The organism is Streptomyces sporangiiformans (genome assembly GCF_005768555.2).
Lineage (GTDB): Bacteria > Actinomycetota > Actinomycetes > Streptomycetales > Streptomycetaceae > Streptomyces > Streptomyces sporangiiformans.
The window spans coordinates 1-57,078 of the sequence record NZ_VCHX02000162.1; the positions used below are offsets into that span (position 1 = coordinate 1).

Sequence of the window (57,078 nt, forward strand, 5' to 3'; positions counted from 1 at the left end):
TCGCGTAGGGCTTGTCTCAGGAAACCCGCACCTCTTACCAACCCCGGGTCGTACGCCCCCGCGGCGACGGGCGGACGCACCGGCACACGACCCCGACCCGACCCCCCCACCGCAGGCGCCCCGCCCAACCGCCGGAGGTACGAGGTACCTTCGTGCCGCGACCGGTACCGCGTGCGGCCGTACACCTGGAGAAGGAGACTGAACCGTGAGCAAGTTCGTGCGGCCGGCAGCCGAGGGTGCGGACCCGTTCGGGACGGCGCGCCTGCGGCGAGGGGTACTGGACGCCTGGGCGGCCAGCCCGGCGCGGTTCCGCGAGGACGCGAACGCCGAGGAGGAGCTCGTCCTCGGCGGCTACCGCGACCGCCTCGTCGTCGAACTCGCGCAGAACGCCGCCGACGCCGCCGCCCGCGCCGGCGTACCGGGCCGTCTGCGGCTCACCCTCCGCGGCGGCGCCCTCGTCGCCGCCAACACCGGCGCCCCCCTCGACGCCGCCGGCGTCGAGTCGCTGTCCACCCTCCGCGCCTCCGCGAAACGAGAAGACAGCGAGGGCACGGTCGGCCGGTTCGGCGTCGGCTTCGCCGCCGTGCTCTCCGTGACCGACGAACCCGCCCTCCTAGGCCGCCACGGCGGCGTCCGCTGGTCCCTCGCCGAGGCCCGCGACCTCGCCACGGACACCGCGCGCCACAGCCCCGGCCTGGGCGACGAGCTCCGTCGCAGGGACGGCCATGTGCCCCTGCTCCGGCTGCCGTTCGCCGCCGAGGGCCGCGCCCCGGACCCGTACGACACCGCCGTGATCCTTCCCCTGCGCGACCCGGCCGCCCAGGACCTCGCCGAGCGTCTCCTCGACTCGATCGACGACGCGCTGCTCCTCGCCCTGCCCGGCCTGGAGGAGGTCGTCGTGGAGAGCGGCGACACGGTTCGCACGCTCCGGCTCCGGCACGAAGGGGGTGGCGCAGGAGAGAACGGGGAGAACGGGGAGCACATCGTCACGGTCGAGGACTCCCGTGACGGTACGACCCGCTGGCGGACCGTTTCCGCGCTCGGCTCCCTCGACCCCGCCCTCCTCGCCGACCGCCCCGTCGAGGAGCGTCTGCGCCCGCACTGGTCCGTCACCTGGGCCGTCCCCGTCGACGCCGACGGCGCCCCGGCCCGCCCCCGCACCAGCCCCGTCGTCCACGCGCCCACGCCCAGCGACGACCCCCTCGGCGTACCGGCTCTCCTCATCGCCTCCCTGCCCCTCGACTCGACCCGCCGCCATGCCGCCCCCGGGCCGCTGACCGACCTGATCGTCGAGCGCGCGGCCGACGCGTACACCGAACTGCTCGCCGCATGGCGTCCGGTGCGGACCGGGATCATCGACCTCGTGCCCGGCCCGCTCGGCAAGGGCGAGCTGGACGGTGCGCTGCGCAAGGCGATCCTGGACCGGCTGCCGCGAACCGCCTTCCTGCCACCGGCCGCCCCGCCGGGCGAGGACGCCGACCTGCCCGAAGCCCTCCGCCCCCGCGACGCCGAGGTCGTCGAGGGTGCCGGGGCCGAGACCGTACGCGTGCTCGCCGAGGTGCTGCCCTGCCTGCTGCCCGCCGGGCTGGAACGCCGGGTGGAACTGCGGACGCTGGGTGTCGAGCGCGTGCCGCTGACCGAGGCCATCGACCGGCTCGCCGGCCTGGAGAAGGAACCGGGCTGGTGGCGACGGCTGTACGACAGCCTGGCCGGCGTCGACCCGGACCGGCTGTCGGGGCTTCCGGTGCCGCTGGCGGATGGGCGTACGACGATCGGCCCCCGCCAGATCCTGCTGCCCACCGGCGACGGCATCCAGGCGACCGCCGACGGCACCCGGAGCGCTCCCGACGCCACCGGAGCGGCTCCTCACGCCCTCGCCCGCCTCGGCCTCAAAGTCGCCCACCCCGACGCCGCCCATCCTCTCCTGGAGAAGCTCGGCGCCCTGGCCGCCACGCCACGCGCCGTCCTCACCACCCCCCAGGTACGCGCCGCTGTCGCCGCCTCCCTCGACGACGGCGGCTGGGACGAGGACGCCCCGGACGCCGAAGAGCTGGCCGACACCGTCCTCGCCCTCGTCCGCGACGCCGGCCTCGAACCCGGTGACGAACCCTGGCTCGGCGCCCTCGCCCTCCCCGACGAGGAGGGTGAACTCGCCCCGGCCGGCGAACTGGTCCTGCCCGGCAGCCCTTTCGCCCAGGTGATGCGGGAGGACGAACTCGCCGCCGTGGACGGGGAACTGGCCGAGCGGTGGGGCGAGCAGCCGCTGGCCGCCTGTGGCGTGCTGGCGAACTTCGCTCTCGTACGCGCCACCGATGTCGTCCTCGACCCGGACGAACTGGAGCCGCACGAGGGCGACTTCGCCGAGCCCGACGACGTCGGGCTGCTCGACGCCGTCGACGTGTGGTGCGAGGACGTCCTCGACCGGCTGCCCGAAACGCCGGTTCCGCCGGTCGCCACCGAGATCGTCTCCGTACGGGATCTCGATCTGGTCGACGACGACCGCTGGCCGCAGGCCCTGGCGCTGCTCTCGCGTCCGCCCCTGCGTGACGCCCTCACCCAGCCGGTCCGCGTGCTGCTGCCGGACGGGACGCACGAGATCGTCCGGTCCTACACCGCTTGGTGGTTGCGCGGGAACCCGGTGCTCGACGGCCGCCGTCCGGCGGGGCTGCGCGCCGCGGGCGGCGATCCGCTGCTGCACGGCCTGTACGACGCCGCCGACGCGACCGGGTTCGAGGACGAGCAGGTGCTGCGGGCCCTCGGGGTGCGCACCTCGGTCGCGGCGCTTCTCGACGAACCCGGTGGCGCGGCCGAGCTCCTCGACCGCCTGGCCGACCCCGACCGTCCCGTCTCCACGACCCAACTGCACGCCCTCTACGGCGCCTTGGCCGACCTGGACCCGGAGCAGGTGACCCTGCCGGACGAGGTGCGCGCGGTCGTCGACGGGCAGGTGACGGTGGTGGACGCGGCCGACGCCGTGGTCGTCGACTCGCCGGACCTGCTGCCGTTCACGGCCGGCGTCCCGCTGCTGCCCGTACGGCCGTCACGCGCCGCCGACCTCGCCGAACTGTTCCAAGTGCGGCGCCTCAGCGAGTCGGTGACCGGCGAGGTCACCAGCGAGGGCGTCGAGCACGAGGTTCCCGATTCCGTCCGCGTCCTGCTGGGACCGACGACGCCCGAGACGTACGTCGAGCACGAGGAACTCTTCGTCGACGGCGTCGAGATCGACTGGCGCCGTACGCGTGACGGCGTGCTGCACGCCGCCACCCTGGAGGGCGTCGCGGCCGGCCTCGCCTGGGCGGCCGGACAGTGGCCGCGCCGTTTCGAGGTCGCCGCGCTGCTCGAAGACCCGTCCAGGACCGAGGAGTTGGCGCGAGACCGCTGGTTCGACTGAGGTACGTGCTGTGTGGTGCGTGGGTGGTGTTGTCGGAGTCTTGTGACCTTGATCACAAGCGCACGCGAACTTCACCACCCGCGCAACCAATGCCCCCTGAAAGAGATCTGATCAACGGGTCAATAGACCCCACGATCACTCGGGCCCCACGTGAAGCCGCTTACCGTGGGCGCCCCTTTCTCCATCAGGGGAACGCATGCGCATACGTGCCACCGTGGCCGCCGTCACCGGCGCCCTGGCTCTCTCCGCCCTCGCCGTTCCGGCCGCACAGGCCGACGACTCCACCGCCTCCCGCGCGGACGTGGCGAAAGTGAGGGAAGCCGCCCGGTCCGCCGGGGCCACCTACGACCAGCCCTCCGCGCGCGTGGTCGTCGAGGACGACGCCCCGTACGCCCTCGACCTCGCCTTCTCGGACGTGAAGGTCAACGGTGGCAAGCCGATCGTGGCGGGCACCAGCAAGCAGGTCACCGTCCCGACGACCTTCACCGTGACGCACGGCGCCGACGTCGACATCCTTGCCGACGACTTCATCCTGGACGTCGCGATCTACCGCGGCTCCTACGGAGAGCCCGACAACACCCTCTACGGCGACGACCTCCCCGCCTGCACGCCGGTCTCCACCACCGTCGCCACCTGCAAGGGCACCATCGACGTCTACCCGGGCATCGGACTGGACAACACGGACGCCACCTCCTGGAAGGCCCTCGGCCACGCGATCGCCTTCAACGGCCAGGACCCGGCCGGCGAGACCTTCGACGTCACCAAGGTCGGTTACGCCGAGCAGGACGCCCTCGCCTCCACCAGGCTCCAGCGTTACTCCAAGCTGACGGTCAACGCCGCCCCGGAGCCCGTGAAGAAGGGCAGGACCATCACGGTCACCGGCGCCCTGACCCGCGCCAACTGGAACACGCACAAGTACGCGGGCTACACCAGCCAGCCCGTGAAGCTCCAGTACAAGAAGAAGGGCACGACCACCTACACGGACGTCAAGACGGTCACCTCGTCCTCGACGGGCAGCCTGAAGACCACGGTCACGGCGTCCTACGACGGCTACTACCGCTACAACTTCGCGGGTACCTCGACCACCCCGGCCGTCAAGGCCACGGGCGACTTCGTCGACGTGCAGTGACCGGCCGCCCGGGCGAGCGAGGCCGGAGAGGTAAGTAGATGTGATCTGAACAACATCTGACCAATACCTTTACAACTCGTACAACCTTTCCCCCACTTCGTGGATCTGAACACGAGCCGACTGGCTTCAGACCAGCCGACCGGCTTCTCTCAGACCAACTGGGTCCCGCGTGACAGCGTTGTGCCGCGGGACCCCTTTCCACGTGGGGAACACATGCGCATGCGTGCCACCCTGGCCGCCGTAACCGGGGCCCTGGCCCTTTCCGTCGTCGTCGTCCCGGCCGCCCACGCCGGTGACGAGCCCAGCACCGCTTCGGTCGCCAGGACCGCGGAGTCCTTCGCGGCGAACGGCCCTCTCGACACGGTCATCGGCGACACCGAGATCTCGAACGTCGTCGTGAACGGCGGCAAGGAAGTCGTCCTCGGTACCACCACCAGGAAGACCTTCACGGTCAGCTTCACCGCGACAGACGACTCCGGCATCGACTGGGCGCAGGCGATCCTGTGGCACGGGCCGGACTTCGACAACCTCGACGGCGGCGCCGTGGCCGACTCGGGCGACGGCAGGTCCGTCTGCACCGAGGTCAGTGCCACGACGTCGACCTGCACGTCGTCCTACACCGTCAAGGCGAACACCGATCTCGTCAACGCGCTGGCCGGCGGCTGGAAGGTCTGGGCGCTCGCCCAGGGCACCGACGGCGACTACGTCCAGCAGGACAACGTCAAGGGCTTCAAGATCCAGCGCGCGTCGAAGCTGACCGTGAACGCCGCCCCGGAGCCGGTCAAGAAGGACAAGACCATCACGATCACCGGCAAGCTGACCCGCGCCAACTGGGAGACCGAGAAGTACGCGGGCTACACCGACCAGGCCGTGAAGCTCCAGTTCAAGAAGAAGGGCACGACCACCTACACGGACGTCAAGACGGTCAAGTCGGGCTCCGGCGGCGCCCTGAAGACCACCGTCAAGGCCGCCCAGGACGGCTACTTCCGCTACGTCTTCGCGGGCACCTCGACCACCCCGGCCGTCAAGGCCACGGGCGACTTCATCGACGTGCAGTAACCGCCTTCCCGCGGGGCACATCGCGGCGGCCCACCCACCTCCACACCAACTCCAGGGTGGCCGCCGCGACCACCGCGATGCCCACCGCGCTCCACGGCATCGTCGTCCCCACCAGCTTCAGTGCGAAGAACTCCTGGAGCCACGGCACGACCAGGACGATCAGGAAGCCCGCGCCCATCGCCGCGACCAGGCCGATGCGCCACCAGGTGTAGGGCCGGGCGATGATCGCCAGCACCCACAGGGAGATCAGGAAAAGCGTCAGCGTCGCGGCACTCGTCTCCGCGTCCAACGCCTCGCGCCCGGTGTAGTGCTCACGGGCGATCAGATACGTGGCGAAGGTGGCCAGCCCCGCGACGACGCCCCCGGGGATCGCGTACCGCATGACCCTGCGGACGAAGTGGGGTCGAGCCCGTTCCTTGTTGGGGGCCAGGGCCAGGAAGAAGGCCGGGACGCCGATCGTGAGGGTGCCAAGCAGGGTCACGTGCCGGGGCAGGAACGGGTATTCGACCTGGGAGACCACGACCAGGAGGGCCAGCAGCACCGAGTAGACCGTCTTGACGAGGAAGAGGGTCGCGACCCGCGTGATGTTGCCGATCACCCGGCGGCCCTCCGCGACCACCGACGGCAGCGTCGCGAAGCTGTTGTTGAGCAGCACGATCTGCGCCACCGCCCGGGTGGCCTCCGAGCCCGAGCCCATCGAGACACCGATGTCCGCGTCCTTCAGGGCCAGCACGTCGTTCACGCCGTCGCCCGTCATCGCCACCGTGTGCCCGTTCGACTGGAGCGCGCCCACCATGTCCCGCTTCTGCTGCGGGCTGACCCGGCCGAACACCGTGCTCGCGTCGAGCGCCTTCGCCATCTTCTCCCGCTCGCCGGGGAGCCGGCGGGCGTCCATGACGCTCCCGGTGAGCCCCAGCTTCCCGGCCACCGCGCCCACCGAGACCGCGTTGTCGCCGGAGAGCACCTTGGCCTGTACGTTCTGCTCCTCGAAGTACCGCAACGTGTCGGCCGCGTCCGGGCGCAGCCGCTGCTCCAGGACGACGAGCGCGGCGGGCCGGGCGCCGTCCTGGACCCCCGGGTCGTCGAGATCCTTGACGGCCCGGGCCAGCAGCAGCACCCGCTGCCCGTCCTCGTTGAGCCGCTCGGTCTCGGCGAGCGCCGGGTCCTCGGCGGGCAGCAGCACGTCGGGCGCGCCGAGCAGCCACGTACTCGACTCGCCGTTTCCCTCGGTGAAGGAAGCCCCGCTGTACTTGCGTGCCGAGGAAAACGGCAGGGCCTGCTCGCACCCCCAGTCCCCGCTGTCCGGGTAGGCGTCGATGACCGCCTGCAGCGAGGCGTTGGGCCGCGGGTCCGAGGCGCCGAGCGCGCCGAGGACCTTGCGGACGTACGTCTCGTCATGGCCGTTCAAGGACCGCACCTCGGTGACGTCCACGCCGCCCTCGGTGAGCGTGCCCGTCTTGTCGAGGCAGACGGTGTCGACGCGGGCGAGGCCCTCGATGGCCGGCAGCTCCTGCACCAGGCACTGTTTCCGGCCGAGCCGGATGACCCCGATCGCGAAGGCGACGGACGTCAGGAGGACGAGGCCCTCGGGGACCATCGGCACGATGCCGCCCGCGGTCCGCGCCACGGAGTCCTTGAAGTCGTTCTCCTTGACGACGAGCTGGCTGATGATCAAGCCGATGGCGGTCGGGATCATCATCCACGTCACGTACTTGAGGATCGTGGAGATGCCGCTGCGCAGCTCGGAATGGACCAGCGTGAAGCGGCTGGCCTCCTCGGCGAGCTGCGCCGCGTACGCCTCGCGCCCCACCTTCGTGGCGGTGAACGCGCCGCCGCCGGCCACCACGAAGCTGCCCGACATGACCTGGTCGCCGGGCTGCTTGACGACCGGGTCCGCCTCACCGGTGAGCAGCGATTCGTCGATCTCCAGTCCGTCGGTCTCGACGCACTCGCCGTCCACGACGATCTTGTCGCCCGGCCCGATCTCGATCACGTCCGCCAGTACGATCGCGGAGGTGCTGACCTCGGTCGCGACCCCGTCTCTGCGGACGGTAGGCCGCGCCTCGCCGATCACCGCCAGCGAGTCCAGGGTCCTCTTCGCGCGCAGCTCCTGGATGATGCCGATGCCCGTGTTCGCGAGGATCACGAAGCCGAACAGGCTGTCCTGGATCGGCGCGACGGCCAGTGTGATCAGCCAGAGCACACCGATGATCGCGTTGAACCGCGTGAAGACGTTCGCGCGGACGATGTCGACCGTGGAGCGGCTGCTGCGCACGGGTACGTCGTTGACCTCGCCCCGGGCAACGCGCTCGGCGACCTCGGCAGCGGTAAGGCCTCTCGCCCGCCTGACGGGGCCGGAGGCCGGATGCACAGGATCGAGTTCGGCGCCCGCGTCGATGTGCGTCATGCAGTCGACGGTACGGGGGGATATGGGGCTCCACATGCCGAGTGCGGCAAAGTCCGACCAGGGTAGGACGTGGTGTGATGCCGTGGTTGTACGAGGCTGATCGGAAGTGGTCGTTCCGTACCGGGAGCTAGTCGGTGACCGGATCCGTCATCTCGTGGGCGGTGTTCGGAGGGCCGTCGCGGCCGTCCGCCTTCGCCGCCGCGTCCCTCTTGATCGCCGCGTCCCGCCTCCGTACGTACCAGATACCGATCAGGCCGAGACCGGCGCCGGCCAGGCAGGTCCACAGCCACCACAGATGCCCGTGGTCGTCGAACCAGCCGTAGAAGGGCAGCTGCGCCACGAAGAGGACGAACCAGAGGATCGTGCCGCCTGTGATGGTGGCGACGACGGGACCCTCAAGGGGTTCCGGTGCCTCGTGCCTGGGGGTCCACTTCGCCATGTGCACAGCTTACGAGGGAGTTCCGCGTGTTCCTCCCGAGGTCCGTACGGTCCTCGTGTGCGAAGGCTGCGAAAGCCGTGAAGGCGCGGCGCAGGCGTCCGCGTCGGCCCCGTAGAACTTCTCCGTCTCCTCGACCGCCGTACGGAACCGCTCGTCGAAGTCGTCGCGAGAGAGCGTCCGGATCACATAGTCCTGGACGCTCATCCCCCGTTTCGCCGCACGGTCCCGGAGCCGGTCGAGCAGCTCCCCGTCCATCCGCAGGCTCAGCACGCTGGTCCCCATGCCTACGAGGGTCGCCGCCACCGGCAGGACCATGCGTCACTTTTCGGAGCGGACTCACTCAAACGGGTGACCGGGGGGTGGAGTGGCCGGGGTCACGGGCGACGGGTGAGCATTCAGTTGGTCTTTAGGTAGGGTAATGAGTTACGCTAAAGAACATGGTTGACCTGACCCATGGCGACGACGCTGCCGCCGTGAACGCCCTGCGATCCGCCGTGATGCGGCTGTCCCGCCGACTCAAGCACCAGCGGGTCGACGAGTCGCTGAGTCCGACCGAGATGTCGGTGCTCGGCACCCTCGCCCGCTGCGGCACCGCCACGCCGGGCGAGCTCGCCCGCAAGGAACATGTGCAGCCGCCCTCGATGACCCGCATCGTCGCGCTTCTCGAAGCCAAGGGTCTGGTCAGTCTGGAGCCGCATCCCGAGGACCGGCGCCAGAAGGTGGTCGCGCAGACCGAGCGCGCCGAGGCGATGCTCGAGGAGAGCCGCCGCAAGCGGAACGCGTGGCTGGCAGACCTGGTCGACGGCCTCGACGAGGACGAGTGGGCCAAGCTGCGCGAGGCCGCCCCCGTCCTCGAGAAACTCGCGCACCTGTAGCCGTACGCGCCCGCCCGTCTCCCACCGCCACGCTCAACGGAGACCCCGCGGGCCGCACCTCTCGCCAAAGGAGGCGACCCGATTGAGTACGGGACCCGGAGCAGCTTCCGCCCCCGGACCGAACGACCCCGATTCCCCCGACGCCCTTTCCACCCCTGCATCCTCCACGTCCCCTGCATCCTCCACGTCCCCTGCATCCTCCACGTCCCCTGCTTCCGCCGCTTCCGCCGCTTCCTCCACGGCCCCGGATTCCTCCGCGTCGCCTGCCTCCCCCGAGAAGTCGTCGACGTTCAGCTCGCTGCGGATCCGGAACTACCGGCTCTTCGCCACCGGCGGCCTCGTCTCCAACACCGGCACCTGGATGTCCCGCATCACGCAGGACTGGCTGGTGCTGAGCCTGACCGGCTCCTCGGCCGCGGTCGGCATCACGACCGCGCTGCAGTTCCTGCCGATGCTGCTCTTCGGCCTGTACGGCGGTGTCATCGCCGACCGCTACCCCAAGCGCCGGATGCTGTTCTTCACCCAGGGCGCGCTGGGCCTGTGCGGTCTCGCGCTCGCCGTCCTCACCCTCTCCGGGCAGGTGCAGGTCTGGCACGTCTACCTGATCGCGTTCCTGCTCGGCATGGTCACCGTCGTCGACAACCCGACCCGGCAGACCTTCGTCTCCGAGATGGTCGGCCCGGACCAGCTGCGCAACGCCGTCAGCCTCAACTCGGCCAACTTCAACTCCGCCCGCCTCATCGGCCCCGCCGTCGCCGGCGTTCTGATCTCGACCGTGGGCAGTGGCTGGGCGTTCCTCATCAACGGTCTCGCCTTCCTGGCGCCCATCACCGGTCTGCTCCTCATGCGCCCGAGCGAGCTGTACAAGGTGGAGCGGACGCCGCGCGGCAAGGGCCAGTTGCGGGAAGGGCTGCGCTATGTCGCCGCCCGGCCGGAGCTGATCTGGCCGATCGTGCTCATCGGGTTCGTCGGCACGTTCGGCTACAACTTCCCGATCTGGCTCACCGCGTTCGCCGACGAGGTCTACCACGCGGGCGCCGGGACGTACGGCCTGCTCAACACGCTGATGGCGGTCGGCTCGGTCGCCGGAGCCCTGCTCTCGGCCCGCCGGGCCTCGGTCCGTCTGCGGTTCCTGGTGGGTTCGGCGGCCGTGTTCGGCGTACTGGAGATCGCGGCCGCTCTGTCCCCGTCCTACTGGCTCTTCGCCTTCCTGCTGATCCCCATCGGCATGGCCGCCCTGACGGTCAACACGACCGCCAACGCCAGCGTCCAGCTGGCCACCGACCCCGCCATGCGCGGCCGCGTCATGAGCCTGTTCATGATGGTCTTCGTCGGCGGTACGCCGCTGGGGGCGCCCCTCGTCGGCTGGGTCACCGACACCTTCGGTGCCCGTATGGGCTTCGCGTTCGGAGGCCTCGTCTCGGCGCTGGCCGCGGCGACGGTGGGGCTGGTCCTGGCCCGCGTCGGCGGCCTGCGCCTGTCGGTCGGCTGGAACCACGGCCACCCGCGGGTCCGGTTCGTCCCGCGGGAGGAGGAGCGGGAGCCGGAGCTGGCGACGGTGGCGTAGGGCGTCGCCTCGGGCGTCCGCCGTCGGGGGGAGCAGCGGCGGCCGGGCCGGAGCGCGGACTCAGTCGCGGGGGAACTCGTCGGTCTTGAGGACGAGGCCGACGGTCGTCCCGGACAGATCGATCTCGTCACCGAAGTCGAGGCTGAGGACGCCCCGGTACGCGCCGTCCTTCGGCAGCGTGTGCAGATGCCACTGGCCGGTGTACGGATCCACGATCAGGTACACCGGCACCCCGGCGGCGGCGTACGCATCCTTCTTCGGCTCGTAGTCGTTGCGGCCGGTGTCCTTGGAGATGACCTCGGCGACGAACTCGACGTCCTGATACCGCAAGCGGCCCTTGTCGTCCGGCTCGAAACCCTCCACGAGGGCCGCCACGTCGGCCGCGAACCCGTTGAGATGCCCGGGGAAGTCGATGCGGACATCGGACATCAGGCACTCCTCCGGGTACCGGGCCCACAGCTGTTTGAGGATGTTCAAGATGATCCGCCAGTGCGTGCGGCGCTGCGGCGACATGAAGATGTTCCCCCCGACGATCTCAGCCTTGGTTCCCTCGGGGATGGGCATCTTCTCCAGCCACTCGAACATCGCGTCGAGCGTGAGGTCGTCGCTGCTCTCGGCCATCTCGATCCTGTCTTCAAGGACGGTCATCGTGGCGCTCCTCCCCGGCTGCCGCTCGGACGAGCGCAGCCGCGCAGTACAACGATACGCACGGTGACCAGGACACGCTCGGGCGTGAAGGCGCACGGCAGGGAGACTGGCCCCATGAGACTCTTCGCCGCCGTGCTGCCACCGGAGGATGCGACCGCCGAACTCGCCTCGGCGGTGGCCGAGTTGAGGAAGCTGCCCGGAGCCGAGCAGCTCCGCTGGACCGGGCACCCCGGGTGGCACTTCACGCTCGCGTTCTACGGAGAGGTCGCCGACGAGCTCGTACCGGATCTGTCGGCCCGGCTGGAGCGGGCGGCCCGCCGGACGGATCCGTTCGAGCTGGCGTTGCGGGGCGGAGGCCGGTTCGGGGGCCGGGCGCTGTGGGTGGGCGCGACGGGTGAGCTCCGTACGATGCGGCTGCTCGCGGACCGCGCCGAGGCGGCGGGCCGGAAGGCGGGCGTGACGGGTGACCGCGGGGATCGCGGGCACCACGGTTTCCACCCGCACCTCACGCTGGCCCGCGCCCGCGAGCGGGCGGACTTCGCGCCGTACGTCTCCCTGCTGAACGCCTTCGCCGGCCGAACCTGGTCCGTCGACGCACTGCACCTCGTCCGCAGCAACCTCCCCGGATCGGGGGTACCGGGCGAACAGCCCCGCTACGAGACGCTGGTCCGCCTACCCCTCGGCCCGGGCGCGGGAGCCGAGGAGTAGGCGGTTACGCTCGACCACGTGGACCCGAAGACCCGTAACCGGATCATGGCCGGTGTGCTCGTGCTGATGTTCCTGGTGGTGGCGCTGGCGGCGGCACTCGGCAAGTAGCCGGCAGCCATCGCCGGGGCAGCCGTGCTCCCTACCAGGCGAAGGCTTCCGGAGACGGCCCCGGCCCCGGGAAGATCTCGTCCAGGGACGCCAGGAGCTCCTCCGACAACTCCAGCTCGGCCGCCCGTACGGCGGAGTCGAGCTGCTCGGCGGTGCGCGGCCCGACGATCGGTCCCGTGACCCCCGGCCGGGTCAGCAGCCAGGCCAGGGCGGCCTCGCCGGGCTCGATCCCGTGCTTGTCCAGCAGGTCCTCGTACGCCTGGACCTGGGCGCGCACGGCCGTGTTGGCGAGCGCGTCGGCGGACCGGCCGCTCGCCCGGCGCCCGCCCTGGACCTCCTTCTTGATGACGCCGCCCAGCAGCCCGCCGTGCAGCGGGGACCATGGGATGACCCCCAGCCCGTACTCCTGCGCGGCCGGAATGACCTCCATCTCGGCGCGGCGCTCGGCGAGGTTGTAGAGGCACTGCTCGCTGACGAGACCGATGGTGCCGCCCCGGCGGGCGGCGATCTCGTTGGCCTGGGCGATCTTGTACCCGGGGAAGTTGCTGGACCCGGCGTAGAGGATCTTCCCCTGCTGCACCAGCACGTCGATGGCCTGCCAGATCTCCTCGAAGGGAGTGGCACGGTCGATGTGGTGGAACTGGTAGATGTCGATGTAGTCGGTCTGCAGCCGCTTCAGGCTGGCGTCGACCGCCCGCCGGATGTTGACCGCGGAGAGCTTGTCGTGGTTCGGCCAGGCGTCACCGTCGGCGGCCATGTTCCCGTACACCTTGGTGGCCAGCACGGTCTTGTCCCGCCGCTCGCCGCCCTGGGCGAACCAGCTTCCGATGATCGACTCCGTACGGCCCTTGTTCTCGCCCCAGCCGTACACGTTGGCGGTGTCGAAGTAGTTGATCCCCGCGTCCAGTGCCGCGTCCATGATCGCGTGACTGTCCGCTTCGTCGGTCTGCGGACCGAAGTTCATGGTCCCGAGGACGAGTCGGCTGACCTTGAGTCCTGTGCGTCCGAGCTGCGTGTACTTCATGGCTCATAGCCAACGGGGTGGAGTGCGCTCTAGGCAACACCCCACCTGCGGCACTCGCACGGGAAGTGTGCGCGACGGAAGCGAAGGTGGCCGCCTCGTTAGTCTGTAGCCATGGAAGACAGAGCCGAGACCGCTTGCCGGATCTGCGGGCTGGATGACGGCGAGGTGCTCTTCAATGAGTACGGCGTCCCTCAGTACGTCATTTGTGAGTGCTGTTACAACGAGTCCGGCATCGGCGACGACACCCTGACGCAGGTCCGCGAGCTTCGGGGCTACTGGGTCGGCCATGGCGCTCAGTGGCACGACCCGAAGCGAAAGCCGGCTGACTGGGACTTGCTGAAGCAGATTGCCAACATTCCCGCCGAATGGCGCTGACCAGGGCCACCACGGCCTGGACACCTACAGGCAGGAAGCTCTGCTGGAGATTCGCCCGCATAGTCGCTGAGAGGTCCAGCGCTGTCGGAACTACTCGGGCAGGTCGCTGTCGCCGCCGAGGTTGGCGATCACTTGGCGGAGGACGTTGAGAGCGGCCACGTACTGCTCCTCGGTGATGCCCTGGTGCATCTGCTGGTGGGCCCGGGCGTTGCGTTCCCTGGCGCGGAGGCGGCCGGACTCTCCCTCCGTGGTGAGGGTCAGGGTTCCGGCGGCGTCCTGCGTCATCCAGCCGCGCTTCAGCAGGTCGTCGTACACGTCGGCGAAGTCGATGCCGAGATCGTCGTACCGGGTGAGCCTGGCGGTGAGTTCGGCCCGGGTCCAGCGGGCCGGGGCGGCGGCGACGTGGTTGAGAGTCCACCAGTGCGGTTGGGTGAGGGACTCCGTTGGGTGACCGTAGGAGCTCAAGTTTGGTTGAGGTCAAGGGTGTTGGTGTGCGCGATGATCAGGTCCTACGGGGAGCCGTGGGCGTAGGGCTCGCCCAAGTCCCAGGCCTGGTGCATCGCGTCTGCGAAGGCTGCCGCGAGCTTGTGTTCGCCGGAGGCGTTCGGGTGGGTGCCGTCGTAGGTGTCGAGGTGGACGTCGTACGACGGTGGGGGTGATGTGAGGAGAAGCGGGGAGCGGGGCTCGTCCAGGTCCGCCGCCACCTTCGCCAGCAGCTCGTTGAAGCGGGCGACCTCGGCGGCGAAGGGGGCGTCCGTGTGCGCCCGTACGTTCGGGATCACCGGGAGGAGGACCATCGCCACGCGAGGGTTGGCCGAGCGGGCCTCGGAGATGAAGGCGCGGGCGTTCGCCGCCGTCCCGTCCGCGTCCGTGTAGAAGCCCAGGTCGATCAGGCCGAGGGAGACCAGGAGGACGTCCGCCCGCTGCGTGCGTACCGCTTCGGCGATCTGCGGGGCGAGGTGGAACCAGCCCTCGCCCCAGCCGGCGAGGTGGCCGCGGGGGAAGTCCGGGTCGGCGTACTCGTACGAGTCGGGGGCGTCCGTCGCCTTGTCGTAGAGCGTCTCGCGCGGGCCGACGATGCGGAACGGGCCGCCGTACGTCGTGCGCAGGTGCTGCCACATCCGGTAACGCCACGTGTGTTCGCCCGCGCTTCCGATGGTCTGGGAATCGCCGACGGGCATGAACCTGAGCATCCGCTCATCATCGTCGATCGTCGTCGCTCACCGTGGGGGTCGGCGTGTGAGGATGGCCACGCGGCGTGAACGCCGGGCGGGGATGGCAGGCTTGGGGCCATGCGCCGTTCGCTGTCGTTCCTCGCCGGAGCCCTGCTCGCCGCCGTCGCGCTGGGCGCGCCCGCGCCCGCCCTCGCCGCTGCCGACGAGGGATCGGAGGGCTCGGAGGGGTTCACGATCAAGGACTCGAGGATCACCGAGTCCAGCGGGCTCGCCGCCTCCCGCGCCCACCCGGGCATCTACTGGACCCACAACGACAGCGACGACGGTGCCTTCCTCTACGCCGTCGACAGCCGGACCGGTGACACCGTCGCGACGATCACCATGGCGGGCGTGGGCTCCCCCCGGGACGTGGAAGCCGTCTCCGTCGGACCCGACGGTCACCTCTACGTCGGTGACATAGGGGACAATCTGGGTGGCGCATGGTCCTACGTGTGGATCTACGAGCTGCCCGAGCCGAAGGAGCTGAAGGACCAGACCGTCCGCGCGACGCAGTACGTCGTGAAGTACGCGGACGGGGCCCGCGACGCGGAGGCGATGATGGTGCATCCGAAGACCGGCAAGGTCTACATCGTCTCGAAGAACGAGGACGGCGGCGGGCTGTACGAGCAGCCCGCGACGCTCAGCGCCAAGGGCACCAACGTCTTCAAGCGCATCGGCGACATCGACCTCTGGGTCACCGACGGCGCCTTCTCCCCGAACGGCAAACAGCTCGCCGTACGCGGCTACTTCGGCGGGGCCGCGTACGACTGGAACGGCGGGAAGCCGAAGAAGGAGGGGCGGCTGAGCGTGCCGCTCCAGGGGCAGGGCGAGTCGATGACCTACACCCCCGACGGATCCACGCTGCTGTACGGGAGCGAGGGGGAGGAGAGCTCCGTGGAGCCCGGCAGCGTGCCGGGCGGTGGCGGGGATGAGGGAGACAACTCCTCCTCGGCGGGCGGTGGTTCGGCGGCCGACGGAGATGGCGACAACGGGGACGGCGCCAACGGCAACCTCAAGGTGGGCGCCATCGCTCTCGCCGTCGGGCTCGCCGTCGTCCTCGGGTTCAAGCGCCTGTTCCGACGCGGCTAGTCACTGGTCTCGGATGCGCGCACGCCGTCGGCGAGCGAGGCGGCCTCAGGGCGCGTGACCGTCCGGCGTGGCAGGAGTGTCGAGTAGACGACGCTCGTGGTCAGGGAGCCGAGCCGGGCCAGCTGGTCGACCACCTGCTCGAGGTGGGTGACGTCGCGGGCGGCAAGCCGCAGGACGTAGCACTCGTCTCCGGTGACGCGGTGGCACTGGAGGATCTCGGGCTGGTCGGAGATGAGCCGGCGCAGCGGCTGATGGGCCGTACCGGGGTACTTCAGCCGTACGACGGCCTGGATGCCGAGGCCGACGCGGGACGGATCGACCGCCGCGTGGTACCCGGTGATCACCCTCAGGCTCTCCAGCCGGCGGACCCGCTCGGTCACGGCCGAGGGGCTCAGCGCGACGCGGCGGGCCAGCTCGGCGTACGACAGGCGGGCGTCCTGTTGCAGCTCTTCCAGGATCGACCAGTCCAGTTCGTCCAGCGCCGCAGTGGATTCATCGGTCATCCCGCGAAACTACCGTTGGTTCCCCTCTCCATGGGGCGCCTGCGAACGGGGAAACCCTGGGGCCGGGCGGGGTGCGGGCCGTAGCCTCGACGCCCGTTGTGACCCGCTGCGCACCCGACAGGAGCCGAGCATGGCCCACTGTGTCCCCTATGCCCTGGTGGACGTCTTCAGCGACGAGCCGCTGCAGGGCAACCCCCTGGCCCTCGTACCGGACGCCGACGAGCTGCCGCAGGAGCTGATGCCCCGCATCGCCCGCGAGTTCAACCAGGCCGAGACGACGTTTCTGCTCTCCCCCACCCGGCCGGGGGCGGACTGGCGGCTGCGGTCGTTCACCGCGGCGGGCGTGGAGGTGTTCGGCGCCGGCCACAACGCCCTCGGCGCCTGGTGGTGGCTGGCCGCCATCGGACGGCTCGGGCACCGTGAAGACAGGCCCTGGCACCAGCAGCTCGGTTCCGAGGTGCTGGAGGTCGGTATCGCGGGTGGACCGGACGGGCTCGTCGACGTCACCCTGCGGCAGCGCGCCGCCGAGTACGGGCAGGAGCTGACCGACCGGACCGCACTCGCCCGTGCGCTCGGAGTCGACGACGAGGACCTCGGCGCCGGCGGAGGGGATCGCGGGGCCGGCGGAGGAGGCATCGGAGCAGGCGGCGGGCTGCCCGTGGCGCAGGTCGTCTCGACCGGCGCCGCGCATCTGCTGGTCGGCCTGCGCGGCCGGGCCGCCGTGGACGCCGCGGCCCCCGACGCCGCGCGGCTGCGTGCGCTGCTGCCCGGGGTCGGCGGCCAGGGCGTCTACCTGTACGCGCTCGACCCCGCCGAACCGGGCGCCGATGTGCACGCGCGGTTCGTCAACCCGGTCGCGGGGATCACCGAGGATCCGGCGACGGGGAGCGCCGCGGGGCCGTTGGCGTGCCTCCTCCGTCGTCACGGGCCGGCCGTCGGCGACCGGGTCACCATCGCGCAGGGGCATGCCCTCGACCGGCCCTCGCGGATCCAGGTCACGTTCGCGGACGACGTCCCGTCCGTCACCGGCCGTGCGGCCCTCGCGGCGGAGGGCACCCTCAGGCTGCCCGTTCATTCGCTTCGCGCGCGCACCTCGTAGTGCAGCGTCGACGTGCCCATGATCTTGTGACTGAGCGGTACCAGGACGCGATGCAGGAACGGGTACTTGTGGCGCAGCAGCTTCGCCGCGTGCCGGTCCTCCGCACCATCGAGGAGCCGGGCCCGTGCGTGGATCTCGGGCCCGGTCGGCTTGCCCAGCGGCGTGCACGGGGCGATCTCCACCTCCGGGTTGTTCAGGAGGCGCTTGGCCTTCCAGGCCTTGCCCGGCGTACGGAAGTACGCGTGATCGCCCTCGACGGCGATGCTCACGGGCGTGCCGACGCCTGTGCCGTCCTTCTTGTGGCTGGTGAGCAGGACGGCCCACTGTTTCACGAAGGGGGTGAACTCAGGGCTGGGAGTCGGAGTGCTCATGTCTCCATACAGGCACTCGGCGCCCGGCTTGTCACCCTCAGCCGCGCCCGCGCCCCTCGACGAGCGATTCCAGCCCGTCCAGTATCCGCTGCAGACCGAACTCGAAGTGGTCGAAGTCGGTGCCGAAGGCGTCCTTGTCGAGTGAGGCGAGGACGGGGTAGCGGCCGGAGGTCATGGCCTTCTCCAGGACCGGGGTCTGGGCCTGCCAGAACTCGGCGTCCGTCAGACCCGACTTCCGCTCCGCCTCCTGCGCGTACAGCTGTGTGCGGGCGGCCCCGACAACGTACGAGTCGATCAGGATGACGGCCGAGATCAGCTCGCGATCGGCCAGGCCCATGGGCTTGATGCGGACGAGTACCTTCTCCATGCCCTCGACGGCGCCCGGGCCGAGCACCGGGCGGGTCTGGTTCACCTGGAGCAGCCAGGGGTGGCGGCGGTAGAGGGCGAGTGTCTCGCGGGCCAGGGCCTCCAGCGCGTCGCGCCAGCCCTCGCCGAAGGCGGACTCGTCCTCTGAGGTGCGCTGCACGCGGTCCAGCATCAGGTCGAGCAGCTCGCCCTTGCCGGGGACGTAGCGGTACAGGGACATCGTGCCGGTGCCGAGCTCCGTGGAGAGCCGGCGCATCGAGACGGCTTCCAGGCCCTCCGCGTCCGCGATCCGGACCCCCGCTTCCACGATCTGGTCGAGCGTCAGCCCCGGTTTGGGGCCGCGACTGGGCCGTTTGCCCGTGTCCCACAGCAGTTCGAGGGTGCGGACGATGTCTCCGCTGCCACTGGTTTCGGGACCCGACGTGCTCGCCATGCGCCTCAGGATAATCCCTTGGACAGAAACTGGGTACGGTGTACTCTCAAAAGAGTACGGTGTACCCAGTTTTCAACGGGAGGGGTGCAAGTGGACGGTTACGCGGTCCGGGCCGAGGGGCTGGAGAAGAGGTACGGGGAGAAGCGCGCCCTCGACGGCTTCGACCTGGCGGTACGGGAGGGAACGGTGCACGGCCTGCTCGGGCCGAACGGCGCGGGCAAGACCACCGCCGTCCGCATCCTGGCGACGCTCATCAGGCTCGACGGCGGGCAGGCGCGGGTGGCGGGCCTGGACGTGGCACGACAGCCGAGGGAGGTACGGGCGCGGATCGGCCTCACCGGGCAGTACGCCGCCGTGGACGAGGTGCTGACCGGGCGGCAGAACCTGGAGATGTTCGGCCGGCTGTTCCATCTCGGCGGCGGGCGGGCCCGGTTGCGGGCCGGTGAGCTGCTGGAACAGTTCGACCTGGTGGACGCGGCCGACAGGGGAGTCGGAAAGTACAGCGGCGGCATGCGGCGGCGCCTCGACCTCGCCGCCTCGATGATCCTCGCCCCGACCGTGCTCTTCCTCGACGAGCCGACCACCGGGCTCGACCCCCGCAGCCGGGGCGAGGTCTGGGACTCCGTACGGGAGTTGGTGGCGGGCGGCACGACCGTCCTGCTGACCACCCAGTACCTGGAGGAGGCCGACAAGCTCGCCTCGCACATCACGGTGATCGACCAGGGCCGGGCCATCGCCGACGACACCCCGGACGGCCTGAAGAACACGGTCGGCGGTGACCGCGTCGAGGTCGTCGTCGCCGAGCGCGCCGACATCCCGCGCGCCGTGAAGGTCGTCGCCCGGGTCACGGACGGCGAACCGGAGACGGACGAGACGGAGTTGAGGGTGCACGCACCGGTCACCGACCGGGTCGCGGCGCTCACCGAGGTGGCGCGGACCCTTCAGGACGAGGGCGTCCAGGTGGAGGACATCGGGCTGCGCAGGCCGAGCCTCGACGACGTGTTCCTGCGCCTGACCGGACACCGTACCGAGCAGGAGGAGGCGGCATGAGCACCGTGGATCCGAGCACCGTGGACCTGACCGTGCCCAAGAACCGCGGGCGCGCGGCGTGGGCGCTCGCCGACTGCTGGAACATCGTGCGCCGCGGGCTCACCCACTACCAGCGCCAGCCCGTCAACATCGTCTGGCAGCTGGGCTTTCCGATCCTGTCGGTGCTGCTGTACGGGTACGTGTTCGGCAGCGCGATGAAGGTGCCGGGCGGCGGGGACTACAAGGACTTCCTGATGCCGGGCATGTTCGTGATGACGATGGCCTTCGGCTTCATCAACACGGCGACGCTCGTGGTCTACGACTCCACGAAGGGTGTCATCGACCGGTTCCGCTCCATGCCGATGGCGTCGTCGGCGGTGGTCGCGGGGCGCGGGGTGACCGACCTGATCGCCGCCTGCGCGGAGTTGACGATCCTGATGCTCACCGCGGTCGCCATGGGCTGGCGACCGGACGGAGGGTTCGGCTTCCTGCTCGCCTTCGGACTGCTGCTGTGGCTGCGCTTCGCGCTGATCTGGCTCGGCGTGTGGCTGGGGCTCCTCGTGCCCAACCCGGAGGCGGCGGGCGGCCTCTTCGCGGTCGCCTTCCCGCTCACGATGATCTCCAGCATCTTCGTCGCCCCGCAGCTGATGCCGGACTGGCTGGGCTTCGTCGCGACCTGGAACCCGATCTCGTCGACGGCCGCGGCCACGCGTGAGTTGTTCGGCACACCGGTCGGAAGCGGTGACGGATGGGTCGAGCAGCACGCCCTGCTGATGTCGGGGCTGTGGCCGGTGATCCTCACCGCGATCTTCCTGCCGCTCGCGGTGCGACGGTTCCAGAAGCTCGGGCGGTGACACCCGGGCGGTGACACTCGGGCGGTGATACGCCGACGGGGGCGCCGGCACCGGGAAAGTGCGGGCGCCCCCGTCGACGTACGTACGGCTTACGACTGCCGTGCGGCCGTACGGCTTGCGACTACAGCCGCTCGATCACGTAGTCGACGCACTTCGTGAGCGCCTCGACGTCCGCCGGGTCGATCGCCGGGAACATCGCGATGCGGAGCTGGTTGCGGCCGAGCTTGCGGTAGGGCTCGGTGTCGACGATGCCGTTGGCGCGCAGCACCTTGGCGACGGCGGCCGCGTCGATGTCCTCGGAGAAGTCGATCGTGCCGATCACCTGGGACCGCTTGGCCGGGTCGGTGACGAACGGGGTGGCGTACTTGATGTCCTCGGCCCAGCCGTAGAGCGTGCGCGAGGACGTCGCGGTGCGGCGGACCGACCAGTCCAGGCCGCCCTGGCCGTTGAGCCACTCCAACTGGTCGTTCAGGAGGAAGAGCGTGGACAGGGCCGGGGTGTTGTACGTCTGGTTCTTGCGGGAGTTGTCGATCGCCGTCGGGAGGCTGAAGAACTCCGGGACGTGGCGGCCGGACGCGTGCACGCGCTCGGCGCGCTCGATCGCGGCCGGGGAGAAGATCCCGACCCACAGGCCGCCGTCCGAGGCGAAGGACTTCTGCGGGGCGAAGTAGTAGACGTCCGTCTCGGTGATGTCGACCGGCAGACCACCGGCGCCGGAGGTGGCGTCCACGAGCACGAGGGCGCCTTCGTCGGCACCCGCGACGCGCTTGATCGGGGCCGCGACGCCCGTGGAGGTCTCGTTGTGGGTGAGGGCGTAGACGTCCACGCCCGCCTCGGCCTCGGGGTCCGGGTGCGTACCCGGGTCGGAGGCGATGACGGAGGGCTCGGCCAGCCACGGGGCGAGCTTGGCGGCCTTCGCGAACTTGGAGGAGAACTCGCCGAACGAGAGGTGCTGCGACTTGTTCTCGATGAGCCCGTGGGTCGCGATGTCCCAGAACGCGGTGGAGCCGCCGTTGCCGAGGACGACCTCGTAGCCCTCGGGGAGGGAGAAGAGGTCGCGCACGCCCTCGCGGACCTTGCCGACGAGGTTCTTGACGGGGGCCTGGCGGTGGGAGGTGCCCATGAGGGACGTACCGGTGGCGGCCAGCGCGGCCAGTGCCTCCGTCCGCACCTTGGAGGGGCCCGCGCCGAATCGTCCGTCGGCGGGCTTGATGTCAGCGGGAATCTGGATATCAGCCACGCCGGGAGCCTAGCCGCTCCGGGAAACCTGGGCGAAACGTCGTCCGTCGGATGAGACGCGGTTTCCTTCCCCGAGCCCGCCCCGGATCAGGGCGTACGTGGCTGCGCGGCCAGGTGTCCGCCGAGCTGACCCACGAACTGGCTCATGTTGTGCCCGACGATCCCGGGGTCCGCGTCCTCGGCGGTGACCACGGCCAGGTGCGTGCCGGCGCCCGCCTCCACGATGAACAGGACCCCGCCGTGGAACTCGGACATCGCGGACCGTACGCCCCCGCTGCCGTCCCCGAACTCCATGGACGCCCCGTGGGACAGCGCCTGGATGCCGGCGGCGATCGCGGCCAGCTGATCGGCCTGGTCGACGGAGAGCCCCGCCGTACGGCACAGCCTCAGGCCGTCTCGCGAGAGCACGAGCGCGTGCTGTGCGCCGGGCGTGCGTTCCATCAGGTCCTCGATGAGCCAGCTGAGCTTCTCGTCGACGGCGCCGATGCCGGGGCCGGTGGTGCCGGTGGTGCCGCTGGTGCCGGTCATGGGGTCGAGTCGCCTTCCGGGTGGGGGCGTGTGCGGGGGGGCGGTCAGAATATGAGAGTTGGTGATCGTCATGCGGAGGTTCTGGCGTTGCCTTCACAAGTCGCCCACGAACCCGGGACGTGATCAGCGGCCGTCGGTGGCAGGACGGCTCGCTGGCCGGTGACGGGATGCATCCTGGGTCACATGACGGATCTCGGGGAGCTTCGGGCCGGGCTGACGAACGCCGTGCGCGGTGAGGTCGCCTTCGACGCGACCGCGCGGGCGCTGACCACCATGGACGCGTCCAACTACCGGCGTGTGCCGCTCGGCGTCGTGTCCCCGCGGGACGCCGACGACGTGGCGGCGGCGCTGTCCGTGTGCCGCGCGCAGGGGGTGCCGGTCGTGGCGCGCGGGGGCGGCACGTCGATCGCCGGGCAGGCGACCGGCACGGGCGTGATCCTGGACTTCACGAGGCACATGAACCGGATCGTGTCCCTGGACGCCGAAGCGCGCACGGCGATCGTCCAGCCGGGAGTCGTCCTGGACCGCCTCCAGGAGGCCGCCGCGCCGCACGGCCTGCGCTTCGGACCCGACCCCTCCACCCACGGCCGGTGCACGCTCGGCGGGATGATCGGGAACAACTCCTGCGGGTCGCATTCGGTGGCGTGGGGGACGACGGCCGACAGCGTGCGGGAACTGTCGGTGGTCACCGCCCGGGGCGAGTCCCTGCGGCCGGGGCGTGCGGGTCAGGGCGCTCCGGAGGGTCTGCGCGACCTGGCGGAGCGGGAGTTGAGGCTGCTGCGCACGGGCTTCCCGGACCTGCCCCGCCGTATCTCGGGGTACGCGCTGGATGCCCTGCTCCCCGAGAAGGGTGCCGACGTCGCCCGGTCCTTCTGCGGTTCCGAGGGAACGCTGGGCGTGCTGACGGAGGCGGTCGTACGACTCGTCGAGGCCCCCCGTGCGCGTGCGCTGGCCGTGCTGGCGTACCCGGACGAGAGCGCGGCCGCCTCTGCCGCGGCGGGGCTGCTGCCGTACGGGCCGCTGACGGTGGAGGGCATGGCGGCGGATCTCGTACGCGCGGATGCCGGCCTGCCGAAGGGCGGGGCCTGGCTGTTCGTGGAGACGGGCGGGGACACGGCGGGGGAGGCACGCGCGCGTGCCGAGGCGATCGTGCGCGCCGCGGACGTGGTCGACGCATCCGTGGTCACCGACCCGGCCGGGCAGCGCGCCCTGTGGCGTGTCCGCGAGGACGCGAGCGGCACGGCGACGCGGATGCCGGACGGCAGCGAGGCCTGGCCGGGCTGGGAGGACTGCGCCGTGCCGCCCGCCCGGCTGGGGGAGTACCTGCGGGACTTCAGGGGGCTGCTGGCCGCTCACGGCCTGCGCGGCACGCCGTACGGGCATTTCGGGGACGGCTGCATCCACGTACGCATCGACTTCGACCTGCTGACGTCGGCCGGTGTGGCCCGCTTCCGCCGTTTCTCGGAGGAGCTGGCGGAACTGGTCGTGTCCCACGGCGGTTCGCTGTCCGGCGAACACGGCGACGGGCAGGCGCGGGCCGAGCTCCTGCCGAAGATGTACGGCGAGGAGATGGTGGGCCTCTTCGAGCGCGTGAAGGCGGTGTGGGACCCGGACGACCTGCTCAACCCCGGAATGCTGGTCCGGCCGTCCCCGCTCGACGCGAACCTGCGGTTCGCGGTGCTGCCGCGCGAGCCGGTGGACGTGGCCTTCGGGTATCCGCACGACGGCGGGGACTTCTCGGCGGCGGTGCGCCGGTGCGTCGGTGTCGCCAAGTGCCGTACGGCGGCTGCCGGTCCTGGCTCGGGCCCGGGCGTCATGTGCCCGTCCTTCCGCGCGACGGGCGAGGAGGAGCACTCCACACGCGGCCGCGCCCGACTGCTGCACGAGATGCTGGCGGGCGAGGTGGTCACGGACGGCTGGCGCTCGACAGAGGTCCGCGACGCCCTCGACCTCTGCCTCTCCTGCAAGGGATGCCGGTCCGACTGCCCGGTCGAGGTCGACATGGCCACGTACAAGGCGGAGTTCCTGCACCACCACTACGCCGGGCGCCGACGCCCGGCGGCGCACTACGCGATGGGCTGGCTGCCGGTGTGGCTGCGGGCGCTGACCCGTATGCGGATGGCCGGCCTGGTCAACTCCCTCGCCTCGGTCCGCGCGTTGGCCTCGCCGGCGAAGCGGTTGGGCGGGGTGGCGCCCGAGCGGGAGATCCCACGGGTGGCCCGGGAGACGTTCCGGCAGTGGTTCGGGCGCCGCACCCGGCGCCTGCCGGAGCGGACCCGCCGGGGCGCGCCCGCGACGGACGCGCGGCGGCCCACCACTCTTCTCTTCCCCGACACCTTCACCGACCATCTCTCGCCCGAGGTCGGCAAGGCGGCCGTCCGCGTTCTGGAGGACGCGGGACGCCAGGTCGTGCTGCCGCCGTCCGGGGTCTGCTGCGGACTGACCTACGTCTCCACCGGCCAGCTCGACCGCGCCCGTACGGTGATGAGGCGCACGCTCGACCGCATGGAGCCCTTCCTGGCCGCGTCCGAGGGCGAGCCGCTCGTCGTCCTCGAACCGAGCTGCGCGGCCGCCCTCCGTACGGACCTCCCCGAACTCCTCCACGACGACCCGCGCGCTCGGCGGCTCGCGGACGCGGTGGTGACGTTCGCCGAGGCCCTGGAACGCCAGGCCCCCCACTGGACCCCGCCCCGCCTCGACCGCCCGGCCGTCGGCCAGACCCACTGCCATCAGCACGCGATCCTCGGCGACGGCCCCGACCGCCGCCTGCGCGAGGCGGCGGGCCTCACCGGTGAACTCTCCGGCGGCTGCTGCGGCCTGGCGGGCAACTTCGGCTTCGAGAAGGGCCACTACGAGGTCTCGACGGCGTGCGCGGAGGACCAACTCCTCCCGTCGGTCCGGACGGCACCGGACGAGGCGGTGGTCCTGGCGGACGGCTTCTCCTGCCGCACGCAGCTGGCACAGCTGGCGAACGTGCGGGGACGGCATCTGGCGGAGGTGCTCGCGGAGGTGCTCGCGGAGGGGCTGGACGGACGTCGCGAGGGGTGACGTCCGGGACGCGCTAACCGGATCTGGCGGGCCCTCGTGCATAGGCTGATGCGCGGACCTCAAGGAGCCCCCCATGCCCCTCCGCCTCCAGGCGATCACTCGCGAAGAACATCTGGCGTTCATCCGGACCCGGCCGTCCATCAGCCATATGCAGGTCCCGTCCTGGGGCGACGTGAAGCCGGACTGGCGGGCGGAGAGTGTGGGGTGGTTCGAGGAGGACGGACGGCTGGTCGGAGCGGGACTGGTCCTCCTGCGCCCGTTGCCGAAGCTGAAGCGGTACCTGGCGTATCTGCCCGAGGGGCCGGTCATCGACTGGCACGCCTCGGATCTCGCCGTGCGGTGGCTGGAGCCGATGCTGGCCCACCTCAAGGGCCGGGGCGCGTTCTCGGTGAAGATGGGCCCGCCGGTCGTCGTACGCCGCTGGAACGCGGAGGCGGTCAAGGCGGCGATCGCCGATCCGGGGGCGCGGTGGCTGCGGGACGCGGAGGCGACCTCGCACGAGCCGGGGGCCGCCGGCATCGCCGAACGGCTGCGACGGATGGGCTGGCGGCAGACCGAGCCGGGCGGCGAGGACGGGTTCGCGGCCGGGCAGCCGCGGTACGTCTTCCAGGTGCCGTTCGCCGGGCGGTCGTTGGAGCAGATCCGCCAGGGCCTCAACCAGCAGTGGCGCCGCAACATCAAGAAGGCCGAGAAGGCCGGGGTGAAGGTGGTGCAGGGCGGTTACGACGACCTCCCGGCCTTCTACGAGCTGTACACCGAGACCGCGGAACGCGACCGCTTCATCCCGCGCCCCCTCCCGTACTTCCAGCGCATGTGGACGGCCCTGACCGCCGAGGACCCGAACCGTATGCGCCTCTACCTCGCCCACCACGAGGGCGAGGTCCTCGCGGCGGCCACGATGCTGACGGTCGGCGAACACATCTGGTACTCGTACGGCGCCTCCACGAGCCGCAGGCGCGAGGTCCAGCCCAGCAACGCCATCCAGTGGCGCATGATGACCGACGCCCACGAACTAGGCGCCGCCGTCTACGACCTGCGCGGCATCACGGACACCCTGGACGAGTCCAACCACCTGCTCGGCCTGCTCCGCTTCAAGGTGGGCACGGGCGGCGAGGCGGTGGAGTACCTCGGCGAGTGGGACTTCCCGCTCAACCGCCTGCTGCACAAGGCGCTGGACCTGTACATGGCGCGCCGCTGACCCTGGCCCTGGCCCTGGCCGTGGACGGGTTCGGCCGCCGCCTGCGCATCTGACGGAATGTAAGTTGCCACATGCGTTTACACTCCTGGCCTGGTCCACTACTCTGCACTTCGAAGTGCAGCATGATGGACAGTTTCGATCTTCTTGGACGGCCCCCGTGAACCTCCCCCGCGCAGACCGGTCCGCGTCGGACGGCGCGGCCGCGGCCGCAGGCCCGGTCGAGGCCGCCCAGTCGGCGCCGGAGCCTGCCGCGGCGGCGGGCGACCGTATCCAGGGCCAGGATCAGGATCAGGATCAGGGCCGAGGCCGAGGCCGGGGGCGGGGATGGGCCTCGCTCGGGCCCGTCGGGCTGGTGCTCGCCGGAGGGATATCCGTTCAGTTCGGCGGGGCGCTCGCGGTGAGCCTGATGTCGCGGGCCGGAGCGCTCGGCGTGGTGACGCTGCGGCTCGTGGTGGCCGCGCTCGTACTGGTCGTGATCTGCCGGCCCGGAGTGCGGGGGCACACGCGGGCCGACTGGGGAACCGTGGTCGTCTTCGGTATCACCATGGCCGCCATGAACGGCCTCTTCTACCAGGCCGCCGCCCGCATACCGCTCGGCCCCGCCGTCACCCTCGAAGTCCTCGGCCCCCTCGCGCTCTCCGTCCTGGCCTCCCGCCGTGCGATCAACCTCGTGTGGGCCTCTCTCGCCCTCGCCGGCGTCTTCCTGCTCGGCGGAGGCGGCTTCGACAGCCTCGACCCGCTCGGAGTCGCGTTCGCCCTGTCCGCCGGTGCCATGTGGGTCGCGTACATCATCTTCAGCGCGCGAACGGGCCGCCGTTTCCCCCAGGCCGACGGGCTGGCGCTGGCCATGGTGGTCGCGGCGGTGCTCTTCCTTCCCCTGGGGATCGTCGAATCCGGGGCGAAGCTCCTGAACCCGACGACGATCGCCCTGGGCGCCGCCGTGGCCGTCCTCTCCTCCGTCCTCCCGTACACCCTCGAACTCCTCGCCCTCCGCCGCCTTCCCGCCTCCACCTTCGCGATCCTGATGAGCCTGGAACCGGCCGTCGCCGCGCTCGCCGGCTTCCTCGTCCTCAGCCAGACCCTGACCCCGACGGAGTCCCTCGCGATCGCCCTGGTCATCGCCGCGAGCATGGGCGCGGTACGGACACAGGTGGGGCGGGGCAAGCCCAAGAACGTCACCTGAGCCGTAGGCGCGTGATGCGTGACGCGTGCCACGCGCGTGCGTGTCATACGGGAGTTGGCGGCGTCGTTCGTGGTGCCCGGTCCTGGTGGGGTGGCGGTCCGGGATCGGATGCGGGTGTCGCAGGGGGATGCCGCCGTACTGGCCCAGGTAGGCGTTTTCCTCGGATCACTGGCATCCGGGGATCTCCACCAGCGGTCCCGGCAGGGCCCGGCGCATGATGCGGTGTCGTGGGCGGTGCGCCACCCATGATCAGTGGGCCCTGGCCCGGCGCGGGCAGGTGGCCCACATGGTGTGGCTGCGTGCTCAGGTCGCCTCGATGGAGGCGCGGCTGGCGCGTCCGCTGGGCGCCAAGGCGCGGTTCGGCAACGAGACGATCCGCGTTACCGACACCGGCCGACTTTCGATCAAGCTTCCGGCGCCGCTGGCCCATTTGGCCAACGCCCCCAACGGCCGGTACGTACTGGACGCGACCGTGCGCTTTCAGCATCGGGGTGCGGAGTGGCGGGATCGGATCATCGCGAACCGGGCGGTGGCCTACCGCATCCACCAGGACACGGCACGCGGCCGCTGGTATGTGACCGCGTCCTGGCAGCCCGCCACACAGGCCCGACCGGACACCGGAAGGCGTGAGGAAACCCGCCCCCACCTGCCCGGACCACGCACCAGACGCGCGTCGCCGGTCGTGGAGCGAAAGCGGGGGACCAGCCTGCCCAGCACCGTTCGGGGCAGCGCCACCGAGCAGCAGTCCTGGCACCAGGACTCACTCCCGCTCAGTGTCTGAAAACGGTGATTCACCATGCGAACGAGCTTGTCCCTTCTCGCCGTCGGCGCCGGAGCCGTTCTCACGCTCGGTCTCACCGGTCCCGTCGCGCAGGCGCAGGATGCTGGGGCGGGACTGGACGTGCCGGCAGCCCAGGACGTGCCGTGCAGCACCGGGGTCAGCGAGAGCGACTACCTGGAGGGCTACGCCAACCGCGACAACAACACCGCAGGTCCGGTCGAGTTCCGCGTGAACATCGTCTGCGGCCTGGCATGTGACGTCTCCAGTGAATGGGTCCGTCTGGAGCCCGGCCAGGGCGCGCAGGCGGTCGCGGCCTGCCCGTCGTGGAGCACGGGCATCGCCCCCGGCGGCGTCAGCGCCGAGCACCACGCGGTCTGACCGGCGACCTGGAACACACAGGGCGCCCCGAGCCGTTCGCACGGCTCGGGGCGCCTTCGCTCACGGACTGAAGTACCGCCGACCAAGGCCGTACCCTCCATGGCTGACGGCTCGTCAGCTTCCGCTCCGGACAGCTCCGGTGTCGAGCGAGTCAGGAGCGGTCTGGGCAGGCAGGGGGACGAGCGGCCCGGGGGTGGTAGGGGGACGGCGCCAAGGGGGCCGGGCGGCGCGGAGGAGGAGGCCGTCCGGCAAGAAGACGGCGTCGGCGATGATCATGGCACCGGAGAAGACGGGCAGCCCCAGGAGGACGGCGATACCGAGGTGCATGCCTAGCAGGAGGGCCAAGGTGACGTACTTGAGCCTGCTGAACAGGGTGAAGGGGAAGGCCACCTGAACCAGCACGGTCAGGTAGCCGGCGACCGTGAGGAGAAGGGCGTGACCGTCGGCCAGTTGGGAGAGTTCGGGCCAGGGCCGGAACAGGTCGAGGTGCAGGACGTAGTGCAGCGCGGTGCCGTCGCGCCAGAGGTTGCCCTGCACCTTGTAGAGGCCGGCGGATCCGTAGAGGACGCAGACTTGGGCCGCGATGACGAACATGCCGCAGTTGTGGACGAGCGTGGCCAGCCGGCCGCGGACCAGTCCGGCCTGCTGCCGCCATCGGGGCACCCTCCCAGCTCCCGTCACCGCGCATCGGAGCCGTGCCCGACGGGCGTCGAGGGACCAGCGGCGGCCGCACGCCGTGAGGGTGAGATAGAGGGCCATCAGCACAATGAGGTTGTCCCCGCCGTCCGTCATGAAGACGGCGCGGCCATGGAACGAGGTCACCATGACGGCGAACAGAACCGACACCGCCCTGGTGTGCCACCCCAGCGCGAACAGCGCGGACGTCACGAGAGCCATGGCGTAGCAGGCTTCGAACCAGATGCCGCTGTCCGAAAGTGTGAGAAGGCTGAACCCTCCCGTCTGGCCCAGGAGTTCGCGGGCAAGGTCCGGGGTCCATGGTGAGCCGGGGCCCCAGATCTCCTCACGGTGTGGGAACTCGCGCAGCAGGAAGCCGAGATAGAGCAACCCGTAGCCCATCCGCAGGACGGCTGCCGCGTGGAGCGAGACGGCCCGCCCGGTGAGGAAGGTGAACACCCTGATGACAGGGTCGGTCGCCTGGTCAGCGGTCATGGGATTCCACCTGCCACCACGGGAGATATCTGGCGTCGGAGCGCGCGCCGCCGGAGGACACGTTGGCCGGCGTTGACGGCGCCGAGGGTGCGATCGGCGTGCTGACCACGCGCAACTGGACTGCTTCGAAGCTGTGTCGGGTGCGGGCGGCGAGGCGCTCGGCGGCGATGTTCGCCAGATACTTCTGGAGCATCCGGCCCCGTTCCGGGGTGGGCTGCTGGTCGTAGGCGGCCCACGCCCGGCGCAGCATGTTCTGTGCCGTGTGGCTGGGGAAGGGCGAATGCCGAACCGCGGCGTCGTCGACCGCTGTCAGGTCGAGCCACTCACCTACCTGCCGAGAGCCGTCGGGAGCCATCGCCGCCGTCCGGGCCGAGATCCTCAAGCGCACCGACTCCGGGTTCGGGGCGAAGAGCTGCCAGTTCTGCTCGAAGTAGGGATAGATCCAAGCGTCGATCTGCCTTTCGTACCGCTGGGAGACCGCGGTGGACGGTGCGACGTGCAGGAACACCAGGCAGACATGGGCGAGGGCCGCCAGGACGCAGACGCCGGTCGCGAAGGCGACCGTCAGCTCGGCCGACGGCGACAGGGACGGAGGTGCCGCTCCTGCGCCGCTCACCGGTTCCGTCTCTGGCGGAGGCGCGGTGACGAGACTTCCCGGCGGCCGTTCATTCTCCGAGCCTTCGTGGTCGGCGTTGCTCATCGTTTCCTTTTCACCAGCCGGCGCCTCGCGCATCTTCCTGCCTTCGCTTCGGTGCGTGCTCGCACACCGCGATGTCCCCGCATGAATTCACCCACGCGGGGACATGACCACAGGTGTGCGGTGGGGTCGTGGGTCAGGACGCGGTCAGTGCGCGTCGACGGACGACGAAGACGCCGGCGCCGATCAACGACAGCCCGATGAGGAGGACGCCGACGGTGATCTCGGTGGCGTTCAGTCCCCGCGCGGCGCCACCGGAGCCGGTGCCCACGCCGCCGACCGGAGGGCGGTTACCGCCGGAGTCTCCACCAGCTGTCGTCCCGGCGGTGGTTCCGGACGTTGACCCGGCCGTCGTCCCAGATGTGGTTCCCGACGTTGAACCGGCGGTGGTTCCGGACGTTGACCCGGCCGTCGTCCCGGACGTTGTACCGGACGTCGTCCCAGATGTGGTTCCGGACGTTGAACCGGCGGTGGTCCCAGATGTGGTTCCGGACGTCGTCCCACCCGTCGCGCAGGTTCTCCGCGTGATGGTGTTGTCGTCCAGCGTGACCGACCCATTCCGCGCAAGCGCCCGGCCGTCAATGGTCGTCCCGGTGGTGACCGTGATCGAGGTCAGCGCCAGGATGTTGCCCACGAAGGTGGAGTTGGTCCCGAGCGTGGCGGAGCTACCGATCTTCCAGAAGACGTTGCACGGCGCGGCCCCGTTGACCAGGCGCACCCGGCTGGCGGAAGCCGTCGTCAGCGCCGACCCGACCTGGAAAATCCAGACGGCGTTGGGGTCGCCATGGGCGTCGAGTGTGAGAGTGCCGGTGAGCCCGATCGACGAGGAGGCGGTGTAGACGCCCGGATCCAGTGTCCGGCCGCCGAGGTCACCGGAGACGCTGGCGTCAGACGCCTGGGAGGCAGCGTTGTTGTAGGCGACCGTCAGGTCGCTCTTCGCCTGCTGCGCGACGGTGTCGCCCCGGTGGATGGCGCCGTTCACCGTGCCCGGAGGAAAGCCGGTCACCGCTTCCCCCGGATGCACCCCGACATTCCCGGTGATGGTGCTGGGACCGGTGTTCGTGACGGTCTGGCCGGCCAGGACGGCGAAGCTGCCCGCCGTGCCGAGTGGTACGGCAACGCCGATCGCGTGGGCGGGAGTCGGAAGCACCGACATCCCCGCAGCGACAGCCAGCATGAGGGCCCTGGAGACCCAGGCGGTGAATCTGCGCCGGTGCGGCGGCGCGGCAGAATTGTGCGAGTTCATCGAGGCGCCTAGCTCCTTGAAGAGGGTCCGATGGAATGTGATGCAATCGACCGATGCACTTCGCGCTCTCATCTCGCGGGATACACAAAGAGAATGAGAGAAGTGGAATTCGTAGACATACGGTATGAAAAATCTCGCTCCCTGCCTTCATTGAGGCTGGCGCATACGGATGAATCCAAGTCGGGCCATCGTGCTCCGGTGGCCGCGGCGGTGACATCCCGTCAGAGGAACCCGCCGACACCGACGCCGGAATTGGTCAGCCGATACGCACAATCACTCGTTCGGTCCGGTTGTGATGGACGGGAGGACCGAAAGTCCGATGGCGCGATGAATGAATCTCTGACAACGGGTCCCCGCACCGACAGTCCGAGTTCGCTGTGGGGCCCCCACTGTCCGCGGTCCCCTTCGGGCGCCACGGCGAGCACAGCCGGAGCCAGAAGAGGAGACGACAGTGCATGGATTCAGAAGACCAGGGGCCACAGTCATCGGCCCCGCGGTCCTGGTCCTGGCCACCGGTGTGTGGCTCGTCCAGGACGGCATCAGGACGGAACTCCCACCCCGGCCGTCAGCCGCACAAGCCCTCCCGGCAACGGCCGACGACGGCCGTCGACGGGCCACAAAGCCCTCGATCCCCGGTATGGGTGCTTCGCCCCCGATCCGGATCCGCATCCGCGCCATCCTGGTCGATGCCCCCGTCATCCCCCTCACGCTGGACGCGGAAGGCCACCTCGAGCCGCCCCCGCCGGACGACAACAACCTGGTCGGCTGGTACGAGGGGGGCGTTGCGCCGGGTCAGAACGGCACCGCTGTGATGGCTGGACACGTCGACAACAAACGAGGATTCTCCGTCTTCTACGGCCTGGGCAGCCTGCGCCCGGGAGCCGAAGTCGAGATCGAGCGGAAGGACCGCACCACCGCCGTCTTCTCCATCGACGCCGTCGAGGAGTACCCCAAAGACCGCTACCCGAGCGACCAGGTCTACGGGGAGACCGGTCGGCCGGAGCTTCGGCTGATCACCTGCGGGGGGCGGTTCTCCAAAAAGACCGGCTACCAGAGCAACGTGGTCGCGTACGCCCATCTGACGCGCGCCAAGTCGGCCTGATCAGTCCGACGCACCCTGCGGGACACGGTCCAAGCCGCGCCGCCGGCGAGGTACTTCGAGAACACCCAGCCCTTCTTGCCTCAACGTGGCGGCCTGCCGTGTCCAGCGCCTTGATCAAGGCCAGAAATCAATACAAGCACGCTTGCTTGTTTTTGTGGGCGCTGCCATGCTGCGGGGCACAACCGCCGTGCCCCGAAGGGAGCGCACCGTGTCCGATGCGACGTCCGTGCTCGACGACCTGCGCGAGGAGAGCGACGAACTCGACCGTGTGGTCGGCGAGTTGAGCGAGGAACAGTGGGCGCGCGCGACCCCCGCGCCCGGCTGGAGCATCGCCCACCAGATCGCACACCTCGCCTGGACGGACCAGGCCGCGCTGCTCGCCGTGACCGACCCGGAGGCCTTCGTGAAGGAGGCGGAGAAGGCGCTCGCGGTGCCGGACACCTTCGTCGACGAGGGAGCGGAGGCGGGCGCCGCCCTGCCGCCCGCGCGGCTGCTCGCCCAGTGGCGGGCAGGGCGTGAGGGGCTCCAGCGAGCGCTGCGCACGGCGCCCGCGCGGACGCGATTCCCCTGGTACGGGCTGCCCATGGCGGCCACCTCCTTGGCCACCGCGCGTCTCATGGAGACCTGGGCACACGGCCGGGACGTGATGGACGCGTTGCGGGTGACGAGGCCGCCCACGGACCGGCTGCGGCATGTGGCGTGGATCGGGGTGCGGGCGCGGGACTTCGCGTTCGGGGTGCGGGGACTGAGCGCGCCGGAGGAGGAGTTCCGGGTGGAGCTCGTCGCGCCCTCGGGGGGCGACGTATGGGCGTACGGGCCCGAGAACGCCGCCCAGCGCGTGACCGGGCCCGCGCTCGACTTCTGTCTCCTGGTCACCCGGCGGGCCCACCGCGCCGACCTCGCCGTACACGCCGAAGGACCGGACGCCGACCGGTGGCTGGACATCGCGCAGGCGTTCGCGGGACCGCCGGGCGCCGGGCGCGAACCGAAGGGAGCCGCGGGGTGATCCTCCGCATAGGCAACGCCTCCGGCTTCTACGGCGACCGCTTCGACGCCCTGCGCGAGATGCTCACCGGCGGCCCCCTGGACGTCCTCACCGGGGACTACCTCGCCGAGTTGACCATGCTCATCCTGGGCCGCGACCGGCTGAGGGACCCGAAGAAGGGCTACGCGAAGACCTTCCTGGGGCAGCTGGAGGAGTGCCTCGGGCTCGCGCACGAGCGAGGCGTACGCATCGTCGCCAACGCCGGTGGCCTCAATCCTGCCGGACTCGCCGACGCCGTACGGGAGTTGGCCGACCGCCTCGGCATCCCCGCGCGTGTCGCCCACGTCGAGGGCGACGACGTCACCCTGCGGTTCCCCGACAGCCTTGCCGCGCACGCCTATCTCGGCGGTGCGGGCATCGCCACCTGTCTGCGCGCGGGCGCGGACGTCGTCGTCACCGGCCGCGTCACCGACGCCGCGCTGGTCACCGGGCCCGCCGCCGCGCACTTCGGGTGGTCTGCGGACGCTTACGATCGCCTCGCCGGTGCCGTCGTCGCCGGGCACGTGCTGGAGTGCGGCACGCAGGCCACCGGCGGCAACTACGCCTTCTTCACCGACCACGAGCCCCAGACACTGCGCCGCCCCGGCTTCCCGCTCGCCGAGCTCCACGAGGACGGGTCGAGCGTCATCACCAAACACGACGGCACCGGCGGAGTCGTGGACCTCGGCACGGTCACCGCCCAACTCCTGTACGAGACGAGCGGCGCCCGGTACGCGGGACCCGACGTCACCGCCCGGCTCGACTCGATCAGGCTCACCCAGGAGGCTCCCGACCGCGTCCGCATCGACGGCGTCCGCGGTGAGGCCCCGCCGCCCACACTCAAGGTCGGCCTCAACCGGCTCGGCGGCTTCCGCAACGAGGTCGTGTTCGTCCTCACTGGCCTCGACATCGAGGACAAGGCCGCACTCGTGCGGCAGCAGATGGACGAGGCACTCGCCAAGTCCCGCCCTGCCGACGTGCGTTGGGAACTCGCCCGCACCGACCGGCCCGACGCGGACACCGAGGAGACCGCGAGCGCGCTGCTCCGGCTCGTGGTGCGGGACGCCGATCAGGACACCGTGGGGCGCGCGCTCAGCGGGGCCGCCGTCGAGCTGGCACTGGGCAGCTACCCGGGCTTCCACGTGACGGCTCCGCCCGGGAAGGGCAGCCCTTACGGGGTGTTCGAGGCCGCGTACGTCGACCAGGACACCGTCGAACACACGGCAGTCCTGCCCGACGGCACCCGCCTACGAATCGATCCGCCGCCCCGTTGCCTCGACCGCGACCGCGTCCACGCCCTCGCAGCCGCCGAACAGCCGTCGCTGCCCGAGCCGTTGCCCGACGGGCCGGTGCGGCGGGTGCCGCTCGGCCGCGTCGCCGGCGCCCGCAGCGGCGACAAGGGAGGGGACGCCAACGTCGGCGTCTGGGTGCGCACGGACGACGCCTGGCGGTGGCTCGCGCACACCCTCACCGTCGACCGTTTCCGCGAACTCCTCCCGGAGACCACCGACCTGACCGTCGTACGCCACCTGCTGCCGAACCTGCGCGCTCTGAACTTCGTCGTGGCGGGCATCCTCGGGGAAGGCGTCGCCTCCCAGGCCCGCTTCGACCCACAGGCCAAGGCCCTCGGCGAATGGCTGCGCGCCCGCCATCTGGACATCCCGGAGGTACTGCTATGACGGTCCTGGCGACCGCACTGGACACCAGGAGCCCCGACTACGCCGCACACCGCGCGGCCATGCTCGCCAAGCTCGACGAACTCGACGCGGAGCACGCGAAGGCCCTCGCGGGCGGCGGTGACAAGTACGTCCAACGACACCGCGAGCGCGGCAAGTCGCTCGCCCGGGAGCGCGTCGAACTGCTCCTCGACCCCGACACACCCTTCCTGGAGCTGTCGCCGCTCGCCGCCTGGGGGAGTGACTACACGGTGGGCGCGTCCCTCGTCACCGGAATCGGGGTCGTCGAGGGCGTCGAATGCCTGATCACCGCGAACGACCCGACCGTACGCGGCGGCGCGAGCAACCCCTGGAGCCTGAAGAAGGCACTGCGGGCGAACGACATCGCCCTCGCCAACCGCCTGCCCTGCATCAGCCTCGTCGAGTCGGGCGGGGCAGATCTGCCCTCCCAGAAAGAGATCTTCATCCCCGGTGGCGCCATCTTCCGCGACCTCACCCGGCTGTCCGCCGCCGGCATCCCGACGGTCGCGGTCGTGTTCGGCAACTCCACCGCCGGAGGCGCGTACATCCCCGGCATGTCCGACCACGTGATCATGGTCAAGGAGCGCGCCAAGGTGTTCCTCGGCGGGCCGCCCCTGGTGAAGATGGCCACGGGTGAGGAGAGCGACGACGAGTCGCTGGGCGGCGCCGAGATGCACGCGCGCGTGTCGGGTCTCGCGGACCACTTCGCGGTCGACGAGCAGGACGCGATCCGCCAGGCGCGCCGTGTGATCGCGCGCCTCAACCACCGCAAGGCGTACGCCGATCCGGGGCCGGCGGCCCCACCGAAGTACGACGAGGACGAGCTCCTGGGGATCGTGCCCGGCGATCTGAAGGTGCCCTTCGATCCGCGTGAGGTCATCGCCCGCATCGTCGACGCCTCGGACTTCGACGAGTTCAAGCCGCTCTACGGGACCAGCCTCACGACCGGGTGGGCCACCCTCCACGGCTACCCGGTCGGCGTGCTGGCCAACGCCCAAGGGGTGCTGTTCAGCGAGGAGTCCCAGAAGGCCGCCCAGTTCATCCAGTTGGCCAACCAGCGCGACATCCCGCTGCTGTTCCTGCACAACACCACCGGCTACATGGTCGGCAAGGAGTACGAACAGGGCGGCATCATCAAGCACGGCGCGATGATGATCAACGCGGTGTCCAACTCGACGGTCCCGCACCTGTCGGTGCTCATGGGCGCTTCGTACGGAGCCGGCCACTACGGCATGTGCGGGCGCGCGTACGACCCGCGTTTCCTGTTCGCCTGGCCCAGCGCCAAGTCGGCGGTCATGGGGCCTCAGCAGCTCGCCGGGGTCCTGTCGATCGTCGCCCGGCAGTCGGCGGCCGCCAAGGGGCAGCCGTACGACGAGGAGGGCGACGCGGCGCTGCGCGCCATGGTGGAGCAGCAGATCGAGTCGGAGTCCCTGCCGATGTTCCTGTCCGGGCGGCTGTACGACGACGGGGTCATCGACCCGCGCGACACCCGGACCGTCCTCGGCCTGTGCCTGTCCGCCCTCCACACGGCGCCCTACGAGGGCGCGCGCGGTGGCTTCGGCGTCTTCCGGATGTGAGGGAACGTGTTGATCACGAGTGTGCTCGTCGCCAACCGGGGTGAGATCGCCTGCCGGATCTTCCGCACCTGTCAGGAGCGGGGCATCCGAACCGTCGCCGTGTACTCGGACGCCGACGAGAACGCCCTGCACGCGCGCGTGGCCGACGCGGCGGTTCGCCTCCCGGGCGCGGCGCCCTCTCAGACGTATCTGCGCGGCGAACTGATCGTGAAGGCGGCGCTGAGCGCGGGCGCGGACGCCGTGCATCCCGGGTACGGATTCCTCTCCGAGAACGCCGACTTCGCGCGGGCCGTCACCGAAGCCGGCCTCGCGTGGATCGGCCCGCCGCCCGAGGCGATCGAGACGATGGCCTCCAAGACGCGGGCGAAGGAGCTGATGGGACTCGCCCCGTTGACCGAGGTCACGGAGGACGATCTGCCGGTGCTGGTGAAGGCCGCCGCGGGCGGGGGCGGGCGCGGCATGCGCGTGGTACGCCGACTGGCCGACCTGGACGCCGAGTTGGCGGCTGCCCGGGCCGAGGCCCTGAGCGCCTTCGGCGACGGCGAGGTCTTCGTCGAGCCCTACGTGGAGGGCGGCCGGCATGTCGAGGTGCAGATCCTGGCCGACACGCACGGAACGGTGTGGCCGCTCGGCACCCGCGACTGCTCCCTGCAGCGCCGCCACCAGAAGGTGATCGAAGAAGCCCCGGCACCCGGACTGCCCCGGCGACTCACCGAAGAACTGCACGAGCTGGCCGTACGCGCCGCCCGTGCCGTCGACTACGTGGGCGCGGGCACGGTCGAGTTCCTGGTCGCGGACGACCCCGTGGCCGGGGCGAAGGCCCACTTCCTGGAGATGAACACCCGCCTCCAGGTCGAACACCCCGTCACGGAGGCGGTGTTCGGCATCGACCTCGTCGGCCTCCAGATCCGTGTCGCCGAGGGGGCCGCCCTCGAAAACGACCCCCCACGCGCGCGGGGCCACGCCATCGAGGCCCGCCTGTACGCGGAGGACCCGGCGAACGGCTGGACCCCGCAGACCGGCACCCTGCACCGCCTCACCGTCCCCGACGGCGTCCGCCTCGACACGGGATACACCGGCGGGGACACGATCGGCGTCCACTACGACCCGATGCTGGCCAAGGCCGTCGCGCACGCCCCCACACGCGCGGAGGCGATCCGCAAGCTGGCCGGCGCCCTTGAGCGGGCGGCGGTGCACGGACCGGTCACCAACAGGGACCTCCTCGTACGCTCGCTCAGGCACCCGGAGTTCGCGACGGGCCGCATGGACACCGGGTTCTACGACCGGCACCTGAGCGACCTCACGACACCCGCTCCGGACCCGTACGCCCCCCTGGCGGCCGCGCTCGCGGACGCCCACGGACGTTCCCGGTTCGGAGGCTGGCGGAACCTGCCCTCGCAGCCACAGCTCAAGCGCTACCGCGACGAGACGGACGGCACCGAGCACGAGGTCCGCTACCACCACACCCGTGACGGCCTGACCGCCGAAGGGGTGCGCGTCGTGCGGGCCGCCCCCGACCTGGTCGTCCTCGAAATCGACGGGGTGCGGCGGAAGTTCGAGGTCAGCCGCTACGGCGACCGGGTCCACGTCGGCACCACCACCCTCACGGCCCTGCCCCGTTTCCCCGACCCGACGGCCGACCAGGCCCCCGGCTCGCTCCTCGCGCCCATGCCCGGCACGGTGGTACGCGTCGCCGAGGGACTCACCGAGGGCGCCCACGTGGAGGCCGGACAGCCCCTCCTGTGGCTGGAGGCGATGAAGATGGAGCACAAGATCTCCGCGCCGGTGACGGGCACGCTGACGGCCCTGCACGCCGTGCCCGGCCAGCAGGTCGAAGTGGGCGCGCTACTGGCCATGGTGCAGGAGGCGCCCCTTTAGAGGCGCGGGGAACTGCGCGACCAGCCACATCGAATCCCGCACCCTCCAGACCACAGTTCACCCTCCCCCTTAGGAAGCCCATGTCCACAGTCATAGAAACCGAGGAACACAAAGCTCTCCGAGCAGCCGTCGCAGCCCTCGGCAAGCGCTACGGCCGCGAGTACCTCACCACTGTCATCAAAGAAGGCCGCCACCCCGACGAACTCTGGGCGGAGGCAGCCAAGCTCGGCTACCTCGGCGTCAACCTGCCGGAGGCATACGGCGGCGGAGGCGGCGGCATAGCGGAACTCTCCATCGTCCTGGAAGAACTCGGCGCCGCGGGCTGCCCCCTTCTCATGCTGGTGGTCTCACCAGCGATCTGCGGCACCGTCATCGCCCGCTTCGGCACCGAGGCCCAGAAGCGCGAGTGGCTCCCCAAAATCGCCGAAGGCACCCGCACCATGGCCTTCGGCATCACCGAACCGGACGCGGGCTCCAACAGCCACCGCATCACCACCACGGCCCGCAGGGACGGTACGGACTGGGTGCTCACCGGCCGCAAGGTGTTCATCTCCGGAGTCGACATCGCCGACGCCACCCTCATCGTGGGCCGCACCCAGGACGCGAAGACCGGTCGGCTCAAGCCCTGTCTGTTCATCGTCCCGCGTGACGCCGACGGCTTCGAGTGGCGGCCGATCGACATGGAACTGCGGGGCGCGGAGAAGCAGTTCGAGCTGACCCTGGACGACGTACGGCTGTCCGCCGACGCCCTCGTCGGCGACGATGACGCCGGCCTGTTCCAGCTCTTCGCGGGCCTCAACCCGGAGCGCGTGATGACGGCCGCGTTCGCGATCGGCATAGGGCGCTACGCGCTCTCCAGGGCGGTCGACTACGCCCGCGAGCGCACCGTGTGGAAGGAACCCATCGGCGCCCACCAGGCCGTCGCCCACCCCCTCGCGCAGGCGCACATCGAGCTCGAACTCGCCCGCCTGATGATGCAGAGGGCCGCCTTCCTGTACGACGCGGGGGACGACGCCGCCGCCGGGGAGGCCGCCAACATGGCCAAGTACGCGGCCGGTGAGGCCTGTGTGAAAGCCGTCGACCAGGCCGTGCACACGCTCGGTGGCAACGGCCTGACCAGCGAGTTCGGCCTGGCTTCGCTCATCACGGTGTCCCGGGTGGCCCGCATCGCCCCCGTCAGCCGGGAAATGATCCTGAACTTTGTGTCGCACCAGACCCTGGGCCTGCCGAAGTCCTACTAGGCACCATCAAGGCACCGCACTCCACTCTGTCCGGCTTCCGAGGCCGACTCCTGGAAAGGGCCCACCATGGTGTTCCGCAGCGAGTACGCAGACGTCCCGGCCGTCGAAGAACCCATCCACGAGGCGGTCCTGGGCCGCGCCGCCGAGAGGGGCGACACACCAGCCCTCATCGACGGCGAAGAGGGCACGACGCTCACCTACGCCCAACTGGACACGTTCCACCGGCGGATCGCCGCCGCGCTCGCCGAGGCAGGCGTCCGCAAGGGGGACGTGCTGGCCCTGCACAGCCCCAACACCATCGCCTTCCCGGTCGCGTTCTTCGCCGCCACGCGCGCGGGGGCATCGGTCACCACCGTCCATCCGCTCGCCACGGCCGAGGAGTTCGCCAAACAGCTGAGGGACTGTGCCGCCCGCTGGATCGTCACCGTGTCGCCCCTCCTGGAGACGGCACGCGCGGCGGCCGAACTCGTGGGCGGCGTACGGGAGATCTTCGTCTGCGACCAGGCGGAAGGGCACCGCTCGCTGCTCGACATGCTGGCCTCCACGGCCCCCGAGCCCGACATCGGCATCGATCCCGTGGAAGACGTCGCGGCACTGCCGTACTCCTCCGGAACGACCGGCGTNTCGCGGCACTGCCGTACTCCTCCGGAACGACCGGCGTCCCCAAGGGCGTGATGCTCACCCACCGGTCCATCGCCACCAACCTCGCGCAACTCGCGCCCACCATGCCGATGGGCCCCGGCGACCGCATCCTCGCCGTGCTGCCCTTCTTCCACATCTACGGGCTGACGGCCCTCATGAACGCGCCCCTCAGGCAAGGAGCCACCGTCGTCGTCCTGCCCCGGTTCGACCTCCACGGCTTCCTGGCGGCCATCGAGAAACAGCGCATCACCGGGCTGTACGTGGCCCCGCCGATCGTGCTCGCCCTCGCCAAACACCCGGCCGTCGAGGGCTACGACCTGTCGTCCCTGAAGTACATCATCAGCGCGGCGGCACCCCTGGACGCCGAGCTGGCATCCGCCTGTTCCCGCAGGCTGGGGCTGCCTCCCGTCTGCCAGGCCTACGGCATGACGGAACTCTCGCCGGGCACTCACGTCGTCCCCCTGGCCTGCGAGAACCCGCCCCCTGGAAGCGTCGGGAAACTCATCGCCGGCACGGAGATGCGCATCCTGTCCCTGGACGAACCCGGAAAGGACCTCGACGTCGGCGAGAGGGGCGAGATCGCCATCCGCGGCCCGCAGGTCATGAAGGGCTACCTGGGACGCCCCGACGCCACCACCGCGATGATCGACGAGGACGGCTGGCTGCACACCGGAGACGTGGGCCATGTCGACGCCGACGGCTGGCTGTACGTCGTCGACCGCGTCAAGGAACTCATCAAGTACAAGGGCTTCCAGGTGGCCCCCGCCGAACTCGAAGCCCTCCTGCTCGCCCACCCCGGCATCGCCGACGCCGCCGTCATAGGCGTCTACGACTCCGACCACAACGAAGTCCCGCACGCCTACGTGGTGCGCCAGCCGACCGCGACCGACCTCACCGAAGACGACGTCATCGCCTACGTCGCCGAGCGCGTCGCCCCGTACAAGAAGATCCGGCACGTCGACTTCATCGAAGGGGTGCCCAGGGCGACCTCCGGGAAGATCCTGCGGCGCGAACTGAGGGAGCGGGCATGACCCAAGTGCGGCGGTCGCACGAGCGCGGCATCACCACCCTCGCGCTCGACGCGCCCGAGCGGCGCAACGCCCTCTCCGCCGAACTCGTCGGGGAACTCGCGGACGCGCTCACCGAGTGCGGCAAGGACCGCGACGTACGTGCCGTCGTCCTGACCCACACCGGCACCACCTTCTGCGCGGGCGCCGACCTGCGCCGTCCGCCGCACCCGGACACATTCGTCGCCCTCCTGCGGCAGATCGTCGAACTGGACAAACCCGTCGTCGCCCGCGTCACCGGCCATGTGCGCGCGGGCGGCCTCGGACTGCTGGGCGCCTGCGACATCGCGGCCGCCTCGCACGACGCGACCTTCGCCTTCACGGAAGTGCGCATCGGCGTCGCGCCCGCCGTGATCTCGCTGCCCCTGCTGCCGCGCATGGACCAGCGCGCCGTCGCCCGCTACTACCTCACCGGAGAGCGCCTCGACGCCGTCGAGGCCGCCCGGATCGGTCTCGTCACGGCGACGGGCGAGGACGCCGACGCCGTCCTCGCGCCCGTTCTCGACGGGCTGCGCCGGGCCTCCCCCCAAGGGCTGGCCGAGACGAAACGGTTGATCGCCACTAAGGTGCTGGACACCTTCGACCGGGACGCGGCCGCCCTGACCGCGCTTTCGGCCGCGCTGTTCTCCTCCGCACAGGCCCGCGAAGGGATGACGGCCTTCCTCGAACGACGGGATCCCCTATGGGTGTTGTGACCACCATGAGTACCGAAGACAGGACCGAACGCGCTCCCAGGGTCCTCAAGGCCCCCAAGCAGGACCGCAGCAGGGCCACCCGGAAGCGCCTCCTCGAAGCCGCCGTCGCCTGCCTCGCCGAGCACGGCTGGGCGGGCTCCACGGTGTCCGTCGTCGCCGAACACGCGGGCGTCTCACGCGGCGCCGCCCAGCACCACTTCCCGACCCGCGAAGACCTCTTCACGGCCGCGGTCGAGTACGTCGCCGAACAACGCTCCACCGCCCTGCGCGACCTCTTCCCCGACGGCCCCGCGGACCGCCGCGCCGTGGTCCGCGCCCTCGTCGACCTGTACACGGGCCCGCTGTTCCGCGCCGCCCTCCACCTCTGGGTCGCCGCCTCCAACGAGGACCAACTCAGGCCCCAGGTCACCGAGTTGGAGGCCCGCGTGGGACGCGAGACCCACCACATGGCCGTGGAACTGCTCGGCGCCGACGAGTCCCGCCCGGGGGTTCGCGAAACCGTTCAGGGGCTGCTGGACATGGCCCGCGGACTGGGCCTGGCGAACCTGCTCACCGACGACGGGACGCGGCGGGAGCGCGTGGTCGCGCAGTGGGGGGAGATCCTGGAGGGCGTACTCACGGACTGAGCCGCTCCGGACTGAGCCGCCTCACGGACTGAGCCGCTCCACCCGCCACCCTCCGGCCTCCTCCGCGACGTACCGCAGGCGGTCGTGCAGGCGGTTCTCCCTGCCCTGCCAGAACTCGACCGTCTGGGGGGTGACGCGGAAACCGCCCCAGTTCGGCGGGACGGGAACCTGCTCGCCCTCGGGGTGGCGGGCGGCCAACTCGTCGTACGCTGCGTCGAGTTCCGCTCGCGAGTGGATCACCGAGGACTGGGCGCTGGCCCAGGCGCCGAGCTGGGAGCCGTGCGGCCGGGTCCGGAAGTAGGCGGCCGTCTCGTCCCGCCCGGTACGCCGCGCGGTGCCGTTGACCACGATCTGGCGGGCCATCCCATGCCACGGGAAGAGCAGCGAGACGTACGGGTTCGCCGCGAGGTCACACGCCTTGCGGGACTCGTAGTTGGTGAAGAAGACGAAACCGTGCTCGTCGTACTGCTTCAGCAGCACCGTGCGGGAGCTCGGCCTGCCCTGGGCGTCCGCCGTGGAGACGACCATGGCGTTCGGCTCGTACACCGCGCCCTGCTCCGCGGCCTGCGCGGCCTGTATGAACCAGCGCGCGAACTGTTCCATGGGGTGGTCGGCCAGTTCGGTCTCGTCGAGTCCCTCGGCCCGGTAGTGCTTGCGCATGGTGGCGGGGTCGAGGATGGGGTCATGGTCGGTCACTCGGTCATCTTGCCGCATGCCGGCGGCGAGCCGGCGGGGCGTGGGCTTCATCACTGCATGGCACTGAGTGCCGCAACCTCTCCCCAAGGGTGGCACCAAGGGACTATCGTCCTGCTGCCGAAACGATGTGGGTGACAGCCTGCCGCACGGGGCATCACCGGGGTGACGTACGGACCGCGAGTCCAGCAGCGACCGCGGAACCGCACGAAGCCGAACGCGCATGACTGCCACATGAGAAATCCCAGCTCATACCCCCCATCCCCTACTCGCCACACCCCCAACCCATCCGTCGCACGCATCACGAGGAGCCGCCTGATGTCCGACTTCGTACCCGGACTCGAGGGAGTCGTAGCTTTCGAGACGGAGATCGCCGAACCGGACAAGGAGGGCGGCGCCCTGCGGTACCGGGGCGTCGACATCGAGGACCTGGTCGGCCACGTCTCGTTCGGAAACGTCTGGGGGCTGCTCGTCGACGGCGCCTTCAACCCCGGCCTGCCGCCCGCCGAACCGTTCCCCATCCCCGTCCACTCCGGTGACATCCGCGTGGACGTCCAGTCGGCCCTCGCGATGCTCGCCCCCGTCTGGGGCCTCAAACCGCTCCTCGACATCGACGAGCAGCAGGCCCGCGAGGACCTCGCCCGCGCCGCCGTCATGGCCCTCTCGTACGTCGCCCAGTCCGCACGCGGACAAGGCCTGCCGATGGTGCCCCAGCGCGAGATCGACAAGGCACAGTCCGTCGTCGAACGCTTCATGATCCGCTGGCGCGGAGAGCCGGACCCCAAGCACGTGGCCGCCGTGGACGCCTACTGGACGTCGGCGGCCGAGCACGGCATGAACGCCTCGACCTTCACGGCCCGCGTGATCGCCTCGACCGGCGCGGACGTCGCGGCCGCGCTCTCGGGAGCCGTGGGAGCGATGTCCGGCCCCCTCCACGGAGGCGCCCCCTCCCGCGTCCTCGGCATGATCGAGGAGATCGAACGGACGGGTGACGCGGACGCCTACGTACGCCAGGCCCTCGACAGGGGCGAACGCCTCATGGGCTTCGGCCACCGCGTCTACCGAGCCGAAGACCCCCGCGCCCGAGTCCTGCGCCGCACCGCCCGCGAGCTCGGCGCCCCCCGCTTCGAAATCGCCGAGGCCCTGGAAAAGGCCGCCCTCGCGGAACTCCACGCCCGGCGTCCCGACCGCGTCCTGGCCACCAACGTCGAGTTCTGGGCCGCCATCATCCTCGACTTCGCCGAGGTCCCGGCCCACATGTTCACGTCCATGTTCACCTGCGCCCGCACGGCCGGCTGGTCGGCCCACATCCTGGAACAGAAGCGCACGGGCCGCCTCGTCCGCCCGTCGGCCCGCTACGTGGGCCCGGGCACCCGCGACCCGCACGAGATCGAGGGCTACGAGGACATCGCACGCTGACCCCTCGGGCCCCGCAACGCAGACGACCCGCGAGCTCTGGTCCCCTCCTAGGGAGGGAGCCGGCCGGACGTACCGGCGAGCTCGCGGGTCGGGTGACTGCTTGAGATTGGGCCGGCTGCGCGCTCATCTCACGCGCTGGTCCGGCACCGCACTGGGTGTGGTGGCGAGCCGCTAGCCCGCAGCCACCTCACGCGTCCGGTATTCATACATCTGCCGAACCACCTCCCTTCTCGTGTACTGCACACCCTAGGAAGCGCCCCGAGGTCGTTCAAGCGCTTTTTCTGGGTAGGCGCGGAATCCCGCGGCGGGCGGAGGCGGCGTAGCGGAGGGTGTGGCGGTGTATGCGTGTAGTGACGTGGAACGTGTGGTGGCGGTTCGGGCCGTGGGAGCGGCGGCAGAAGGCGGTGCTGGCCGTTCTGCGTGAGCTGCAGCCGGATGTCGTGGGCCTGCAGGAGGTGTGGGCCTGTGGCGGGGAGAACCTGGCGCGGTGGCTGGCGGACGAGTTGGGGCTGCACTGGACGTGGGCCGCTTCGGAGGCGCCCGAGCGGTGGCAGCGGCGGCTGGGGGACGCGACGGTCGATTTCGGTTGTGCCGTGCTCAGCCGGTGGCCCGTCGTGGACCGGGCGGTGGTGCGGCTGCCGGCGCCGGAAGGTGACGACGACGGGCGGCTGGGGCTGTACGCGCGGCTGGACGCCCCCGGCCATCCGGTGCCCTTCTTCACCACCCATCTGACCTCCACCACCGATGGGTCGGCCGTGCGGTGTGCACAGGTCAGGGTGCTCGCCGGGTTCGTCGCGGCCCACCGTGGCGGGACCGCGTTCCCGCCCGTCCTCACCGGCGATTTCAACGCATGGCCCGACTCGGACGAGATCCGCCTGATCGGCGGCTACAAGACGGCACCCGTCGTCCCCGGGCAGGTGCTGTTCGACACCTGGGAGTACGCGGACCCGGGGGCTCCGTCGGCCACCTGGGACGCGGCCAATCCCTACGTGGCGCCCGCTTTCCCACCGAGCGTCCGGATCGACTACATCCACGTGGGGCCGCCGGGGCCGGGAGGCCTGGGTCACGTCCGCTCGGTGCGCCGCGCGGGCGACGGCCCTGTCGACGGCGTATGGCCCTCCGACCACGCGGCGGTGGTCGCGGACCTGGCGGACGCCCCATCCGTGGCCGCTCCTTCCATGGCCGCCCCTGCCGCGCCGCGCTGAGCTTCGTCGGGGCGGCACGGTGGTGCAGGCAGGGTGGCTGTCTGGCACGGTGGCGGGTGGGGCGTGAGGGGCGGACGTTTCCCGCGTACAACGATTTCCCGCAATCTTGGGGGAACCCGGTGTGGGCTGCGTCACGTTCGAGTTGAATGATTCGTAGTGAGTGATGCGTAGTGAGTGAACGGAAGCGCGGTCGTACCGCGCAGGACACGCCGACACGGCCTGCAGGGGGTGCCAGGTGAGTGCTTCACGGCGTAGCGGGACCACGGACGAGCTGGGGCCCCAGGAGCCCGAGCGGGACGGGGCCGATCTGCTTGCCGCTCTGCTCGATGGGATGGACGCGGCGTTGTGTGCCTTCGACGCCGACGGGGTCGTCACCCATTGGAATCGGGAAGCCGAGCGGATTCTGGGGTGGACCGCGGACGAGGCGGTCGGGCGGCAGGGGTTCGCCGGGTGGGCCGTGCGGACGGCGGACGCCGAGGAGGTCCAGGAGCGGCTGCTGTCGGCGATGCAGGCTCCGGGGCGGCAGGTGTACGAGTTCGCGCTGCTCACCAAGGAGGGCGGGCGGGTGCTCGTCCGTACGCAGTCCGCTGCCGTGCGCGGGCCGGACGGGAAGCCCGCCGGCGTGTACTGCGCCTTCAGCGAGGTGCATGCGCAGATAGACCTGGAGCGGTCGATAGCCCTGAGTGAGGCGTTGTTCGAGGACGCGTCGTGGGGGGTCGTGCTCGTCGACGCCGATCTGAGGCCCGCCGTCGTCAACGCGCACGCGGCTCGCGCGCTCGGGATAGGGCGTACGGCTGTGCTGGGGCGGCCCCTGGGGGAGCTGCTCGCGCAGGGGGTCGAGGAGTTGGAGAGCGCGCTCACGCATGTGCTCGCGGAGGGGTCGCCGCCCGCGCCCGCCGAGATGTGGGTGACGGTGCGGACGCCGGAGGGCGAGAAGCGGCGCTGCTGGCGGAGCGGGTTTCTGCGGCTGGCCTCGCCGCTCGCGGAGGAACCGGTGCCGCTCGGTGTCGGGTGGCTCTTCCAGGACGTGACCGAGAGCAAGCAGACCGAGCAGGAGGCCTCGCTGCTGCGGTTCCGGACCAACCAGCTGCACCGGGCCGCGCGTGCGGCGGCCGAGTGCGAGGATCCGGCGGAGGCGGCGGTCGTTCATCTGGACTTCGCGCTGGCCGGCTTCGCCGATCACGCGCTGATCGACCGGGTCGCCGGTGGCTCCGTACGCGACGGAGAGGGCCCGGTACGACTCGTACGGGCCGCCGCCACACCCTCCGGAGCGCCGGGCCCTAGCCTGCCGGCCGGACGTGCCGGACTGCCCGTGCGGTACGCCGAGGGGCATCCCGCGCTGCAGTGCGTCGACCGGATCGGGTCCGTACGGGCCAGCGCGGGCGCGTCCTCTCCGGAGCGGACCCGGGAATGGGCCGCGGCCCGGCAGTGGCCCGCGGACTCGGTGCACGCGCTGTGCGCGGTCCTGCGCAGCCGCGGCCGGACCCTGGGCGTCGTGACGTTCCTGCGGGGCGCCAGCCGTACGCAGTTCGAGCGGGCCGACGCGATGTACGCGGAGGACGTCGCGGTTCGGATCGCCGCGGCGCTGGACCTGGCCGGGGCGTTGGATCGGGGCTGAGCGGGGCTGGGCGGGCCGGAGGGGCAGACCGGCTCCGGCGAGGGGTTGGCGGTTCGGGTCAGCGGCGGTAGAAGATCCGGTCCGCGTGCTCCTCGAAGACGCGGCCGTTCCATTCGTGTCCGCCGTCCACGTTGCCCGAGCGCAGGAGCGGCGGCTGGATGCCGCGGTCCGCGAGGGCTCCCGCCGCCGTGGCCATGACCGCCTGGAGGAGGGCCGACGTGACGACGCCGGAGGCGGGGGCGAAGGGGGCGGCGACGGTGTCGTGGGTGAGTTCCGCGTCGCCGACCGCGATCTTCGAGTCGAGGACGATGTCGCAGTGGTCCTTCAGGTACGTGCCCGAGCTGTGCCGGGATTTCGTCTCCGTGGCGTACGCGACCGACGTGACCCCGATGACCTTGAGGCCGAGGGCGCGGGCGTTCATGGCCATTTCGACGGGGAGGGCGTTGCGTCCGGAGAGGGAGATGATCACGAGGGTGTCTCCCGCGCGCGCGGGGCTGGAGTCGAGGACGGCGCTCGCGAGGCCGTCGACGCGCTCCAGGGCGGAGCCGAGGGTGGCGGGCATGACGTCCACGCCGACGGCGCCCGGCACGGCGAGCAGGTTCATGAGCGCGAGGCCGCCCGCTCGGTAGACGATCTCCTGCGCGGCCAGCGAGGAGTGTCCGGCGCCGAAGGCGAACAGCCGGCCCTCGGCGGCGACCGTGTCGGCGATCAGCGTGCCGGCGGCCGAGATCGCCTCGGCCTCCTCGTCCCGTACGCGCTCCAGGAGGCGGATCGCGGCATCGAAGTACTGTCCGGCCAGCTTGCTCTCGCTCATCGGCGAGGCCTCCTTCGTACTCCCGGTTGCTTCCGCTTGCTCCTGCGGTGTAGCGGATCACGTTGCGGTCTGGACCACTGCGCTGTCAACACGGGCGCCGGTACCACCGCGGAGGCACTCGTAACCACGTGGTTGCAACCGTGCGGCACGGTTGTCAGTGGGATGCGTCAGAATTGGTGCGAGGGCCAGCGCACACGCCGGTGAGCCACTCCGCCTCCGGCAGAGCTAATCAAGGGGCACGTATGTCCGGACTGATCGACACCACGGAGATGTATCTCCGCACCATCCTCGAGCTGGAGGAGGAAGGTGTGGTCCCGATGCGCGCCCGGATCGCCGAGCGGCTCGACCAGAGTGGGCCGACGGTGAGCCAGACCGTCGCGCGCATGGAGCGTGACGGCCTCGTGGCGGTCGCCAGTGACCGGCACCTGGAGCTCACGGAGGAGGGCCGCCGGCTGGCCACACGCGTGATGCGCAAGCACCGCCTCGCGGAGTGTCTCCTCGTCGACGTGATCGGTCTGGAGTGGGAGCAGGTGCACGCCGAGGCGTGCCGCTGGGAGCACGTGATGAGTGAGGCGGTCGAGCGCCGCGTCCTGGAGCTGCTGCGCCACCCGACGGAGTCGCCGTACGGGAATCCGATCCCGGGCCTGGAAGAGCTGGGCGAGAAGGACGGGGCCGACCCGTTCCTGGACGCGGGCATGGTCTCGCTGGCCGACCTGGACCCGGGCGACGACGGCAAGACGGTCGTGGTACGCCGCATCGGCGAACCCATCCAGAAGGACGCGCAGCTGATGTACACGCTGCGTCGGGCCGGCGTGCAGCCCGGCTCGGTGGTCAGCGTGACGGAATCGGCGGGCGGCGTCCTCGTGGGCAGCGGCGGCGAGGCGGCCGAGCTGGATTCGGGCATCGCCTCCCACGTGTTCGTGGCAAAGAAGTAGTCAGCCCTTCGACCGGCCACCGCCCCCGCCGACCGCGGGGGGTGTTCGGCGATCTCGGGCCGGCCCGCTCGCCACGGAGGCGGCCCGCGGTCTCGCGCCTGCCTGCCGTGGTCTGGGCCTGTTGCCCGGCGGTTGGCCGTCGTGGGCGGCCGTGTTGCGCCTGCTCGTCGCGACGTCTGCTCGCCGCGATGACAGATGGCGGTGTTGTGTCATCGTCCCGGCCGCCCGTCGCGATGGCGGACGGCATGGTCAGTGGCGGGCTCGCCTGTGATCTCGTGTTCAACTCCCTTAACCCGGCTACCAGTTGCCCCGCCCCACAGTTCCCATAGAAACAAGATTCAGTGCGCGGAATCGCAGCGGTCGAGCCGTTTGCGTGCGACGCTGTCGCGAGAGGCATATGACCTGAGGGTTCTTGATCGCGGAGGCGGTGGCGCTGACGCTTGGTCAGGGAGGGGCGGCAGGATGTGCCATGGGCGTGACCACAGGCATGACCACGTGCACGACCGCAGACATGGGGTGGGCCCCGGCGCTTTGTGGCGCCGGGGCCTGTCCTCCCCTGTGCTGACCCGGAGCCCCGAGCTCTCAGGGTCATTCCCCTCGGACCGTTTTCCCCGAGCGGTCCGCCTCCCGCTGAAGATCTCCCCTCACGGGCGGCGATCAATCCCTGCGCGAGGTCACTCGAACGAGGGGTGTTGCCGCCAAAAGCCGCATCTTCGAATGTGTATTCGATAACGTATGAGTGACGGAACCGTCACTCAATACGCAGGAATAACCAGAAGGCACAACCGGCGAGCACAGTCGGCGCACAACCAGCGCACAACCAGCAGGAGCAGCGGTACGACGAGCGACAGCAGCAGACCGGCCGACTCACGCGGGACGAGCGGACCGAGTGGATCAAGGGGGGTGCCAACTTATGGTGCGGCGCATCGAGGTGACCGGAGCGGGCGGCGTACGCCTCGCCGCCTGGGAGTTCGCCGATCCTCCCAAGACCGGGGAGACGGGGCGGGCGCCCGGAGTGCTGTTACTGCACGGCCTCATGGGCCGCGCCTCGCACTGGGCGTCCACCGCCCGCTGGCTGTCCGAGCGCCATCGCGCCGTCGCGCTCGACCAGCGCGGCCACGGCCAGAGCGACAAGCCCCCGGAGGGGGAGTACACCCGTGAGGCCTACGTCGACGACGCCGAGGCGGCCCTCGAACAGCTCGGCCTCGCCCAGGCCGTACTGATCGGCCACGCCATGGGCGCGCTGACCGCCTGGCAGCTCGCCGCCAAGCGCCCCGACCTCGTACGCGGGCTGATCATCTGTGACATGCGGGCCTCCGCGCTCGGCGCGGCCTCGCAGCGCGAGTGGGAGGACTGGTTCAAGGCCTGGCCCGTGCCCTTCGCCACACTCGCGGACGTACGCAAGTGGTTCGGTGAGGACGACCCCTGGGTGGAGCGCCCGAACCCGGCACGCGGCGAGTTCTACGCCGAGGTCATGGCCGAGTCCGAGGACGGCTGGCGCCCCGTCTTCGAGCCCGAGCAGATGCTCAAGTCCCGCCAGACGTGGGTGTACGACGCGCACTGGGAGGAGCTGGCGCAGGTCAGCTGTCCCACCCTCGTCGTACGCGGCCTGGACGGCGAGCTGGGCCGGGCCGAGTCCCAGGAGATGGTCCGCGTTCTGCCCCACGGCCAGTACGCGGAGGTCGCCGACGCCAGCCACCTCGTGCACTACGACCAGCCGGATGCCTGGCGCACGGCGATCGAGCCGTTCCTGGACACCCTGCTCGCCTCATGACGCGCGAAAGCCGTGCCGTCAGCCCTTGCTGACGGCCGCCAGGATCTCCGGCAGGTGCCGCGCCGTGCGCGGCGCGGCCAGCCGTAGCCCCAGCAGGCCGATCAGCGCCCCGTACGCCGTCCCCAGCGGCAGCAGCACCCATGTCCACTCCTCCCCGCCCATCACGACGTGCAGCACGATCGTGAAGGTGAGGACGGGCGCGCACAGCAGGGCCGCCGAGACCATGCCGCCGAAGATGGAGATCCAGGCGAGGCCCGCCTGCCCGGGGGCCGCGCTCTTGTAGCCCTCCTGGGGGATCGAGTACGGGAAGCGGGCGGAGGACCAGGCTCCGGTCGCCAGCATCGCGCCGAGCAAGGCGAAGGACAGGCCCAGGACTTCGGGCAGGGCGGGCCAGTCGCCGAGCATCGCCGTCGTCAGGACGCTCACGAGCGTCGCGTACGGGAGGGTGATCACCAGGAGCGCCAACGCCCGTCCGCGCAGTTCGACATACGCGTCACGCGTGGACGAGATCGTCATCGCGACCATCCAGAACGCGGACGTGTCCTGCCCGAACTGGTTGTACATCTGGATCCCGAGCATCCCGGCGGCGAAGCACGCGAAGTAGATCGAGCCGGTGCCCTGCAGCGCGTTGAACAGCGGAACGATCAGGCCGATCGCGAGCGACGTCACCCACGCGGCCTTCGTCTTGGGATCGCGCCACACGTACCGCAGACTGCGCTCCATGACCGTGCCCGTGCGGCCCGCGGGCAGCAGGCGGCCCAGGCCCGAGGAGCGGCCGGCCTGGTCCCGCGCGGGCTCGGCGGCCTGGAGCGTGGAGCCGTCCGGTGAGGTCATCAGCCGGGTCAGACTCCGCTGCCAGAGGGCCAGCAGAGCCGCCAACGCCAGCGCGCTCAGGGCGATCTGGGCGCCCCCGGTGGCGTACGCGCCCTCGCTCACCGAGTCGACCGCGCCGATCGCCGACGCCGGTGGCACCCAGCGCAGCACGTCGGCCGCCGGATCCAGCGTGGACAGGCCCGACGCACCGAGCTTCTGCGCCCCGAAGTTGACGACCTGCGCCCCCACAGCGATCACCAGACCGCTCAGTACGGCGAGATCGCGGCCCTTGCGGCTGGTCAGCAGACGGATGTTGGCGGCGGCGACCGCACGGGCGAGGGCCACACAGACGAGAAGCGCGAGGACGACAGCGACGACTCCGGTGACGTACGCCGCCGTGCCGCGCGCCGTCGCGATCACGGAACCGGCGAACATGCACAGGGTGAACAGCGGCCCTATGCCGATCAGGGAAGCCGCCAGCAGGGCGCGGACGAGCGGGCGTGGGCGCAGCGGCAGCATCACCAGGCGGGTGGGGTCGAGCGTCTCGTCGCCGCCGGGGAAGAAGAGGGGCATCACGGCCCAGCCGAGCGCCAGGACGGTGGTGAGCAGCACCGTGACGGACACCGCGTGGGTGTTGCCGCGCAGCGCGATCAGGCCGATGAGCTGGAGCGCGGCGAAGAGCAGGACGAGGACCATCGACGCGACGTACGCGGCCCGCCGCCCGGCCGACTGCCGCAGGCCGTTGCGCAGGAGGGACAGCTTCAGTCGTACGACGACGGGGACGACGGCGGCGGTGCTCATCGGGCGCCGCCGCCGAGCCAGTCGAGGTGGGTGCTCGTGTCGCGGTCGTTCGCCCCGACGAGTTCGAGGAACGCCTGCTGGAGGGAGGGCGCCGTGCCGCGTACGTCTGCGGTCGGGCCGTGTGCGCGGATGCGGCCCGCGGCCATCACCGCGACCCAGTCGCAGAGCGACTCGACGAGTTCCATGACGTGGGAGGAGAAGACGACGGTGGCGCCGGACGCGGTGTACCGCTCCAGGACGCCGCGGATCGTCTGCGCGGAGACGGGGTCGACGCCCTCGAACGGCTCGTCGAGGAAGAGGACTTCGGGATTGTGCAGGAGCGCCGCGGCGAGCCCGATCTTCTTGCGCATACCGGTCGAGTAGTCGACGACGAGCTTGTGCTGGGAGCCGGCCAGGTCGAGGACCTCCAGCAGCTGGGTGGCCCGCTTGTCGACCTCGGTGCCCGGCAGTCCGCGCAACCGGCCGGTGTACGCGAGGAGTTCACGGCCCGACAGGCGCTCGAACAGCCGGAGGCCTTCCGGCAGGACGCCGATGCGGGCCTTGACCTCCGTCGGATCGCGCCACACGTCGTGTCCGACGACTTCGACGGTGCCCTGGTCGGGCCGGAGCAGGCCGGTCACCATCGACAGGGTGGTGGTCTTCCCCGCCCCGTTCGGCCCGACCAGGCCGATGAACCGGCCCGCGGGCAACTCCAGATCCACCCCCGCCACAGCGATCTGCTCCCCGAACCGCTTCCACAGCCCCTGTACGCGCACGGCAACAGCGCCCACCCTCGCTCCCTCCGTCATGCGAGCACGATACGGGTCAGCACTACGCACCCGGCCGGGGCCGCGCCCCTGAGGGGCGCGGGGCGGTGACACTTGCGGCTCCGCCGCGTGGGCGCATCCAGCCAATACCTTCCGCGGATTTCATGCCGTGCCCCACTCCCCGCGGAGCGCTCCGCCTGGTCAACGACGCGCGTCGCGCCCGCACGCGTAAGCGAGAGGCGAGATCAGCTCCTCCGCGTCGGGCAGCCACCGGTTGGCGGGTGTCGGCCGGCAGGCCCACTGCACCGCTCCGTGTGCCCCGAACCGGGTGGGCGGCGCCGCCACGTACGCCCCCTCGCCGAGCACGTCCAGGTCCAGCGTCGAGAGGGGCCAGCCGAGCCTGCGGACCAGGTCGGGGATCTTCGCGGCGGCTCCGGGCAGGACGAAGAACTGCATCCGCCGGGCCGGGGTGCAGGTCACGGGGCCGAGCGTCAGCTCCATGCGCCGCATGCGGGCGAGCGCGAGGAAGCCCGCTGTCTCGGGGACGTCGATCGCGTCGAACGTGCGCCCCGTGGGCAGCAGGATCGACGCGGACGGCTGTTTCGTCCACAGTCGGCGCGCGACGGTCGCACTGCCCGTCGCCTGGGTCGGCCAGTCCTCGCGCGCCGGGTGCGCGCCGGGGAGGGCGCACGCGGGCTCGCCGCACGAGCAGCGCTGCACCCCGTCTACGGCTTCCAGCCAAGTGCCGGGGAACACGTCCCAGTGGCGCTCTTCGGCATAGCGCACGGCGATGTCCTGCAGTGCTTCCCCGCGCTGCTTGGGGATCTGCGCGGTCTGGGTGCTCGCGATGGTCTCTTCCACGCTGAACTCAACTCCCGTGCTCACCTCGGGTTACGGGCCTGACGCGCGCGGGGGAGGAGCATCGATCCCTCGTGTGGGGCGCATGGATGCATGGGTGGGGGCGCGCATGGGCAACGACGGCGTGGGCTGGGTAGCCACGTGTGAGGCCGGGCAGCAGCCTTCAACCCCGGCAATCCTCGCATGTCTCGCATTTTCGGTATGTCCGCGGGGCATCGATCTTCAAGGCCGGATCCATTCCCTCGGGTCGGGGGGCCGGCTGTGAGGAATCGTCAACTCGGTGCGCGTGCAGGCACCCGAGCCGTGAAGCAGGGGGTACGCCATGGCCGCAAGGCCTCTCGTCGCGCGGCAGCCGAACGAACGGCTGCAGGCGCTCATCCAGGAAGCGGGCTGCTCGAACGCCGGCCTGGCCCGCCGGGTCAACATGTGCGGCGCGGAACACGGTCTCGATCTGCGCTACGACAAGACGTCCGTGGCGCGCTGGCTGCGCGGACAGCAGCCGCGCGGGCGGGCGCCCGCGATCATCGCCGAGGCGCTGGGCCGCAAACTGGGCCGGACGGTCACGATCGACGAGATCGGGATGGCGAACGGCAAGAACCTCGCCTCCGGTGTGGGCCTGCAGTTCTCGCCGACCGTTCTCGGCGCCATCGAGCAGGTCTGCGAGCTGTGGCGCAGCGACGTGGGGCGCCGGGACTTCCTGTCCGGCTCGTCCGTCGCCGCCTCCGCGCTCGTCGAGCCGAGCCGGGACTGGCTGATCTCCGCGCCGGACTCGCAGGTGGCACGCTCGGTCGGGCCGCGGGTCGGGCTCTCCGACGTGGCGGCGGTCCGGGCGATGACGCAGGCGCTGGTGGACCTGGACCATCAGTACGGCAGCGGGCACGTGCGCCCGGTGGTCGTGCACTACCTGAACAGCGTCGTCTCCGGGCTGCTGGCGGGCTCGTACCGGGAAGCGGTCGGGCGGGAACTCTTCGCCGCGGTCGCCCGGTTGACGGAGCTGGCGGGCTACATGGCGGTCGACACCGGGCAGCCGGGCCTCGCGCAGCGGTACTACATCCAGGCGCTGCGGCTCGCCCAGGCGGCAGGTGATCGCGGGTACGGCGGGTACGTGCTGGCCGCGTCCATGAGCCACCTGGCCGCGCAACTCGGGAACCCGCGGGAGATCGCGCAGTTGGCGCGCGCGGCGCAGGAGGGCGCGCGTGGGCGTGTGACCCCGCGCGCGGAGTCGATGTTCCATGCCGCCGAGGCGCGCGGGCACGCGCTCATGGGCGACGCGCGGGCGGCCCAAGTGGCGTCGGGGCGGGCGGTCACGGCTCTTGAGTCGGCCGACGGTGCCTCCGGGGACGACCCGCAGTGGATCGCGCACTTCGACGAGGCCTATCTGGCGGACGAACTGGCGCACTGCCACCGGGATCTCGGGCAGGCCCAGGCGGCCGCACGATGCGCGGAGGAGTCCCTCGCCGGGCATCCGGAGACACGCGCCCGGCGGCGCGCGATCGGGTTCGTCCTGCTGGCCAGCGCGCAGGTGCAGCAGCGCGAGGTGGAGCAGGCCTGCCACACGGGGATGCGGGCCGTCGAGCTCCTCGGCACGTTGCGGTCGAACCGTGGGGCCGAGTACCTGGACGACTTCCAGCAGCGACTGGAGCCCTACCGCGACGAGCCGGTGGTACGGGAGTTCGGGGCCCGGATGGATTTGCAGG

At 70.8% G+C, this 57,078-nt stretch carries 50 protein-coding genes and 2 pseudogenes (1 of these 52 only partly in view); 32 read left to right on the forward strand and 20 right to left on the reverse strand.

Annotated features, from left to right (window positions below; all coding sequences use genetic code 11):
- The first annotated feature begins 205 nt into the window (after nt 1-205).
- The 3 genes from FGD71_RS26570 to FGD71_RS26580 all read left to right on the forward strand — a co-directional run bounded on the left by FGD71_RS26570 (nt 206) and on the right by FGD71_RS26580 (nt 5,579).
- Nucleotides 206-3,391 (forward strand): sacsin N-terminal ATP-binding-like domain-containing protein, encoded by a 3,186-nt coding sequence (locus FGD71_RS26570; protein ID WP_119103053.1) that lies wholly within the window; start codon nt 206-208, stop codon nt 3,389-3,391.
- A 196-nt stretch (nt 3,392-3,587) separates the two neighbouring features.
- Nucleotides 3,588-4,520: a hypothetical protein gene (locus FGD71_RS26575; RefSeq protein ID WP_119103054.1), complete on the forward strand. Its 933-nt coding sequence runs from the start codon at nt 3,588-3,590 to the stop codon at nt 4,518-4,520.
- A 213-nt stretch (nt 4,521-4,733) separates the two neighbouring features.
- Nucleotides 4,734-5,579, forward strand: a complete 846-nt coding sequence (locus FGD71_RS26580; protein ID WP_119103055.1) for a DUF5707 domain-containing protein — start codon at nt 4,734-4,736, stop codon at nt 5,577-5,579.
- Here the strand turns inward: FGD71_RS26580 and FGD71_RS26585 are convergent.
- The 3 genes from FGD71_RS26585 to FGD71_RS49090 form a co-directional block, all read right to left on the reverse strand.
- On the reverse strand, nt 5,563-7,986 hold the full coding sequence (locus FGD71_RS26585; RefSeq protein ID WP_119103056.1) for an HAD-IC family P-type ATPase: 2,424 nt from the start codon (nt 7,984-7,986) through the stop codon (nt 5,563-5,565). The two genes, FGD71_RS26580 and FGD71_RS26585, sit on opposite strands and share 17 nt — an antisense overlap.
- 127 nt (nt 7,987-8,113) lie before the next feature.
- The gene (locus tag FGD71_RS26590; RefSeq protein WP_119103057.1) at nt 8,114-8,425 is read right to left on the reverse strand and encodes a DUF2530 domain-containing protein; all 312 of its coding nucleotides are present in this window, start codon (nt 8,423-8,425) and stop codon (nt 8,114-8,116) included.
- 9 nt (nt 8,426-8,434) lie between these two features.
- Complete coding sequence (locus FGD71_RS49090) at nt 8,435-8,740, reverse strand: BrnA antitoxin family protein (protein WP_240436783.1); 306 nt, start codon at nt 8,738-8,740, stop codon at nt 8,435-8,437.
- 122 nt (nt 8,741-8,862) lie between these two features.
- Between FGD71_RS49090 and FGD71_RS26600 the strand changes: the two genes are divergently transcribed.
- Nucleotides 8,863-9,300, forward strand: coding sequence for a MarR family winged helix-turn-helix transcriptional regulator (locus tag FGD71_RS26600; RefSeq protein ID WP_119103058.1), 438 nt, complete (start codon nt 8,863-8,865; stop codon nt 9,298-9,300).
- Between the two features lie 82 nt (nt 9,301-9,382).
- A complete protein-coding gene (locus tag FGD71_RS26605; protein ID WP_181359280.1) occupies nt 9,383-10,867 on the forward strand; it encodes an MFS transporter in 1,485 nt (494 codons plus the stop codon).
- Between the two features lie 60 nt (nt 10,868-10,927).
- Here FGD71_RS26605 and FGD71_RS26610 read toward each other — a convergent pair whose 3' ends face one another.
- Entirely contained in the window at nt 10,928-11,515 is a 588-nt protein-coding gene (locus FGD71_RS26610) for a Uma2 family endonuclease (RefSeq protein WP_119103059.1), read from the reverse strand.
- A 114-nt stretch (nt 11,516-11,629) separates the two neighbouring features.
- On the opposite strand from FGD71_RS26610, the gene thpR reads away from it, so the two are divergent.
- Nucleotides 11,630-12,223, forward strand: coding sequence for an RNA 2',3'-cyclic phosphodiesterase (gene thpR / locus FGD71_RS26615; RefSeq protein WP_119103060.1), 594 nt, complete (start codon nt 11,630-11,632; stop codon nt 12,221-12,223).
- Nucleotides 12,224-12,362: 139 nt separating this feature from the next.
- On the opposite strand, the gene FGD71_RS26620 is transcribed toward thpR, so the two are convergent.
- The gene (locus tag FGD71_RS26620; RefSeq protein ID WP_119103061.1) at nt 12,363-13,355 is read right to left on the reverse strand and encodes an aldo/keto reductase; all 993 of its coding nucleotides are present in this window, start codon (nt 13,353-13,355) and stop codon (nt 12,363-12,365) included.
- 111 nt (nt 13,356-13,466) lie between these two features.
- Here FGD71_RS26620 and FGD71_RS26625 point away from each other — a divergent pair, with 111 nt between their 5' ends.
- On the forward strand, nt 13,467-13,730 hold the full coding sequence (locus tag FGD71_RS26625) for a hypothetical protein (RefSeq protein WP_119103062.1): 264 nt from the start codon (nt 13,467-13,469) through the stop codon (nt 13,728-13,730).
- Nucleotides 13,731-13,820: 90 nt separating this feature from the next.
- Here FGD71_RS26625 and FGD71_RS26630 read toward each other — a convergent pair whose 3' ends face one another.
- Both FGD71_RS26630 and FGD71_RS26635 read right to left on the reverse strand, forming a co-directional pair.
- Entirely contained in the window at nt 13,821-14,195 is a 375-nt protein-coding gene (locus FGD71_RS26630) for a MarR family transcriptional regulator (protein WP_119103063.1), read from the reverse strand.
- A 44-nt stretch (nt 14,196-14,239) separates the two neighbouring features.
- Nucleotides 14,240-14,923, reverse strand: coding sequence for an SGNH/GDSL hydrolase family protein (locus FGD71_RS26635; protein WP_119103064.1), 684 nt, complete (start codon nt 14,921-14,923; stop codon nt 14,240-14,242).
- Between the two features lie 99 nt (nt 14,924-15,022).
- Between FGD71_RS26635 and FGD71_RS26640 the strand changes: the two genes are divergently transcribed.
- Nucleotides 15,023-16,033, forward strand: coding sequence for a WD40 repeat domain-containing protein (locus tag FGD71_RS26640; RefSeq protein WP_119103065.1), 1,011 nt, complete (start codon nt 15,023-15,025; stop codon nt 16,031-16,033).
- Here FGD71_RS26640 and FGD71_RS26645 read toward each other — a convergent pair.
- Nucleotides 16,030-16,536 carry an Lrp/AsnC family transcriptional regulator gene (locus FGD71_RS26645; protein ID WP_119103066.1) on the reverse strand — a complete coding sequence of 169 codons (507 nt, stop codon included), beginning with the start codon at nt 16,534-16,536 and terminating at the stop codon, nt 16,030-16,032. The genes FGD71_RS26640 and FGD71_RS26645 overlap by 4 nt on opposite strands.
- Before the next feature lie 130 nt (nt 16,537-16,666).
- On the opposite strand from FGD71_RS26645, the gene FGD71_RS26650 reads away from it, so the two are divergent.
- Nucleotides 16,667-17,635, forward strand: a complete 969-nt coding sequence (locus tag FGD71_RS26650) for a PhzF family phenazine biosynthesis protein (RefSeq protein ID WP_119103067.1) — start codon at nt 16,667-16,669, stop codon at nt 17,633-17,635.
- Here FGD71_RS26650 and FGD71_RS26655 read toward each other — a convergent pair.
- Nucleotides 17,608-18,006, reverse strand: a complete 399-nt coding sequence (locus tag FGD71_RS26655; RefSeq protein ID WP_119103068.1) for a PPOX class F420-dependent oxidoreductase — start codon at nt 18,004-18,006, stop codon at nt 17,608-17,610. The genes FGD71_RS26650 and FGD71_RS26655 overlap by 28 nt on opposite strands.
- 37 nt (nt 18,007-18,043) lie before the next feature.
- On the reverse strand, nt 18,044-18,805 hold the full coding sequence (locus FGD71_RS26660; RefSeq protein ID WP_119103069.1) for a TetR/AcrR family transcriptional regulator: 762 nt from the start codon (nt 18,803-18,805) through the stop codon (nt 18,044-18,046).
- A 90-nt stretch (nt 18,806-18,895) separates the two neighbouring features.
- Between FGD71_RS26660 and FGD71_RS26665 the strand changes: the two genes are divergently transcribed.
- Both FGD71_RS26665 and FGD71_RS26670 read left to right on the forward strand, forming a co-directional pair.
- Complete coding sequence (locus tag FGD71_RS26665; RefSeq protein WP_119103070.1) at nt 18,896-19,855, forward strand: ATP-binding cassette domain-containing protein; 960 nt, start codon at nt 18,896-18,898, stop codon at nt 19,853-19,855.
- Entirely contained in the window at nt 19,852-20,688 is an 837-nt protein-coding gene (locus FGD71_RS26670; protein WP_119103071.1) for an ABC transporter permease, read from the forward strand. The genes FGD71_RS26665 and FGD71_RS26670 overlap by 4 nt, the downstream gene beginning before the upstream one ends.
- Nucleotides 20,689-20,809: 121 nt before the next feature.
- Here the strand turns inward: FGD71_RS26670 and serC are convergent, their stop codons facing one another.
- Together serC and FGD71_RS26680 are read right to left on the reverse strand one after the other, a co-directional pair.
- The gene (gene serC / locus FGD71_RS26675; protein ID WP_119103072.1) at nt 20,810-21,928 is read right to left on the reverse strand and encodes a phosphoserine transaminase; all 1,119 of its coding nucleotides are present in this window, start codon (nt 21,926-21,928) and stop codon (nt 20,810-20,812) included.
- 86 nt (nt 21,929-22,014) lie between these two features.
- Entirely contained in the window at nt 22,015-22,455 is a 441-nt protein-coding gene (locus FGD71_RS26680; RefSeq protein ID WP_119103073.1) for a roadblock/LC7 domain-containing protein, read from the reverse strand.
- A 183-nt stretch (nt 22,456-22,638) separates the two neighbouring features.
- On the opposite strand from FGD71_RS26680, the gene FGD71_RS26685 reads away from it, so the two are divergent.
- The 5 genes and pseudogenes from FGD71_RS26685 to FGD71_RS26705 all read left to right on the forward strand — a co-directional run bounded on the left by FGD71_RS26685 (nt 22,639) and on the right by FGD71_RS26705 (nt 29,043).
- The gene (locus FGD71_RS26685) at nt 22,639-25,503 is read left to right on the forward strand and encodes an FAD-binding and (Fe-S)-binding domain-containing protein (protein ID WP_119103074.1); all 2,865 of its coding nucleotides are present in this window, start codon (nt 22,639-22,641) and stop codon (nt 25,501-25,503) included.
- A gap of 73 nt (nt 25,504-25,576) precedes the next feature.
- Nucleotides 25,577-26,701 carry a lipid II:glycine glycyltransferase FemX gene (locus tag FGD71_RS26690; RefSeq protein WP_119103075.1) on the forward strand — a complete coding sequence of 375 codons (1,125 nt, stop codon included), beginning with the start codon at nt 25,577-25,579 and terminating at the stop codon, nt 26,699-26,701.
- 268 nt (nt 26,702-26,969) lie between these two features.
- Nucleotides 26,970-27,884 carry an EamA family transporter gene (locus FGD71_RS26695; RefSeq protein ID WP_119103096.1) on the forward strand — a complete coding sequence of 305 codons (915 nt, stop codon included), beginning with the start codon at nt 26,970-26,972 and terminating at the stop codon, nt 27,882-27,884.
- A gap of 36 nt (nt 27,885-27,920) precedes the next feature.
- Nucleotides 27,921-28,497: pseudogene (locus FGD71_RS26700) on the forward strand (IS200/IS605 family accessory protein TnpB-related protein); the annotation flags it as partial.
- A gap of 183 nt (nt 28,498-28,680) precedes the next feature.
- Entirely contained in the window at nt 28,681-29,043 is a 363-nt protein-coding gene (locus FGD71_RS26705) for a hypothetical protein (protein WP_140935950.1), read from the forward strand.
- Nucleotides 29,044-29,157: 114 nt separating this feature from the next.
- On the opposite strand, the gene FGD71_RS26710 is transcribed toward FGD71_RS26705, so the two are convergent.
- From FGD71_RS26710 to FGD71_RS26720, 3 genes are all read right to left on the reverse strand, one after another.
- A complete protein-coding gene (locus FGD71_RS26710; protein WP_119103077.1) occupies nt 29,158-30,213 on the reverse strand; it encodes an HTTM domain-containing protein in 1,056 nt (351 codons plus the stop codon).
- A complete protein-coding gene (locus FGD71_RS26715; RefSeq protein WP_240436784.1) occupies nt 30,203-30,829 on the reverse strand; it encodes a DUF5819 family protein in 627 nt (208 codons plus the stop codon). Before FGD71_RS26715 ends, FGD71_RS26710 begins: the two co-directional genes overlap by 11 nt.
- Nucleotides 30,830-31,046: 217 nt before the next feature.
- Nucleotides 31,047-32,156 (reverse strand): ice-binding family protein, encoded by a 1,110-nt coding sequence (locus tag FGD71_RS26720; RefSeq protein WP_119103078.1) that lies wholly within the window; start codon nt 32,154-32,156, stop codon nt 31,047-31,049.
- Between the two features lie 451 nt (nt 32,157-32,607).
- Between FGD71_RS26720 and FGD71_RS26725 the strand changes: the two genes are divergently transcribed.
- The 10 genes and pseudogenes from FGD71_RS26725 (at nt 32,608) to FGD71_RS26765 (ending at nt 43,705) form a co-directional block, all read left to right on the forward strand.
- Nucleotides 32,608-33,258, forward strand: coding sequence for a class F sortase (locus tag FGD71_RS26725; protein WP_240436785.1), 651 nt, complete (start codon nt 32,608-32,610; stop codon nt 33,256-33,258).
- A 208-nt stretch (nt 33,259-33,466) separates the two neighbouring features.
- On the forward strand, nt 33,467-34,264 hold the full coding sequence (locus FGD71_RS26730; RefSeq protein WP_119103079.1) for a TIGR03084 family metal-binding protein: 798 nt from the start codon (nt 33,467-33,469) through the stop codon (nt 34,262-34,264).
- Nucleotides 34,265-34,323: 59 nt separating this feature from the next.
- Nucleotides 34,324-35,961 (forward strand): acyclic terpene utilization AtuA family protein, encoded by a 1,638-nt coding sequence (locus FGD71_RS26735; protein ID WP_420878351.1) that lies wholly within the window; start codon nt 34,324-34,326, stop codon nt 35,959-35,961.
- On the forward strand, nt 35,958-37,556 hold the full coding sequence (locus tag FGD71_RS26740) for an acyl-CoA carboxylase subunit beta (protein WP_119103081.1): 1,599 nt from the start codon (nt 35,958-35,960) through the stop codon (nt 37,554-37,556). Before FGD71_RS26735 ends, FGD71_RS26740 begins: the two co-directional genes overlap by 4 nt.
- 9 nt (nt 37,557-37,565) lie before the next feature.
- Complete coding sequence (locus FGD71_RS26745) at nt 37,566-39,434, forward strand: acetyl/propionyl/methylcrotonyl-CoA carboxylase subunit alpha (protein WP_119103082.1); 1,869 nt, start codon at nt 37,566-37,568, stop codon at nt 39,432-39,434.
- Nucleotides 39,435-39,514: 80 nt separating this feature from the next.
- Nucleotides 39,515-40,675, forward strand: a complete 1,161-nt coding sequence (locus FGD71_RS26750; RefSeq protein WP_119103083.1) for an acyl-CoA dehydrogenase family protein — start codon at nt 39,515-39,517, stop codon at nt 40,673-40,675.
- 69 nt (nt 40,676-40,744) lie between these two features.
- The coding region (locus FGD71_RS49095; protein WP_244951222.1) for an AMP-binding protein at nt 40,745-41,298 on the forward strand (554 nt) is incomplete at its 3' end.
- A gap of 1 nt (nt 41,299) precedes the next feature.
- Nucleotides 41,300-42,348, forward strand: a pseudogene (locus FGD71_RS26755) (AMP-binding protein); the annotation flags it as partial.
- Nucleotides 42,345-43,079 (forward strand): enoyl-CoA hydratase family protein, encoded by a 735-nt coding sequence (locus tag FGD71_RS26760; RefSeq protein ID WP_119103084.1) that lies wholly within the window; start codon nt 42,345-42,347, stop codon nt 43,077-43,079. The pseudogene FGD71_RS26755 and the gene FGD71_RS26760, both read left to right, overlap by 4 nt.
- Nucleotides 43,080-43,084: 5 nt before the next feature.
- Nucleotides 43,085-43,705 carry a TetR/AcrR family transcriptional regulator gene (locus tag FGD71_RS26765; protein WP_119103099.1) on the forward strand — a complete coding sequence of 207 codons (621 nt, stop codon included), beginning with the start codon at nt 43,085-43,087 and terminating at the stop codon, nt 43,703-43,705.
- 21 nt (nt 43,706-43,726) lie between these two features.
- Here the strand turns inward: FGD71_RS26765 and pdxH are convergent, their stop codons facing one another.
- Nucleotides 43,727-44,419, reverse strand: a complete 693-nt coding sequence (gene pdxH, locus FGD71_RS26770) for a pyridoxamine 5'-phosphate oxidase (RefSeq protein WP_119103100.1) — start codon at nt 44,417-44,419, stop codon at nt 43,727-43,729.
- A 297-nt stretch (nt 44,420-44,716) separates the two neighbouring features.
- On the opposite strand from pdxH, the gene FGD71_RS26775 reads away from it, so the two are divergent.
- From FGD71_RS26775 to FGD71_RS26785, 3 genes are all read left to right on the forward strand, one after another.
- A complete protein-coding gene (locus FGD71_RS26775) occupies nt 44,717-45,817 on the forward strand; it encodes a citrate synthase 2 (protein ID WP_119103085.1) in 1,101 nt (366 codons plus the stop codon).
- 341 nt (nt 45,818-46,158) lie between these two features.
- Complete coding sequence (locus FGD71_RS26780) at nt 46,159-47,022, forward strand: endonuclease/exonuclease/phosphatase family protein (RefSeq protein ID WP_119103086.1); 864 nt, start codon at nt 46,159-46,161, stop codon at nt 47,020-47,022.
- A 235-nt stretch (nt 47,023-47,257) separates the two neighbouring features.
- Nucleotides 47,258-48,640, forward strand: a complete 1,383-nt coding sequence (locus FGD71_RS26785; RefSeq protein ID WP_119103087.1) for a PAS domain-containing protein — start codon at nt 47,258-47,260, stop codon at nt 48,638-48,640.
- Nucleotides 48,641-48,698: 58 nt separating this feature from the next.
- Here FGD71_RS26785 and FGD71_RS26790 read toward each other — a convergent pair whose 3' ends face one another.
- Complete coding sequence (locus tag FGD71_RS26790) at nt 48,699-49,454, reverse strand: SIS domain-containing protein (RefSeq protein ID WP_119103088.1); 756 nt, start codon at nt 49,452-49,454, stop codon at nt 48,699-48,701.
- Between the two features lie 242 nt (nt 49,455-49,696).
- Between FGD71_RS26790 and FGD71_RS26795 the strand changes: the two genes are divergently transcribed.
- Nucleotides 49,697-50,389: an iron-dependent transcriptional repressor DtxR gene (locus FGD71_RS26795; protein WP_119103089.1), complete on the forward strand. Its 693-nt coding sequence runs from the start codon at nt 49,697-49,699 to the stop codon at nt 50,387-50,389.
- Between the two features lie 913 nt (nt 50,390-51,302).
- Nucleotides 51,303-52,163 (forward strand): alpha/beta fold hydrolase, encoded by an 861-nt coding sequence (locus FGD71_RS26800; protein WP_119103090.1) that lies wholly within the window; start codon nt 51,303-51,305, stop codon nt 52,161-52,163.
- An 18-nt stretch (nt 52,164-52,181) separates the two neighbouring features.
- Here the strand turns inward: FGD71_RS26800 and FGD71_RS26805 are convergent, their stop codons facing one another.
- From FGD71_RS26805 to FGD71_RS26815, 3 genes are all read right to left on the reverse strand, one after another.
- On the reverse strand, nt 52,182-53,777 hold the full coding sequence (locus tag FGD71_RS26805) for a transporter (protein ID WP_119103091.1): 1,596 nt from the start codon (nt 53,775-53,777) through the stop codon (nt 52,182-52,184).
- Entirely contained in the window at nt 53,774-54,565 is a 792-nt protein-coding gene (locus FGD71_RS26810; protein WP_119103092.1) for an ABC transporter ATP-binding protein, read from the reverse strand. The genes FGD71_RS26805 and FGD71_RS26810 overlap by 4 nt, the downstream gene beginning before the upstream one ends.
- Before the next feature lie 159 nt (nt 54,566-54,724).
- A complete protein-coding gene (locus FGD71_RS26815) occupies nt 54,725-55,384 on the reverse strand; it encodes a bifunctional DNA primase/polymerase (protein ID WP_119103093.1) in 660 nt (219 codons plus the stop codon).
- Nucleotides 55,385-55,703: 319 nt separating this feature from the next.
- Between FGD71_RS26815 and FGD71_RS26820 the strand changes: the two genes are divergently transcribed.
- Nucleotides 55,704-57,078, forward strand: partial view of an NsdA family TPR-like regulatory protein gene (locus FGD71_RS26820; protein ID WP_119103094.1) — the 5' portion only. It continues 11 nt past the right edge of the window; the window shows 1,375 of its 1,386 coding nt (coding positions 1-1,375); the start codon lies at nt 55,704-55,706; its stop codon lies off the right edge, out of view.

Coding starts and splice junctions, on each gene's coding strand:
- FGD71_RS26575 (WP_119103054.1), top strand. CDS start 3,588: ATGCGCATACGTGCCACCGTGGCCGCCGTCACCGGCGCCCTGGCTCTC.
- FGD71_RS26580 (WP_119103055.1), top strand. CDS start 4,734: ATGCGCATGCGTGCCACCCTGGCCGCCGTAACCGGGGCCCTGGCCCTT.
- FGD71_RS26585 (WP_119103056.1), bottom strand. CDS start 7,986: ATGACGCACATCGACGCGGGCGCCGAACTCGATCCTGTGCATCCGGCC.
- FGD71_RS26590 (WP_119103057.1), bottom strand. CDS start 8,425: ATGGCGAAGTGGACCCCCAGGCACGAGGCACCGGAACCCCTTGAGGGT.
- FGD71_RS49090 (WP_240436783.1), bottom strand. CDS start 8,740: ATGGTCCTGCCGGTGGCGGCGACCCTCGTAGGCATGGGGACCAGCGTG.
- FGD71_RS26600 (WP_119103058.1), top strand. CDS start 8,863: ATGGTTGACCTGACCCATGGCGACGACGCTGCCGCCGTGAACGCCCTG.
- FGD71_RS26610 (WP_119103059.1), bottom strand. CDS start 11,515: ATGACCGTCCTTGAAGACAGGATCGAGATGGCCGAGAGCAGCGACGAC.
- thpR (WP_119103060.1), top strand. CDS start 11,630: ATGAGACTCTTCGCCGCCGTGCTGCCACCGGAGGATGCGACCGCCGAA.
- FGD71_RS26620 (WP_119103061.1), bottom strand. CDS start 13,355: ATGAAGTACACGCAGCTCGGACGCACAGGACTCAAGGTCAGCCGACTC.
- FGD71_RS26625 (WP_119103062.1), top strand. CDS start 13,467: ATGGAAGACAGAGCCGAGACCGCTTGCCGGATCTGCGGGCTGGATGAC.
- FGD71_RS26635 (WP_119103064.1), bottom strand. CDS start 14,923: ATGCTCAGGTTCATGCCCGTCGGCGATTCCCAGACCATCGGAAGCGCG.
- FGD71_RS26640 (WP_119103065.1), top strand. CDS start 15,023: ATGCGCCGTTCGCTGTCGTTCCTCGCCGGAGCCCTGCTCGCCGCCGTC.
- FGD71_RS26645 (WP_119103066.1), bottom strand. CDS start 16,536: ATGACCGATGAATCCACTGCGGCGCTGGACGAACTGGACTGGTCGATC.
- FGD71_RS26650 (WP_119103067.1), top strand. CDS start 16,667: ATGGCCCACTGTGTCCCCTATGCCCTGGTGGACGTCTTCAGCGACGAG.
- FGD71_RS26655 (WP_119103068.1), bottom strand. CDS start 18,006: ATGAGCACTCCGACTCCCAGCCCTGAGTTCACCCCCTTCGTGAAACAG.
- FGD71_RS26660 (WP_119103069.1), bottom strand. CDS start 18,805: ATGGCGAGCACGTCGGGTCCCGAAACCAGTGGCAGCGGAGACATCGTC.
- FGD71_RS26670 (WP_119103071.1), top strand. CDS start 19,852: ATGAGCACCGTGGATCCGAGCACCGTGGACCTGACCGTGCCCAAGAAC.
- FGD71_RS26680 (WP_119103073.1), bottom strand. CDS start 22,455: ATGACCGGCACCAGCGGCACCACCGGCACCACCGGCCCCGGCATCGGC.
- FGD71_RS26685 (WP_119103074.1), top strand. CDS start 22,639: ATGACGGATCTCGGGGAGCTTCGGGCCGGGCTGACGAACGCCGTGCGC.
- FGD71_RS26690 (WP_119103075.1), top strand. CDS start 25,577: ATGCCCCTCCGCCTCCAGGCGATCACTCGCGAAGAACATCTGGCGTTC.
- FGD71_RS26705 (WP_140935950.1), top strand. CDS start 28,681: ATGCGAACGAGCTTGTCCCTTCTCGCCGTCGGCGCCGGAGCCGTTCTC.
- FGD71_RS26710 (WP_119103077.1), bottom strand. CDS start 30,213: ATGACCGCTGACCAGGCGACCGACCCTGTCATCAGGGTGTTCACCTTC.
- FGD71_RS26720 (WP_119103078.1), bottom strand. CDS start 32,156: ATGAACTCGCACAATTCTGCCGCGCCGCCGCACCGGCGCAGATTCACC.
- FGD71_RS26735 (WP_420878351.1), top strand. CDS start 34,324: ATGCTCACCGGCGGCCCCCTGGACGTCCTCACCGGGGACTACCTCGCC.
- FGD71_RS26740 (WP_119103081.1), top strand. CDS start 35,958: ATGACGGTCCTGGCGACCGCACTGGACACCAGGAGCCCCGACTACGCC.
- FGD71_RS26750 (WP_119103083.1), top strand. CDS start 39,515: ATGTCCACAGTCATAGAAACCGAGGAACACAAAGCTCTCCGAGCAGCC.
- FGD71_RS26760 (WP_119103084.1), top strand. CDS start 42,345: ATGACCCAAGTGCGGCGGTCGCACGAGCGCGGCATCACCACCCTCGCG.
- FGD71_RS26765 (WP_119103099.1), top strand. CDS start 43,085: ATGAGTACCGAAGACAGGACCGAACGCGCTCCCAGGGTCCTCAAGGCC.
- pdxH (WP_119103100.1), bottom strand. CDS start 44,419: ATGCGGCAAGATGACCGAGTGACCGACCATGACCCCATCCTCGACCCC.
- FGD71_RS26775 (WP_119103085.1), top strand. CDS start 44,717: ATGTCCGACTTCGTACCCGGACTCGAGGGAGTCGTAGCTTTCGAGACG.
- FGD71_RS26780 (WP_119103086.1), top strand. CDS start 46,159: ATGCGTGTAGTGACGTGGAACGTGTGGTGGCGGTTCGGGCCGTGGGAG.
- FGD71_RS26790 (WP_119103088.1), bottom strand. CDS start 49,454: ATGAGCGAGAGCAAGCTGGCCGGACAGTACTTCGATGCCGCGATCCGC.
- FGD71_RS26795 (WP_119103089.1), top strand. CDS start 49,697: ATGTCCGGACTGATCGACACCACGGAGATGTATCTCCGCACCATCCTC.
- FGD71_RS26800 (WP_119103090.1), top strand. CDS start 51,303: ATGGTGCGGCGCATCGAGGTGACCGGAGCGGGCGGCGTACGCCTCGCC.
- FGD71_RS26805 (WP_119103091.1), bottom strand. CDS start 53,777: ATGAGCACCGCCGCCGTCGTCCCCGTCGTCGTACGACTGAAGCTGTCC.
- FGD71_RS26810 (WP_119103092.1), bottom strand. CDS start 54,565: ATGACGGAGGGAGCGAGGGTGGGCGCTGTTGCCGTGCGCGTACAGGGG.